This is a genomic window from Sandaracinomonas limnophila (genome assembly GCF_004005965.1).
Taxonomy (GTDB): domain Bacteria; phylum Bacteroidota; class Bacteroidia; order Cytophagales; family Spirosomataceae; genus Sandaracinomonas; species Sandaracinomonas limnophila.
In genome coordinates, this window is record NZ_SACY01000001.1 from 346030 (window position 1) to 403700 (window position 57671).

Consider the following 57671-nt stretch of genomic DNA (forward strand, 5'->3'; position numbering starts at 1 on the left):
ATTAATCACATTTCAAAAGATTTAATGGAATCTGTTATTACAAAACTTACCGGTGAAATAATTCAAGTACCTCCAATATATTCAGCGATAAAACAAGATGGTAAAAGATTATTTGTTCATGCTAGAAAAGGAGTTCAGGAGTCGGAATTGGAAATAAAAACAAGAAATGTTATTGTTTATTCTTTTGACATTGACTCATCAAATTTTCCAGAAATACAATTTACAATCAAGTGTTCCAAGGGAACATATATCAGAAGTTTAGTTCGCGATTTTGGTAAATTATGTGGAAGTGGTGCATATATGAAATCTTTACGTCGTACGCATATTGGGGAATATTCGGTGCTTAGTGCGCAAAATATTCAGGATTTTGACAGTGAGAAATATGAAACTTTACCGTAATCTTAATTCATTTGATTCTAAAGGAATTCAAACTGCAGTTACTGTTGGTATGTTTGATTCTGTTCATTTTGGTCACCAGAAAGTCTTAAAAGAACTAACAAATATTTCAAAACTAAATAAACTTGAAAGTGTTGTTATTTCGTTTTCAAATTCTACCCTAAGCTATTTTAAACAAAATGTTTTTGATGATTTTCTATTTTCTATAGAGGATAAAATTCAACAAATTGAAAAATTAGGTATTGATCACTTGATCATAATACCTTTTGATGATTATGTTGCAACCATAGATGCGAAGCATTTTGTTGAGGACATTTTAATTACTATTTTAAATGCGAAACAATTAGTTTTGGGGTATGATAACCGTTTTGGTAAAGGTCGAGAAGGTTCAGTTGATTTTGTAAATAAAAATTTTTCTACTAAAATTAAGGCACATAGTGTTGAGGCAGAATATTTAAATTATTCAAATCATTCAAATGAAATTATCAGTTCGTCTTTAGCTAAACATTATTTAACGTTAGGCTGGGTTGATAAAATTGACCAATTATTAGGTAGACCTTTTTATTTAAAAGGGATAGTACAATCTGGCAAAAAATTAGGTCGGCAAATAGGTTTTCCTACAGCAAATATATTTTTATCTCCCCAACAATTTGTTCCTTCAATTGGAGTGTATGCCACTAAAGTATTCTTAAATGGTCAAATTTTTAAAGGAGTAACAAATTTAGGATTTCGACCTACTGTAGATAATTCAAAGACCTTAACAATAGAAACGTATTTATTTGATTTTTCTGAAGAAATTTACGGAGAGGAAATTGAAATAGAATTTGTAAAAAAGTTACGAATGGAAATGAAATTCAATTCCATTGAGGAGTTAAAAATTCAAATTAATAAAGATTGTGAACAAGCTAAAAAAGTTTTAGCATAGGTTCATATAACTACCTAAAAACAAAATCTCATCTTTTTTGTGTTCAATTACATTTTTAATATTTTCATCTAAAATATTTCCCTCCAAATCCATATAAAACCAAAATTTAAAATCATAAATTTGTTTGATCGGTCTTGATTCTATTTTTAATAGGTTAATATTATTATCCTGAAATTCTTTTAAAAGATCAACCAATGCGCCAGGTTTATCATCATTTTTTAATTTAACCGCTATACTGGTTTTATCTCTATCAGTTTTTTTCAGGTTAGCTTGTTTAGAAATAATAAAGAACCTTGTGTGATTAGAGGTAGAATCTTGAATATTTTCAAATAAAATTGGTAGATTATGTATTTTAGCGGCTATATGAGAACATAATGCTGCAGATCCCTCCTCTTTTTCTGCTAATTGAGCTGCTTTAGATGTTGAGTCTACTTGAACAAAGAATGATTCTTCTTTATTGCCAAAATAATCGCCTAAAAACTTCTTACACTGATTGAACGCAATATCTTTGGAATATATTTTTTTGATTTCACCAATATGATTTTCCTTGGTTGCCAATGAAAAATTAACTGGAATTATAATTTCGGAAATAATAAATAATTTCTTTTCAAATAATAAATCTAGTGTTTCCTTCACCATTCCCTCTTGATTATTTTCAATTGGGATGATACCATATTTGGCTCTGCCGGTTTCAATAGATTCAAAAACTGATTGAATAGATGGTAAAGAAACATAATCAGCGATGGCACCAAATCTGGTTTCAGCAGCTTGATGTGTGAAACTACCTTCAGGACCTAAATAAGAAATGATTTCAGGTAATTCAAGATTTCTTGAAACTCCAAAAATTTCTAAATAAATTGCTTCAATGGCTTTTTTAGATAATTTTCCAGTGGGTTGTAAAGCTAACCTTTCAATGATTTCCTTTTCCCGATCTGGATGATAAATTGCAGAATTGCTTCCACGTTTTAATTTACCTATTTCTTCAACGAATTCCATTCGCTGAACCAATAATTTCAGGATTTGGTCATCAACTGAATCAATATTTTTTCTTAGATCTAAAATATCCATTTTACTTAATATATTTACTGATTATCAATCAGTTTATCACTGTTTGGTTTTAATCGATCAGCTATTTGTAGTCTTTTTACTTTATCAATTTTATTGAATTTAATACGCTCAATTTTATTGATTTCAATTTTTTTACTGAGATTGTTACCCCAAAAACAATAAATTATAAAGTTTAGAAATAAATATAATAACATGACATTATTATTATTTACGTAATAATTGATAGAGTAATAACCCGTAAAAATTATAATGTTGTAGATTATTAAAATTAAAGTAGCAACCAAGTGTGAATATCCAGTATCAATTAAAAGATGATGCATGTGATTCCTATCACCCACAAAAGGAGATTTCCCATTTATTATTCTAATTGAAAACATTCTTAATGTATCAAATAAAGGCAATAATAATATTGTAATTGCAATAAGTGGAGCATTGTTTCCCATGTTGGGATTATATTCGAAATGCTCATTAATCATAATAAATTTTATGGAAAAAAAAGATAGTAAAAATCCAATAATTAATGATCCCGTATCTCCCATAAATATTTTGTTTTTCTTTGACCAATTATATCGAAGAAATCCAACCAAAGAACCAGCAAGGGCAAGGGATAAAGTTGCGTGGGCAAAATAGCCTAAGTTGTAGAATAAATAAGAGAATACGACACTTGTCCAAACTCCAACTGTTCCAGCTAATCCATCTATTCCATCAAGAAGGTTTAATGAATTAATAATTGAAATGAATATGAATACCGTAAATAGAATGCTAAAAATATAGGGTATTTGATAAATTCCAAAAAGTCCATATAGGTTTGAAATTCTTATATTACCAAGTGTTATAAGCATTAAAGAGGCAGCTATTTGGATAATAAGTTTCTTTTTAGGAGATAAAATTAAGATATCATCCTTTATACCTAAAAAAAATAAAATTATAATTGCTGCAATTGTTAAATGCGTATCATGACCTTCTGAAGGGTTATCCCATATAAAATATGAGATCAAAGTAGAGGCAAAGATTGCAACCCCACCTAAAGTTGGAGTTACTTCATCATGTGAGCTTCTTAATTGAACCTCTGCCATCAAATCTTTTAATTTAGAGATATTGATGATTACAGGAATTGTTGTAATAGATATTATTAAAGAAATTATAAATGATAAAAAAATTTGAATTTCCTTTACTTGAAGTAATTCATTAAAATACATATAATTTATAATTTATTTTTAATTTTTATGGCTGGATTTCCTCGATAAACGCCATTTTCTTCAGTAGAAGAAATTACAGTTGAGGATAATAAAATTAATGAATTTTTTCCGATTGTCACACCATTTGCAATTAAACAATTTGCAGTAATCCATACATTATCTTCAATAATTATAGGAAGGGTTATTAAATCAAAGGTTTCTTTCCTATAATTATGATTTCCTGTTAAAATAAAGGTGTTTTGGGAGATACAAACATTGTTTCCTATGGAAACTTTAGAAATATTATCAATCCAAACATTCTCACCTAACCAAACATCGTCACCAATTTCAAGTTCCCATGGGAATTTTATTTTAACCCAAGGCTTAATTATTGATTTTTTACCAATTTTAGCACCGAAGGCCTTTAGAAATAAAATTTTTATTTTGTTTGGATATGGAATATTAGTTAGGAAAAATAGATTAGAAATTAATAACCAAATGGCATATTTAATTTTAATGCTCATTGAAGGTAAATTAGTTTCCCGATAAGAGGATAGCTTCATGAAGTTTTAATTTTATTGGATCTTATTCTCCTTTAAAAATTCATTAATTTTTTGAGGGTTTTTATCCATTGCTTTTTCTAATTCGTAAATATTTACGTCAACTAAAAATCGATACCAAAATCCTTGTAAAAAATGCCATATTAGTCCTTGGGTACCATCTAAAAATCCCAATTTTATGAAATATCGGTAGATAAAATATAGAAAAGCCCTCAAAAACAAAGGGGCTTTATCATATATATTATTTTTCAATAAGCGTTTAGTTTTGGCAGATGTATTGCTTACTTGATCACTATTTTTGAACTGATTAGTATATTTTGATAATAAATAATCTAGAGCTTCTCTCCTTGCATAATTTATATGCTTTTGTGTCCACCAACTTATAGAATTTAAATTTTCATCAAAAAATAAATTTTGGAAGCTGTATAAACTTGGATTTTCAAGCTGAATATGTTCATCCATCCATCGTTCTTCGCTTCTACCCTGTCCAGTTTTCCATATTCTTAAAAGATTTTGAATTTTAAAATCTCCATGCTTTATTTGGCGCCCTTTTACAATTAATCCTCTTTTTAAAATATACCCATTATACTTGAAAATATTATTTGTTTTAAAAAAGTCGATTATTTCTCCAATTAATTCTGTAGTTAAATATTCATCAGAGTCCATTTTCATGGTAAAAAGCGTATCGATTTTACAATTATCTATGGCCCAATTTAATTGCTCTGCATGGTTATGATTCCATTTTCTTTGATAAAAATCAACATGATATTCTTCGCAAATATCTTTAGTTTTATCTGTCGAATAGGAGTCTACGACAATGATTTTTTTTGCAATATTTTGTAGTGATTCTAAACACCTTCTAATATGTATTTCTTCATTAAAAGTTAAAATAATAACTGTAATATCAGGAAGATTACTTTTCATTTAATAAATACAATTTTTCTAAAAAGTTATTTATTGCAAATTTTTCATCAAAGATAAGGTTATTTCTTTGAATAAAATTAATTGAATTTAATGGCTTATTTAAATAATTTTCAAGTTGAATAATTGTATTTTGATTTTCTAAATCCCCTAAAATTAGACCATTTTGATTAGAAATAACTAAATCATCGGCACATCCACAATTTTCAGAGCATATCACTGGAATATTAAAAAATAGGGCTTCATTTGCTACCATGCCCCATGTTTCAGAATTTGATAATAAAATTAAATAATCGTATTTAGGATATATGTTAGAAACTTCGTTCCATTTAATTGGACCCATTAATTTCACAAATTGCAAATTGTTTTTTTGAATTAATAGTTTAATTTTTTCTTGCAAAGGCCCATCACCATAAATATCAAACTCTAAATTGTTTTTTTTTATTTTTGAAAGAAATTTTATCGTATTAATTAAGTTTTTTTCTTCTGATAATCTACCGATAAATAAAAGTTTAATGGTTTGATTTTTTACTTTTAAATCTGATATATTATTAAATTTATTTTTATCAAATGTATTTGAAAAATTTATAATTTTTGTTTTAGGTACACACATTGAAAATAAATAATTATTGGTTTTTAGTCCATAAGAATTAATATAATCAACATTCTTTAAAATTATTTTTTTAATTATAGCCTTTATTGAATCAAGGTTTTTAGATGTGGTTATACTTTCTAATGTGATGATTGTTTTTATTTTTAAAAATTTACAAATAAGTAATGTTGGTAAGGTGAAAATGGAAGTATATCCCGTTAAATTTAATATATCTGGTTTAAATGTAATTATATATTTAAGCCAAAAATAAAACTCAAATAATTGATTTACCTTCTCCAAAGGTTTTTTACTTATTAAGAAATAAGGATATTTTATTGAATTTTCTAAACTTAATTTATCAAAATGATTAAATCTATAGGCTTCAGAATAACTAGTTTGTACAACGAAAAGATCTCCCCCTGAATTTTTTAAATTTTGAAATATTTTTTCAAAATAGATTGATTTGTATTGAGCAGATAAGGTATTATGAAATATTAATACTTTCATTGAAGCGAATCTTTTGAACCATTAATTCCTAAAAATCTAATGTATAGACTTGATTGAATAAAAAACCAATAATCCATAGGCCTACCTTGTGTAAAATAGGTTAATATAGTGGTAATTATATAAAATGCTAAAAATAATTGAAATATGTTATTTGAAGTTAATATGTTTTTAAAGCTAAAGAATAAAATCATAATAAAAAATAACACAAATGGTATAAAACCTATTATTCCAAAATCTATAAAAACCTCAAGAATTGGGATATCAATATAAAAGTATTTATAACCATTGCCAAAGAGAAATTCTAAAGGTTGATTTTTTAACAAAAAAATCAATTTTTTGAAATTATAAACTCTTTCATTGGTACTGACATCTAATGTACCCGTATCTCCATTACCTATTCCTAAAGAATTAAATGATTTTTGTAACATTTTAAGCCCTATTGACCCATATTGATTAAATAGCGCTGTAATTTTATTTATTGAAAATAGGATTGTTGGTATAATTAAAAGGAAAAATGCCTGCCATATTGTTTTTAAGCGATTCTTATTTTCTTTTATTTTTTCCCTATTTAAATAGGTAAGTATTAGTAAAAATAAAACCAATGGTAAAGATAAAAATGTAGTTTTTACCAATGTGGCGAAAATACATACTAAACCTAATAATAGGCAAATCCACAAAAAGCAATATTGTAAAATATTGAATTTTTTATCATTTTTGAAAATTAACAATAAGCTTACAATAACAGCAATTAAACCATTTTTTGAATAAATATGGGGGTTTCCAGAGAATTTACCACTTGTATTAGATGCAAAGTTTACAGTTGCTCTCATTCCTATTATATAGTATGGATTTGATAAAATACTATAAAGAAGTGAAATGTTAATTAGTAAACTTAAAAGTAATATAGCATAAGGTAAAATATCTTGTATTTTATTATCTACTTTCATTAATTGGATTAAATAGGCGCCTGATAATCCAAATAAAATAAGCTCATTAATCCATATTCCACCATCAGCCGTATTATATAAAAAAAAATATAAAATATTGATGATGAAATAGCTATAAGTAGTAATAAACAAAATTAAATTCCCTTTAAATAATTTAGAATAACTGGGATTTGTATTGATTAATACGATTGAAACGCATTGAAAAATAAGGTTACTAATGGCATCATTACCTAAATTAGGTAGTAAGGATCTGATAAAATAAACAAACCCTGACCCCATAAATGGAATTAGTATTCCAATTGTCTGAAGCCAGGGTGTAATCTTATTTTTCAAATTAAATAAGAATTTAAATGTTGTGATTCCGTTTGGATTCGAACCAAAGACCTACTGCTTAGAAGGCAGTTGCTCTATCCAGCTGAGCTACGGAACCAAAATAAAAAGCCAATTTATTTTGAGTTTCCTCATGCAATAAATTGACTTCTATTTAGTCGGGGTGGCAGGATTCGAACCTACGACCTCTTGGTCCCAAACCAAGCGCGATACCGGGCTACGCTACACCCCGAAAAATACTGCGGAGAGAGAGGGATTCGAACCCTCGGTACCGTTACCAGTACGACAGTTTAGCAAACTGTTCCTTTCGGCCTCTCAGGCATCTCTCCTAGCATTTAAGAGAGCACAAAAATAAACAAATTATTTTAAAATACCACTGAAAGGCCTAATTTTTTTTAATTTAAATCAAAAGTTGAAACAATTTTTCCTTCTAATTTTGTTTCTCCCATCAAATATTTGTCAATATTTCGTGCAGCTTCTCTACCTTCTGAAATAGCCCATACTACTAACGACTGACCTCGTCTTGCATCCCCTGCAGAGAATATATTCTGATTATCAGTTTGATAGCTTGTTGATGCCTTGATGTTTCCTCTTTCGTCCGTTTGCACATTCGAACTTTTCAACTCATCCATTAATTGATTTTGATCAGTATGTAAAAATCCTGCAGCAATTAATGCTAATTCACATGGAATTTCTCTAATATTTGTAATTTTTTGTTCAACCTGCCCATTTACTGTTTCTAAGGTTATATCACCAATCTTAACTCCTACTAATTCACCTTTATCGTTTTTTATAAATTCTTGTAAAGAAATTGACCACATACGATTTGCACCTTCTTCATGAGAGGTTGATGTTCTCAACATATTTGGCCAATTAGGCCAAGGTGTATTTTCAGCTCTTCCAATTGGTGGCTTTGGCATTACTTCAATCTGGGTAATACTTTTTGCTTGATGTCTATTACTTGTTCCTACACAATCTGAACCTGTATCTCCCCCGCCAATTACTATTACATTTTTACCTGTTGCTAAAATATTATTGTTAGTATAGGAATCTCCTTTATGATTAACTAATAATTCAATTTTGGCATTTCTTTTATTTTGTTGCGATAAAAATTCCATTGCTGGATAAATACCTACTGCGTCAGATCCTGTAATATTGATTAAGCGGGGGGTTGTTGAACCTGCCGCTACTAATACTACATCATTATCTGCCTCTAATTGTCTCAATTTTATATCTTTTCCAATAGCAGTATTTGTATGGAAAATAATTCCCTCTGCTTTCATTACAGCAACTCTCCTGTCTATAGTTGATTTATCTAATTTAAAATCAGGGATGCCATAGCGTAATAAGCCACCTATTTGATCAGCTCTTTCATAAACTGTTACTGTATGTCCAGCTTTATTTAATTGAGCAGCAGCAGCCATTCCTGCAGGTCCTGAACCAATAATAGCAATTTTTTTTCCAGTTCTTTTAGTTGGAATTTGAGGTGTTACCCAACCTTCTGAATAAGCTTTTTCAATAATTGACTTTTCAATTAATTCAATAGTTACCGGTGGTTTGTTAATACCTAATACACAAGATGATTCACAAGGGGCTGGACAAATTCTTCCTGTAAACTCAGGGAAATTATTTGTTGATACTAATATTTCATAGGCATATTTCCAATTACCTTCATAAACGGCATCATTGAATTCTGGAATAATATTTCCTAGAGGGCAACCATTGTGACAAAATGGTGTACCACAATCCATACATCTTGAAGCTTGCGCCTCAGACTCTTGCAGCGTAGGTAATATTTCAATTTCCTTATAATCTTTGATTCTTTCAGAAACTGGTCTTTTTACTGCTGGAATTCTATCTTTTTCTAAAAATCCTGTAGGCTTACCCATTTTGTAATTATTTTAAATCGATTTTAATATCTTGATAAACTTTGTTTTTATCCTCTAATACTTCAGAAATATTTAAATTTCTTTTAGCAAGAGCATTTTTGTAATCAACTGGTAATACTTTTTTGAATAAAGTCTGTAAAGATTTGAAATTATCTAAAATGTATTTCCCTTTTACAGATTTGGTATTTTCTACATGGTTTTGAAGATATAAGTTCAAAATATTTATATCCTCCTGATTTAAATCAGAGATTTCAACCATTTCACGATTAACCTTTGCTTCAAAATTATTTTTCTCGTCGAAAATATAGGCAACACCACCAGACATACCAGCGCCAAAGTTTCTTCCAGTTTCACCCAAAATAATGGCTAATCCACCTGTCATATACTCACAACCATGGTCGCCTATTCCTTCTACTACAACTTTAGCACCTGAATTTCTTACGCAGAATCGTTCACCAGCCATTCCAGCAAGGTAAGCTTCTCCAGAAGTTGCTCCATAAAATGAAACATTTCCTACGATCGAATTTTCTTCTGCTTTGAAAGGAGCATTAGGTGCTGGATAAACAACTAATTTGGCACCACAAAGTCCTTTTCCAATATAATCGTTGGCATCACCTTCAATTTCAAATTTAATACCTCGCACAGAAAACGCACCGAATGATTGTCCAGCAGTACCCTTAAATTTGATGTTTATGGTTTCAGGGGCTAATCCTTTTTCGCCGTATTTTTTCGTTACTTCATTTGAAAGAATTGTTCCAACAGTTCTATTAACATTAATGATATTTAATTCTCCATATGTTTTTTCCTGTTTTTCAATCGAATTTTTAGCAATTTTTAGGATTTCCCAATCTAATTGATCTTCTAATCCATGATCTTGCTCTTCACTTTTGAATAAAGCAACATCTTTTTCAGCATTCGCTGAACTTAAAATTGCATTTAAGTCGATATGCTTGAATTTCCAATGAGATGAAAGATCTGCAGTTTCTAACATATCTACACGGCCAATCATATCTTCAATTTTTTTGAAGCCTAAATCTGCCATAATTTCTCTTAATTCCTGAGCTAGGAAATGGAATAAATTAACTACATGATCTGGATTTCCTGTATATAATGCACGTAAATCTGGATTTTGAGTAGCAACTCCAACTGGACAAGTATTTAAATGGCATTTACGCATCATAATACATCCTGCAGTAACAAGAGCAGCAGTGGCAACACCAAATTCCTCTGCACCAAGTAAAGCTGCAACTGCTAAATCCTTACCTGTTTTAATTTGACCATCTGTTTGAATCGTTACTCTGCCTCTTAATTTATTTTTAACTAAGGTTTGATGAGTCTCTGCTAAACCAAGTTCCCAAGGTAAACCTGCATGACGAATAGATGATAATGGTGAAGCACCTGTTCCTCCATCATATCCTGCAATTAGAATATGGTCTGCATGAGCTTTTGCCACACCAGCAGCTACAGTACCAACACCAGCCTCAGATACTAATTTTACAGAAATTCTTGCAGCACGGTTGGCATTTTTTAAATCAAAGATTAATTGTGCTAAATCTTCAATAGAATAAATATCATGATGTGGAGGTGGCGAAATCAAACCTACACCTGGAGTAGAATGTCTAGTTTTGCCAATCCAATCATCAACTTTGTGACCAGGAAGCTGTCCACCTTCTCCAGGTTTAGCACCCTGAGCCATTTTGATTTGTAATTCCTTTGCGTTGGTTAAATAATTAGCTGTTACACCGAAACGTCCAGAGGCAACCTGCTTTATAGCAGAGTTCATCGAATCTCCGTTGGCCATTGGTTCAAAACGGATAGGGTCTTCCCCCCCTTCACCTGTATTTGATTTTCCTCCAATTCGGTTCATTGCAATCGCTAATGTTGTATGTGCCTCATAAGAAATGGATCCAAATGACATAGCACCCGTTGCAAATCGCTTTAAAATATTTTCAATTGGTTCAACCTCATCAATTGATATAGATTTAGCTGATTTGAATTTCATTAATCCTCTTAAGGTAATTGCTTTATTACTCTGGTCGTCAATTAACTTAGAATAATTTTTGAAAGTAGTATAACTATTATTTTTGGTAGCTTGTTGCAATAAATGAATTGTTTGAGGATTGAATAAATGTTCTTCTCCTCTTTGTTTCCATTGATAAATACCACCAACTTCTAATTTTGGATTTTCTACTTTTAGTAAAGAATAACCTGATTTATGTTTGATTAGGGCTTCTTTAGCAATAGTGTCCAAATCTATACCATTAATTCTTGAAATTGATCCTGTGAAATAATTATCAACCACATCCTTACTAATACCTAGAATTTCAAAAATTTGTGCACCTTGGTAAGACTGAAGTGTGGAAATTCCCATTTTTGAGAAAATCTTTAACAATTCCCCATTAACAGCTTTAATATAGTTGTATTCTAATTTTTCGTAACTTAATGAAGAGTCAATTAAATTTTGCTCTTTCATGTTACGAATTGTTTCAAATGCCATATATGGATTGACTGCAGATGCTCCATAGCCGATTAAAGTTGCAAAATGATGACTTTCCCAAACATCTCCAGCTTCTAATATAATACCAACTTTTGCTCTTTTTTTGGTTCGAATCAAATGATTATGTACTGCTCCTAGGGCAAGTAAAGATGGAATAGGTGCGTGTGAGGAATCAATTCCTCTATCTGTTAATAAAATTATTGAATACCCATCATCTACTGCATCTTCTGCATATTGACAAATTCTATCCAAGGCTTTTTTCAAAATTCCAGATTCACCAGAAGAATTGAAAGTCATGTGAATAGTTTTTGTTTGAAAATTTGCATGGTCAATCCATCTGATTTTTTCAACTTCCTTGTTTCTTAAAACAGGTTGTTGCATTTCAATTTGGCGACAATGGCTTGGACTTTCTTCTAATAAATTTGATAATCCACCTATATCTGTTAACAAAGACATTACCATTCTTTCACGAATTGGGTCGATTGGTGGATTTGTTACTTGTGCAAATAATTGTTTAAAATAACTTGACAAATGTTGAGCCTTGTCAGATAAAACTGCCAAAGGTGTATCAATTCCCATTGATCCTAAGGCTTCCTTACCTGTTTCAACCATTTGAGCTAATACAATACGGATATCTTCCGTTGTAAACCCAAATATTTGTTGTCTAGAGATTAATTCTATTGGTTTTGGTTGTTTGAATTCAGAACCAGCATCTGGTAAATCTTCAACTCTAATTTTATTCTCTTTTAACCATTCACCATAAGGTTGTTGTTGACAAATTTGTTCCTTCAATTCTTCATCAGGAATAATTCTACCCTGCTCCATGTCAACTACGAACATTTTACCAGGTTGTAATCTACCTTTTTTAACAATAGTTGCAGGATCTAAGTCTAAAACACCTGCTTCAGATGCCATGATTACGTGATCATCATTAGTTACCCAAAAACGAGAAGGTCTTAAACCATTTCTATCTAGGGTTGCTCCAATCATTTTTCCATCTGTGAAAGAAATTGAGGCAGGACCATCCCAAGGCTCCATTAAGGATGCGTGGTACTCGTAAAAATCTTTTTTGTATTGTTCCATTGACTCATTTCCATCCCAAGCTTCAGGAATCAACATCATCATAACGTGCGGAAGGCTACGACCTGATAAATATAGAATTTCAATGGCATTATCTAAAATTGCGGAATCTGATTGTCCCAAAGAACAAACAGGCAAAATCATATCTAATTCTTCTTTTGTAAAATATTTGCTTGAAAACAAGGCAGATTGTGCTTGCATCCATGAAGAGTTACCCTTTACGGTGTTGATTTCTCCATTGTGTGCAATAAATCTAAAAGGCTGAGCTAATTTCCACTCAGGAAATGTATTTGTTGAGAATCTTGAGTGAACAATTGCTAAGGCAGAAGTAAAATTTTCTTGATGCAAATCCTGAAAATAACCAGGTACCTGCATAGTTGTCAGCATACCTTTATATATTATGGTACGACAAGACAAAGAAGCAAAATAAAAATTCTTGTTTAAACCAGGAATTGTATCGTTTAATAATTTAGAAACATATTGTCTGAAAATATATAATTTTCTTTCAAATTCTATTTCAGTTTTACATGAATCTGGTCTTTCAATAAATAATTGCTGAATGGAAGGTTCTGTGTTTCCGGAATCAGCTCCTTGAATTTCAGTATTATTAACTGGTACTACTCTATAACCTAAGACTGGAAGTCCTAACTTTTTAGCTTTTCTTTCTATTACTTCTTTACATTCTTTGATTAGAGTTTCGTCTGAAGGGAAAAAAGCCATTCCTACTCCATAATAGCCAAGTGAAGGTAAAGTGAAGGATAATTTAGATGCCTCTTCAATAAAAAATTCATGAGGTAATTGAAGTAAAACTCCAGCACCATCACCTGAATTTGGGTCACTACCCGTAGCACCCCTATGGTCCATACGAATAAGCATTTTAATAGAATCTTGAACGATTTTATTAGATTTTATGCCTTTCATACTAGCAACAAATCCGATGCCACATGCATCATGTTCAAATTCTTTGCGGTATAAACCCTGTTGTGAATTATTATTCATCATCTAAATTATAAATATTCTAATAATAAACTTAATTAATCGGGATGTAGAAGTTTAATGTTTTTTATTATATTTTAACATAATATCTACTAATTTCAAATTTAATCAAAAAATAATTTGGCAAATTACATTTTAATCAAAATATTCTATTGAATTGTAAAATATCACTAAACAAGTAAAAATGTTCTCAAAATAATACAATTTCTAATAATCGTCAGAATAATCAGAAAATTCTTCCCCTGAAAATTCATCATCATTCTCCTCAGAACCGAAGTCATTTTCAAGGTCATTGAGGTAAATTGCATCTATGCCTTCCTGAACAGTATTCATTAAGGTAAGTCCGTCAATATTAGCAGCATCTAAACGAGTTACAATTTCATCTTTTTTATTTACCACAACCAACAATCCATTTTCATTGGTACAAATTTTGGTACCCTTTCGAATGGCTGACACGCCATATCCATCAATTTCATTTACTTGGGCAGCATTCAGAATGATGTTTGTGTACTCCTTTTTAAATAAATTTCTGATGACCGCTTCTAATTCTTCGTAATTTTCTTGTACTAATTGATTTGAATTCCATTCAATCAAAGCGTAACTTTCATTTTGTTCTAATTGAAATAATTTTGTTTCAGACATTTTTCAAAAAACTTATTAAGTTATTATAAATTCTTTCGTTCAAATTTTCTTGAGGTAACCTTTCAAATTTTTTACCGGTAATTTCTTCAAAAAGCAAAATATACCTTTCAGAAATTTCATTAACAAAACTTTCGGGCATTTCAGGCATTACTTGCCCTTCTTTTCCTTGAAAATTATTTGCGATAAGCCATTCCCTTACAAATTCTTTTGATAATTGCTTTTGCGGTTGATTGGTATCTAATAATTCTTGATAGGAATTTGCATAAAAATAACGAGATGAATCAGGTGTATGAATTTCATCCATCAACATGATTTTTCCATTGTAAATACCAAATTCATATTTAGTATCTACTAAGATTAATCCTCTGTCATTCGCCATTTTCTGACCTCTTTGAAATAATTTTTGTGTGATATCACATAATTCATCCATTAATTCTTTTGAAATTATTCCTTGTTCTATGATTTCATTTACAGAAATATCTTCATCGTGTCCCTCAGATGCCTTTGTAGTTGGAGTAATAATTGGATTGGGAAGCTTCTGATTTTCCTTTAAACCTTCTGGTAATGTAACTCCGCAAATACTTCGTTTACCTGCTTTATATTCTCTGGCCAAATGTCCTGCAACATAACCTCTGATTACCATTTCAATCGGAATAGCTTGGCATTTTAAACCAAATGCAGCATTTGGATCTGGATTTGATATTAACCAATTGGGTACAATATCTTTTGTAGATTCTAAAAAGTAGGTTGCAATTTGATTTAATACCTGACCTTTATAAGGTATAGGCTTAGGTAGAATTACGTCAAAAGCTGAAATACGGTTACTAGTAACCATTAATAAATGCTCATCTCCTATTCCATATACATCACGAACCTTACCTCTGTAAAAACTTGTTTGCTTAGGAAGTTCAAATGAATTAATTGTATAACTACTCATATTTAATATATTTTTCTTTATTCTTCATTAAGTTAAGTAAATCTAAAGCATCCCTTTCGTTAAAAGATTTCTTAGGTTGTTCTTGCTTATAGCCTATTCTGGCTATTTGGTTATTTTTTTTGCTATTACTAGCTAAAATTTCATACCATTTAATCGTTGTATCTAAATGATTAAGCGCTATGTCATTTTTTAAAATCTTAAGTGCGAAATTGAAATTCTTTTGAGAAACAAATTCTAATGAATTTAAAATGGCATTATTTAAATTTGGTTTAACCTTTTTTAAGGAAGATTTATTGGATTTTAATTCCAACAAAAGTGTAATTTGTTCTAATTCAAAATTTATAAAAAAACTCTGGCGATCTAATTCCTTTAAAAAGGTATAAGCCTTGGAATAATCTTTTTGTTTCAAGGAATTTTCAAATTGTTTTATTTTTAAATTATAAACTTCAGAATTATCCGAAATAAATAACTGTAAAATCAACAAAACGCTATGTAAAAATGTTATAAACAAAATTAAATCTTTATAGCTTTATTAATTAGCAATAGGTCCAATATTATTGAAAATAAGGACAAAATTACTAAATATTTATGCAGATTGGAAATGCTTTGCTTTTTAATAGTTAGAAAGAAAGTCAACCACTCAGAAGATTTCTGATCTTGTAAATTTTCACTTAAATTGGATTCCTCTATCGATTCATTTTTAATAACCGTTTTGTCTATAAAAGTTTTTGGTATTTCCTTTAAATTAAACTGTTCTATAAATTTAAGAAATGCAATTTTTGACATTTGAGGTACTATAATTGCATGTGAATCTCTTTCCTTTTGAATTAATCCAATTTGGTCAATTTCTGTTAAATTTAAAATATCTTCTTTGACTTTTAATTTTAAATCATTTTCTGTTTTAAATCTTTTCCAATTATCAATGATCAAATATTTTTTTCGAACTTGATTTGTAGGTTTTTCAGGAAAGTAAAAAATTGAAAAAATTAAGGTAATTAATATGCCAATTCTAAAAACAAATTTAAAATAAATCCATTTTGAAATGGAAAAAGCACTTTTGCTAATGAAATAATATCTGATAAAAATACCTAGGTAAATTACCAGAAATACCGTTAATAGAATGAAAATTGATTGATTTTCGAGCATTTTTAAATCAAAATTCAATTTGAATGTTTAAATTTACGATTCTTTAACTAGAATTTGAATGGAAATTTTAAAAAGTAAGCGTTTAGAGCATTTAAAGTACGAGATTCGTGGGCCTGTTTATGAAAAGGCGCTTGCTTTGCAAAATCAAGGATATAAAATTACCTCCCTAAACATCGGTAATCCGGCTGCCTTTGGATTTGAAACACCAGATGAAATTGTGCATGATATTATTGTTAATATCAGAAACGCACAGGGATATGTGGATTCAAGAGGGCTTTTTGCTGCTAGAAAGGCAGTAATGCAATATTACCAAAATTTAGGTGTTAAAAATAGCCTAATTGAGGATGTTTACATTGGAAATGGTGTCAGTGAATTAATTTCACTTGTAATGACGGCCCTATTAAATACCGAAGACGAGGTATTAATCCCTTCCCCAGATTATCCTCTTTGGACTACTGTTGTTGAATTAACAGGTGGAAAAGCTGTTCATTATATTTGTGATGAAACTAACGAATGGCAGCCAAATTTAGATGATATAGAATCAAAAATAACTAGCAAAACAAAGGCTTTGGTAATTATTAATCCTAATAATCCTACAGGTGCTGTTTATCCAAAAGAAACCATTGATAAATTGGTTCAAATTGCTGTTAAACATAATTTGATTTTATTTTCTGATGAAATCTATGACAAGATTTTATTTGACCAAACACAACATTATTCCGCAGCAGGTTTAAGTGAAGATTGCTTAATTGTAACTATGGGTGGATTGTCAAAAAATTATCGTGCAGCAGGTTTCCGCGGTGGTTGGATGATTTTAACTGGTGCCAAACACAAGGCAAAATCCTATATTGAGGGATTAAACTTTTTATTTAGTACTCGTCTATGTGCGAATGTGATCACTCAATTTGGTATACAAACAGCTTTAGGAGGGTATCAGTCTATTAATGATTTGGTGGCCCCTGGTGGTAGATTATATAAGCAAATGAATTCTGCTTGGGAAAAATTAAATAATATTCCAGGAGTTAATTGTGTTAAACCAAAAGGAGCTTTGTATTTGTTTCCAAGCTATGATCCTACTCAATTTAATTTTAGAGACGACTCTCATTTTGTTATGTCTTTATTAGAAGAGCAAAAAGTATTGGTAGTAGCGGGTTCAGGATTTAATTTTGCGGGAAAAAATAATTTTAGAATTGTCTTTCTTCCACATGTTGAGCAGTTAAATCAGGCATTGGATAAAATTGCACTGCACTTCGAAAATTACAGAAAATGATTTTTCAACAATTCTCTAAAAAACAGAAGTTATTTATCTTTTTGTTTGGTATTTTTTTAACGAATGCCATTATCGCTGAAATAATTGGTGTTAAAATTGTAAGTGTTGAAAAGTCATTAGGGTTTTCACCATTAGGCCTTCAAATGCCCTGGGGAGGAATTTGGGATTTTAATCAAACTGCGGGGGCTTTAAATTGGCCCATCGTTTTTATTACTTCTGATATTATTAATGATTATTTTGGTAAAAAAGGTGTGAAATTCATTTCATACACTGCTGCGCTTTTCATCGCTTATTCCTTTATTATTATTTACTTGGCTACCCAATTAGTTCCGGCAGATTTTTGGATTAACGTGAATGCAAAAAATGGTGGTTTTGATATAAATTTTGCTTTCAAACAAATTTTTAGACAAGGTTTGGGAATCATTTTGGGTTCAATTTCTGCATTTTTAGTAAGTCAGATTTTAGATGCCTTAATATTTGAGAAAATTAAAGCAAAAACTGGTTCAAAGAAAATATGGTTACGCGCAACTGGCTCCACCCTAATAAGTCAATTGGTAGATAGTTTATTAGTTATTGGGGTTGCCTTTTATTTATTTGGCAATTGGACAATTAGTCAGTGGATGAATGTTTCTTTTAATAATTATTTATATAAGTTTTTAGTTGCTATATTATTTACTCCTGTTTTATATATTGCTCATTTTTTGATTGAAAAATACCTTAAAGAAGATAATTAACACTGTTTTCTATTACCTATTACCTATTAACTTTTTCCTCTAATTATATTATCAATCACAATAGCCGTTGATATTCCTACATTGAGGGATTCGGCACCACCAATTCTAGGAATAGTTATTTTTTGTCGAATCAAGTTTTCTGTTTCTTGTCTAATACCATTCGATTCATTTCCTAAAACAATTAACATGTCTTGGGGGAATTTAATCTGATATATTGATTCACCTTCTAAAAATGTTCCTAAAACTTGAATTTCTGGATTATTTTCAATGATAGTATGTAAAGCAGTACTGATTACATTAACTCTTGTAAAAGAGCCCATGGTAGAAATAATAGTTTTAGGATTATAAAAGTCTGTTGTATCTTCGGAAACATAAATTGTATTAATTCCGTACCAATCGCAAATTCTTACAATTGTACCCAAATTGCCAGGGTCGCGAATTCCATCTAAGTAAATGTTTATTCCCTTAAGATGTAAATTTGATTCTGGATTTTCATTTATATGTACAACTGCAAATCCAAAAGAATTAGATTGCAAGGCAGAATATTTTTTTATTTGGTCCTCAGAAAGAAAAAATACGTTAGATAGGTTTTCAAAGGAAGATCTTAAATTTTCATTTAAAACTAGGATTTCATAAGCCCAATTTGATTTTAATAATTCTTCTATACATTTTTCCCCTTCAACTAAAAATAGAAGATTCTCCTTTCTACCCTTCTTAGAGTGTAAAGAATTGATTAATTTTATTTGTCTATTGCTTAAGGACATTTGAAAAACGTATTAATTTATTTATTCTTTCTAGTTTTCATCACATCATGTGTTGGAGTGAAGGATTATGTTCCTTCTGAACCTAAAATTGATTATATTTCAATTAAAGGTACAAAGGTAATCCCTGAGACTGAAATTAGAACTAATGTTTATCAAGTAAAATATTCTTACAAACGTTTATTTTCATCTGCTTTATATTTATTTCTAGAAAATAAGCGTTTAAAAAATGACTCATTAGGTAGAAAAAATCCAGCCATCCACTTTTTTACCAATTATAATCCGAGATTTTCAAATGAGCTAATTTCCGATATTAAAAAAAATATATCTAATTATTATCAACAAAAAGGATTTTTAAAATCAGTTATTGAATTGAAAATCGATTCCTTAAAAAAGTCTAAAAACCTTTTTGGTATTCAAATAAATATTAAAGAAGGCCAAGCAAGCGTATTTTCCAAAAAAGATTCGGTTTTAGTTAATAATCCTGCATTACATAGTTTAGTAGATAAGTATTTAAAAACTGAAAGTTTAATATATGCGAATCGAAATTTAGACTTAAGTGTTTTGAGACAAGAGAAGGACGCTTTGGCCTTATATTACAAAAATCAGGGATATTACTATTTTTCTTCTAATGATATTGGTATTTATTTAAATGATATTAGTGATTCTTCTTTAAATCAGGTAGGTTTAGTTTATAAAATCCCAAATGCTAAAGGGATATTTATTAATAAATTATATGATCGAATTTTTAGATTTACGAGTCCCGAATTTTTGATAAAAAAAGCTGAAAATTCATATAATTTTGAACCAACTGATTTTTCTACGACTAATGCTTTAAATAAATTAATTAAATTAAAAGAAGGGGATTTATATTCTAACACAAAAATTAATCAGGGCCTTCAAAATATTTATTTAACTGATCAATTCAAATCAGTTTCTATTAGATTTGATACTACTAAAACAGTTTTAAGTCCTCATATTGAGTTAGTTGAAAGTGATAAGTTAAATTTTACTTCAGAATTTGGAGGTAGTGTTTTTAGAGGTATTCCAGGTCCATTTTTAACCAATTCTTTAAAAATTCGAAGAGTATTTTCACATTTGGATAATATAGATTTTTCTGCTCGAGTTGGTTATGAGGCTCAAGCTGGATTTATAAATACAAGTCAAACGCGAAACAATTTTGAAGTTAATTTAAGTACGAGTTATAATTACCCGAACCTATTTTTACCGCAAAAAAGTTTAAAATTTTTAGGTGATTTTTTTGCTCCTCAAACCCAATTTGGTCTTGGATATGATTATATAAATAGACCAGAATATTTGCGAACCAATTTTAAGTTATTTCAAAATTTGTATTGGCGGAAGTCAACAAATAAGTATTTCCAGCTTTCATTTATCAATTTAAATTTGATAAATACATCCTACCCTTCAACAACAATTGCTTCAGATTTTCAAAACTATTTAGTAGAATTAAAGGCAAATGGAAATAATTTATATAGAAGTTTTAATCCAAGTTTTGTTTCGTCTATCTATTTTAACTACAATTATCGAAATTTTAATACCACAAATTCATTGATAAGAGGATATACAATGAATTTGGGTTTGGAATCAGGTGGTACTACATTGAATTTTTTACCCAATAATAAAATTGAATTTATATCGAATTTATTCAAATACCAGCAGGATATTCAATTTTATCGTTTTCTTCGTTTAAGTTTCGACTATAGAAAATATATTTTATTAGGTTATCATGGTAATTCACAAATAGCCTTTAAGTTTTTATCTGGACTGGCTTATGCCTATGGTGGAGAAAATAATTACCAATTACCTTATGAAAAGAACTTTTTTATAGGTGGTCCAAGTAGTTTGCGAGCTTGGAAACCTCGTAGATTAGGTCCAGGATCAAATATTTCAAGTGGTTTAATGGAACAACCAGGAAGTATTTTATTGGAATCCTCTATTGAATATCGTTTTCCTTTAGTGAAATTTTTTGGAAATATAAATGGGGCATTATTTGTTGATGCTGGAAATGTTTGGAATTTTGCACAGTCATTTTATCCTTCAGAAAGTGTTTTCCAATTGAATAACTTTTATAATCAAATTGCTGTAGGTACGGGATTAGGCTTGCGATGGGATTTTACCTATTTTTTATTACGCTTAGATTTAGCTACGAAAGTAATAAATCCTGCTAATGCCCCTAATGAAAAATGGGTTCTCCCTAAAACCACATTTCGTGATGGGGAGAACCCAATTGAATTTAATATTGGAATTGGTTATCCATTCTAATTATTTTCTTGAAATTGCTTTTAATGCTTTTTCAACAATATTATTAGCATCTAAACCATATTTTGTCATCAATTCTGCTGGTTTTCCTGATTCACCAAAGGAGTCATTAACCCCCACAAATTCCATTGGATAAGCACTTGTTTGAATTAATAACTGCGCAATAGAATCGCCTAATCCGCCATTTATCTGATGCTCTTCTGCAGAAACTAAACATTTAGTTTTAGCTACTGATTTTAAAATTGCTTCAGAATCTAATGGTTTAATTGTATGGATATTAATAACTTCTGCCTTAATACCTTTCTCTAACAATATTTCTGCTGCTTGTATAGACTCCCAAACTAAATGGCCAGTTGCAAAAATACTAACGTCTGAACCTTCAATTAAATTAATTGCTTTACCAATTTCAAATTTTTGATCCTCTGGAGTAAATACAGGGACTACAGGACGACCAAATCGTAAATAAACGGGTCCTTCATGTTCTGCAATAGCAATGGTTGCAGCTTTTGTCTGATTATAATCACATGGATTAATGACAACCATTCCTGGTAACATTTTCATCAAACCAATATCTTCTAAGATTTGATGGGTAGCACCATCTTCTCCTAAAGTAAGACCAGCGTGAGAACAACAAATTTTAACGTTTGTGCCTGAATAGGCAACAGACTGTCTGATTTGGTCATAAACACGACCAGTACCGAAGTTTGCAAAAGTTGTGGCATAAGGTATTTTACCAGCAACAGCTAATCCCGCGGAAATTCCAATCATATTAGCCTCAGCAATACCTGTTTGAAAAAATCTTTCAGGAGAATTTTTAATAAATCCTTCTAATTTCAAGGATCCAATTAAATCTGCACAAAGAGCTACTACGTTTGGATTATGTTGACTTAAATATTCCATTCCGGCTCCAAAACCGGATCTTGTATCTTTTTTTGTTTCGTATGTGAAAAATGCCATTGTAATCCTATTTTAATAATCTCCTAATGTTTCATTTAATTGTGCCAATGCATCAGCAAGTTGTTGGTCATTTGGTGCAACACCATGCCATTTGTGAGATCCCATCATGAAATCTACACCTGCTCCCATTTCTGTTTGCATTAATATCATTATTGGAGTCCCTTTTCCAGCTAATGATTTGGCCTTATCCAAAGTAGATACAACTTCTGACATATTATTGCCATTCATTGATAGGATTTCCCATCCAAAAGCTTTGTATTTTGCTGCTAAGTCACGATTGCTCATAACTTTTTCTGTTGGACCGTCAATCTGCTGACCATTTACGTCGATAATTGCAATTAAATTATCTACTTTATGGTGCGGTGCATACATTGCAGCTTCCCATACTTGACCTTCATTTTGCTCACCATCTCCCATTAAACAATAAACTAAACTAGCATCCTTGTTTAATTTCTTTGCTTGAGCTGTTCCAATAGCAACACTTAATCCTTGTCCAAGACTACCAGAAGCAATACGAATTCCTTCTAAATGCTCATGTGGTGTTGGATGTCCTTGTAAACGCGTATTTAATTTACGGAACGTTCCTAATTCATTAATCGGAAAATAACCTCTTCTACTCAAAACTGAATATAATAATGGACTAATATGGCCATTTGAAAGATAAAAAACATCTTCTCCATTTCCTGTTTTGTCGAAAACTACTTTTCCATTTGCATCAGATTTTAAATTCATAGCTTTGAAAAATAATCCAACTAATAAATCTGTACAACCTAATGAACCACCTGGATGACCTGACTGGCAGGCATGTACCATTCGTAAAATATCTCTTCTTACTTGAGATGCTACTTGTTCTAATTCTTGTGTTTGCATAATAAATTTTAGTGGATTTGATTAGAATGATTTTTTGTATCCACTTTTTCAATAATATCTGTAATAATTCCTTCTTCGTTAATTAAGAAGGTTGTTCTGGCAGTACCCATGTAAGTTCTACCATACATAGATTTCTCTACCCACACACCATAAGCATTAACTAAATCTAAATTTGAATCCGATAAAAGAGAAAAATTTAAATTGTATTTCTTCTTAAACTTTGTGTGTTTCTCATTTGAATCAATACTTACTCCAATTACCTTGTAACCTTTATTTTGTAGTAATTCTAAATTATCATTTAAATTACAAGCCTGCGCGGTACATCCTGGAGTATCGTCTTTGGGGTAAAAATAAAGAACTATTTTAGATCCCAAAAGCTTTGTTGAATTGACTTCATTTCCATCTGAATCCAATTGATTTAATAAGGGGGCCTTATCTCCTATTTTAAGTTTCATTACAAGATGTTTAAATCAAATAATTTTTCTTCACCTAAATAACCTTCCAATTTATCATTTGCTTTAACAGCACTAACTCCAGCGGGAGTACCTGTAAAAATCAGATCACCTGTTTTTAATGTAAAGTATTTTGAAATTTCTTCAATTAAGGCGGGTAATTTCCAAATCATTAGACCTGAATGTCCATTTTGAACAGTTTCTCCATTTTTAATTAATGAAAAATGAATATCAGATGCCAAAAGATCTTCAGAAAATGCTTTTAAATCAGAAACTAGAGCAGAACCATCAAATGCTTTTGCTTTTTCCCAAGGTAAACCCTTCTCCTTTAATTTGGATTGTACATCACGTGCTGTAAAATCGATTCCAATACCATAAGAATCAATGTATTTATGAGCAAATTTGGCTTCAATATTTTTGCCAACTTTACCAATTCTAAATACTAATTCAATTTCATGATGTATATCGTTTGAAAATTTAGGTAGGTAGAAACTTTTTCCTTTTTCAAGGATGGCAGAGTCTGGTTTTAAAAATAAAACAGGTTCTGTTGGTTTTTCATTTGCTAATTCATGAATATGATCAACATAATTTCTACCTACACAAATAATTTTCATATAAAACTATTTTAATACCTCAGAAACTAATTTTGCTGCATCTTTTAACAATACTGCAGAGAATACTTTCAAACCAGAGTTATTAATGATTGCAGCACCTTCCTCGGCGTTTGTTCCTTGCAAACGAACAATGATTGGTACATTAATTTCACCGATATTTTTGTAAGCTTCTACTACTCCATTGGCAACACGGTCACAACGAACGATACCGCCAAAGATGTTAATTAAGATAGCCTTTACGTTTGGATCTTTTAAAATAATTCTGAAACCAGCTTCTACGGTTTTAGCATTTGCTCCACCCCCAACATCAAGGAAGTTAGCCGGATCTCCTCCAGACAATTTAATAATATCCATGGTAGCCATTGCTAAACCAGCGCCATTAACCATACAACCTACGTTACCATCAAGTTTAACATAGTTTAGGTCGTTAGCTGCAGCCTCAACTTCTAATGGATCCTCTTCTGTAATATCTCTTAACTCAGCTAAATCCTTGTGACGATACAAAGCGTTGTCATCTAAGTTTACTTTAGCATCAACTGCTAAGATTTTATTATCAGATGTTTTTAAAACTGGGTTGATTTCAAACATTGATGAATCTGTTTCAACATAAGCACGGTAAAGTGATTTGATGAAACTAACCATTTCTTTAAATGCTTGTCCAGATAAACCTAATAAAAATGCTACTTTACGTGCTTGAAAATCTTGCAATCCAACACGAGGATCAATCCATTCTTTGATGATTTTTTCTGGAGAATGTTCTGCAACCTCCTCAATATCCATACCACCTTCGGTAGATGCCATGATTACGTTACAAGCTTTACCTCTATCCAATAAAATGGATAAATAATATTCTTTAACTTCAGATTCACCTGGATAATAAACATCCTCAGAAATTAAAATTTTATTCACTTTTTTTCCTTCAGGACCAGTTTGGTGTGTGATCAATTGCATTCCCAAAATCTGACTAGCGCGTTCCTTAACTTCATCTAAATTCTTAGCAAGTTTAACTCCTCCTCCTTTTCCTCGTCCACCTGCGTGAATTTGAGCTTTAACTACGAACCAACCTGTTCCGGTTTGTTCTTTCAATTTTTCTGCTGCTGGAACTGCATCTCCCACTTGGTCGACAACGATACCTTCCTGAATTCTAACTCCGTAGCTTTTTAAAATCTCTTTTGCTTGGTATTCGTGAATATTCATTTTAAATTATTTTTTTTAATTCGTGAAATTACTACTTATTTGCCAAATAATTAAAAGTTTATCATAAGTTGTTGAAAATCTAAAAATTGTTCAAAAAAATGTTAGAATTAACTAATGTTTGTAAAAGCATACAAAATCAAAAAATATTAAAGGATATTAGTTTTAAAATGGAGCCCCAACAATTGGTTTCTATTTTGGGACCATCAGGGTCAGGAAAAAGTACGCTATTACATATTATTGGAACCCTTTTACCTTTCGATTCAGGTGATATTAAGTTTGAAAATATTGCATACGAACAAATGAGAGAAAAGGAAATGATTCATTTTAGGAATTCTCATTTGGGTTTTGTTTATCAATTTCATAATCTCCTGGGTGAATTTACCTGTCAAGAAAATATTTTAATGCCACTTTTTATTAGAGAAAAAAAGATTTCAGAAGAGCAATTGGATTATTTAAGTTTTATTACCCAAAAGCTTAAAATAGATACTCATTTGAGTAAATTTCCTTCTCAACTTTCTGGAGGTGAACAGCAACGGGTAGCAGTAGCTCGCGCTATAATTCATCAACCCAAATTATTATTAGCAGATGAGCCTACAGGTAATTTAGACAATGATAATGCGCATAAATTGTATGATTTGTTTCTAGATCTTAAAGAAAATATCAAACAATCTATTTTGATGGTTACCCACAATGAAAGTTTAACTTCTCAATCTGACCAGATTATTTATTTAAATTCAGGACAAATAGTCGAATAATTCTGTCAAAATGTCATACCTTTGTATTTTATTTTAGTGTAAAAATGCAAGATTTAAAAGTATTATCAAAGGAAGAAGTAGCTGGCTTAGATTCACCAAAGATTTCAGAAAATTTATTTTTCTCTGATCAACAAAAGAAAGTATATATCGAAAGTTACGGTTGTCAGATGAATTTTGCAGATTCTGAAATTGTTACCTCAATTTTATTAGAAAATGGATTTGGAACCACCTCTACATTAGAAGAGGCAGATGCTATTTTATTAAATACATGTGCAATTCGTGACAATGCTGAACAAAAAATTTGGAATCGTTTAAAGCGTTTTAAAAGTTTAAAAACCCAAAATCCAGATTTAACTGTTGGGGTTTTGGGATGTATGGCAGAACGCTTAAAGGTAAAGTTAATCGAAGAAGAAAAAATAGTTGATTTAGTAGCAGGACCTGACTCCTATCGCGATTTACCTCGATTAATGGGAGAAATTGAATCAGGTAATAAGGCTATAAATGTTTTTCTTTCAAAAGAGGAAACCTATGGAAATATTGAACCCGTTCGTTTACATTCAAATGGCGTAACTGCATTTGTTAGTATTATGCGAGGTTGTAACAATATGTGTTCATTCTGTGTTGTGCCTTTTACACGAGGAAGGGAACGTTCAAGAGATGTACATTCGATTATAGAGGAGTGCAAGACCTTATTAAAGCAAGGTTACAAAGAAGTTACCCTTTTGGGACAAAATGTAGATTCTTACCATTGGAAGAATCCCAATACTAACGAGGATGTGAATTTTGCAAAATTATTAGAATTGGTTGCAAAAATAGATTCGAATTTAAGAGTTCGTTTTTCAACATCTCATCCAAAAGATATTACAGACGAGGTATTACATACAATGGCAGCTTATGAGAATATTTGCAATAATATTCATTTACCTGCGCAAAGTGGTAATAATCGGATTTTGGAATTAATGAATCGTACGTACACGCGTGAATGGTATTTGGATAGAATAGCAGCAATTAAACGAATTATTGGGGAGGATTGTGGTATATCTCATGATTTAATAGCTGGATTTTGTACAGAAACAGAAGAAGAACATCAGGATACATTAAGTTTAATGGAAGCCGTTCAATATGATTTCGGATATATGTTTGCCTATTCAGAACGTCCAGGTACTCCTGCTGAAAAGAAATTAAGAGATGATATTCCAGAAGAGGTGAAGAAAAGAAGATTGGCAGAAATTATTGATTTGCAAAGAAAACATTCAGAAATTAGGAATAAAAGAATGTTGGGACAAGTGCAAAAGATTTTAGTTGAGGGGAATTCAAAACGTTCCCAATTGCAACATTTTGGGAAAAATGATTCTAATAAGACAGTTGTTTTCGATAAAAAGGGAGAGCAAGTTGGTGATTATGTTTGGGTGAAGATTACAGATTGTACAACTGGTACTTTAATTGGTGAAATTGTTCAAAATGATTAATAATAGTCAAATAGCGAGTATTAAAGCCAGATTTGGAATTATTGGTAATTCCCCTGCCCTTTTGCAAGCCATCTCAGTTGCAGAACAAGTTGCGGCCACAGATATGACTGTAATGATAACCGGAGAAAGTGGCTCGGGTAAAGAATCTTTTTCAAAAATTATTCATCAATTATCTAAAAGAAAACACGGACAATTTATTGCTGTTAACTGTGGTGCAATTCCGGAAGGTACAATTGATTCAGAGTTATTTGGACATGAAAAAGGTTCATTTACAGGTGCATTAGAAAGTAGAAAAGGTTATTTTGAAGTTACAGATGGTGGAACAATCTTTTTAGATGAAATTGGAGAAATGCCATTAGGGACTCAAGCACGTTTGCTTCGTGTTTTAGAAAACGGAGAGTTTTTACGTGTGGGTTCATCAAAAGTTCAAAAGACAAATGTTCGAGTTGTAGCTGCAACTAATGTGAATTTGTTGGATGCTATTGAAAAGGGTAAATTTCGAGAAGATTTATTTTATCGTTTAGCGTCAGTACCTATTTATGTTCCCCCTCTTCGTGAACGTGGTGATGATATTGAATTGTTATTTAGAAAGTTTACTACCGATTTTTCGGAGTCACATCATGTTAAACCTATTACATTAACGAATGAGGCAAAAGATTTATTAAAAAAGCAGCGATTCCCTGGTAACATAAGACAATTAAAAAATTTAGCAGAGCAAATATCTGTTTTAGAAATGGGTGATAGAATTGTTGATGATTCTACTTTAACTTATTATATAGAATTGAATGAGCCCAAATTGTCAACAAGAATTGTTAAATCTGACAATTATTCAAATGCCGAAAGTTTAAATGAAAGAGAAATTTTATATAAAATTCTTTTTGATTTAAAAAAAGATGTAACAGAATTGAAAAAGATTTTGTTGAAATTAATTGAGTCGGGAAATGACAAAGCCTATGACATTTTGAATGAAAATATGGCTATTTTTCAAGATATAGCTCCTTCTAATTTATCTGAAAATGCACATAAATCGAATTTAGCCCTGCCATCTTCCGAAAATATTATTTCTATTGATGATGCAGATGATGAAATAAATTCTGGTAGTTTTCCAATAATACTTCCCGAGGCCTTTGATGAAAATCAAACCAAGGCAGAAGATGTAACCTTGTCTTTGGAAAAACAAGAAAAAGAAATCATTATAAAAGCATTGCGAAAAAATAAAAATAAACGTAAATATGCAGCCCAAGATTTGGGTATTTCTGAAAGAACTCTGTACCGAAAAATAAAGCAATATGACTTGGAGGATATGTAAATTATTTATTTTCGGGATTTTCGTAATTTTTTCATTCGGATCTTGTTATAGTTTTAAAGGAGCAAGTTTAGCACCTGAATTAAAAACGATTCATATTTCCAATATTCGGATGGAGGCAGCTGGTGGACCTACCAATCTAAGTCTTGAGGCTAATGAAAAACTCAAAGAATATTTTCAACGAAATACTTCCTTGAAATTAAGTACTTTGAATCCCGATTTGACCTTAGAAGGAACCATTGTCGGTTATGATTTAAGTCCGCAAGCCCCTACCTCTGATGACAAGGCTGGTTTAAATCGATTAACACTTCGAATTCAATTTCGATTAAATAATAAGTTTGATGAAAGTAAAAATTTTGAGCAAGAGTTTTCTTTTTATCAAGATTTCCCGCAAAGTCAGACCTTGTCACAGGTTGAAAAGAATTTAATTCCTAAATTATTGGATCAAATTATATTAGATTTATTTAATAAAATGGCTGGAGATTGGTAATATGGAAAAGGCTAAACAATTATGGTTTTTATTAAATAAAATTGACCGAAATAAACCGGAGGTTTTTCAGGAATTTACGATTGATAAAGAAGAATATCCTTTTTTTTATTTATTGAATTGGAATGAACAGCCTACTGATGAAATAAAAAGAAAAGTCGCTTTACAATCTTTAAATAGATTTCAATTAAGAAAATCTTTACAAGATTCATATAAAATTGAATTTAGTAAAGAGGAAGCAAATGAAATAGCAATACCTAAGGTAAATCAAAGTGAATTAATTGATTTATTTTTAGAGAATTTACCCGTTATTTCTAAACTGAAAAAAAATGAAATAGTAATTGAAGAACCAGAGATAGATTTAGCAAAGCAAAACTTTGATTTTCCCGTTTCAGAAACTTTTGCAAAAATTTTACTCAAACAAGGTAAATTTGAATTGGCTTTAGAAGTTTTTAAACAACTAAGTTTGAAATTCCCTGAAAAAAAGGTTTACTTTGCAGACTTAATTGAACAAGTAGAACAAAAAATTAACAAATAACATTATGTTTACCCTTATTATTTCACTAATTATTCTTTTTTCCCTTTTACTAATTGTACTTATTTTGGTTCAAAATCCAAAAGGTGGTGGAATTAATGGTGAATTTTCCTCTGGAGGAGCAACCCAAATGTTTGGAGTTCAAAAAACAGGTGATTTAGTTGAGCAATTAACTTGGGGATTTTCTATTGCAATTTTGGTTTTAGTTTTGTTGAGTAACTTCACTATTGATAAAGTTTCTGGTACAAGCGCTGAATCAGTAAATGTTGAAAAAGCGGCAACAAAAACAGTACCGACTGCTCCTGCCCCAACAACTGCTCCAGTTCAAGCTCCACAACCCGCAAAATAAAATCTGTCAAAATTTCATTCTTTGAAAATTTGGCATACAGATTGTAATGTATTGAAACCGTGCTTTAGGGCACGGTTTATTTTTATTATTAAACTTATTAATTATTATAAAAATGTCAAAATTAAGTATTAAACCGTTGGCAGACCGTGTAGTGGTTGAACCTGCCGCAGCAGAAGAAAAAACAGCTTTTGGAATTATTATTCCAGATACTGCGAAAGAAAAACCGCAAAAAGGTATCATTGTAGCAGTTGGAAATGGTAAAAAAGATGAGCCTCTTACTGTTCAAGTTGGTGATACAGTTTTGTATGGCAAATATTCAGGAACAGAAATCGCAATTGAAGGAAAAGATTATTTAATCATGCGCGAATCTGACATTTTTGCAGTATTATAATTAGTAGAAGAACTTAAATCATAAGAAAATGGCAAAGGAATTATATTTTGATAGCGAAGCAAGAGAGAAAATGAAAAAGGGTGTTGATACCCTTGCAAATGCAGTTAAAGTAACTTTGGGTCCAAAAGGACGTAATGTAATTATTGATAAAAAATTTGGTTCACCTTCTATTACCAAAGACGGTGTATCTGTTGCAAAAGAAATTGAATTAGAAGATGCAGTTGAGAACATGGGTGCTCAATTAGTAAAAGAAGTAGCTTCAAAAACAGCTGATCAAGCAGGTGATGGTACAACTACAGCTACTGTTTTAGCACAAGCAATCTATGCAATTGGTTCTAAAAACGTTGCTGCTGGAGCTAATCCAATGGATTTGAAAAAAGGTATTGACAAGGCTGTTGATTCAATTGTAAATAATTTGAAGTCTCAGTCTCGTCCAGTTACTGCTTCTACTGAAATTGCGCAAGTGGCAACTATTTCAGCTAATAATGATGCGGAAATTGGTAACATGATTTCATCAGCAATGGATAAAGTTGGTCGCGAAGGTGTAATTACTGTTGAAGAAGCTCGTGGTACTGAAACTGAGGTTAAGACAGTGGAAGGTATGCAATTTGATAGAGGTTATTTATCAGCATATTTCGTAACTAATACAGATAAAATGGAGGTTGAGTTAGAAAGACCTTTCATTTTGATTTCTGAGAAGAAAGTTTCTTCTATGAAAGAATTATTACCAGTTTTAGAGGGTGTTGCTCAAACTGGTCGCCCTTTGTTAATTATTTCTGAAGATGTTGATGGAGATGCTCTTCCAACCTTAGTAGTTAACAAAATTAAAGGTGCCTTAAAAGTTGCTGCTGTTAAGGCTCCAGGATTTGGAGACAGAAGAAAGGCAATGTTAGAAGACATCGCCATCTTAACTGGTGGTACTGTAATTGCTGAAGAGCGTGGATTTAAATTGGAGAATGCGACAATTGACTATTTAGGTCAAGCTGAGAAGGTTATTATCGACAAAGACAATACAACAATCGTTAATGGAGTTGGTTCAAAGGATGATATTCAGAATCGTGTGAACCAAATCAAAGCACAGATTGAGAATACTACTTCCGATTACGATCGTGAGAAATTACAAGAGCGTTTAGCAAAATTATCTGGTGGTGTGGCAATTCTTTATATTGGTGCTGCAACTGAGGTTGAAATGAAGGAAAAGAAAGACCGTGTAGATGATGCTTTACATGCTACTCGTGCAGCTGTAGAAGAAGGAATCATTGCTGGTGGTGGTGTTGCTTTGATTCGTGCTGTAAATTCATTAGAAGGATTGAAAGGTGAAAATGATGACCAAACTACGGGTGTAAATATCATTCGTCAGGCAGTTGAAGCTCCTTTACGCACCATTGTTGCTAATGCAGGTGGAGAAGGATCAGTTGTTATCAATGCTGTGAAAGCTGGTAAAGATGACTTCGGTTACAATGCACGCGAAGACCGTTACGAAAACATGATTGCTGCCGGTATAATTGATCCAACTAAAGTTACTCGTTTAGCATTAGAAAATGCAGCTTCAATCGCAGGTTTATTATTAACAACGGAATGTGTTATTGCTGATAAACCAGCTGCAGAATTACCTCATTCACATGGCGGTGGTCCAGGTGGAATGGGTGGAATGATGTAATTAAAATTTAATTATTTGACAAAAACTCCCCATCTTTGGGGAGTTTTTTTTATGCCTTATGACAAGAATTGCAATTGATATGGACGATGTAATGGCTGATACAAGCCTTAAAATTGTTCAAGAATTAAATAAAAAATTAAATACCAATTATCAAATACCTGATTTACTGAATGATATAAAATTAAGAGAAGAATTTTATGCCAATTATTCACAAAATAATTCCTTTCTATGGGAGAAAGGTTTCTTTGAAGATATTGAAGTTAAACCCAATGCAGTTGAGGTAATCCGACAATTACAAAACCATTATGAAATTTTTATTGTTTCTGCGGCAACTGAATTTCCTGAATCAATGAAAGAAAAATTAAATTGGTTAGAAAAACATTTTCCTTTTATTGGTTGGACTCATACTGTTTTTTGTGGACACAAGTATTTAATTCAAGCTGATTTTTTAATTGATGATCATGAAAAGAATTTAAAAACTTTTTCTGGTACCCCTATCCTATTTTCAGCCCCGCATAATTTACATTTAACAGGTTATGAACGGGTAAATACTTGGGACGATGTAGCTGCTAAATTTTTATAAAATGGGGAAAAATCGTTTTTCAATTAGTTTACTCTTTTTTATTTGTGGGATTAATTTTGCCTCTTGGGCAACACGAATTCCTGATTTTAAGGCTGCACTTCAATTAAGTGATGCTGATTTAGGAAAAGTATTATTGGGATCTCCCATAGGTTCTTTAATTTCCTTGCCCCTAGCAGGTTGGTTATTAACAAAGTATAAATCGAAATATATTAGTTTATTTTCGGTTGGTTTATATGCGTTTGTTGTTCCTGCAATTGGATTGGCTAATAATCAATTGACTTTATTTTTAGCCCTATTTGGGTTTGGAATGGCTGGTGATATTTTAAATATTGCAATGAATACACAGGTCGTAGGGCTTGAAGCTAAATTGAATAAAGTAGCCATGTCAAGTTTCCATGCAGTTTTCTCCATTGGATTAATGACAGGTGCCTTTTTAGGCGGAATTATAAGTAAATATCAATTTACACCCTTACAGCATTTTGGAGGAATTGCACTCATAGATATTATCTGCATTCCATTTTTTTATCCTTTCTTATTGGAAGATGATCCTAAGGTTGAGCAAAAACAAGAAAAGAAGTCTATTCTTAGATTACCACCTTATTTAATAATCCTTTCAATTATTGCTCTATGTGGCATGTTATGTGAAGGTGCAATGGCCGATTGGATAACTTTATATTTTAAAGAAAATGTACAGGGAAACCCCTTTCCAAACACCATTGGATTCTCAGCATTTGCATTAGCAATGGTGATTGGGAGATTTATGGGTGATACACTTACGCTGAAATTTGGAACTAAAAATATGTTGGTTACCTCAGGAATTTTATTAGCTCTTGGAATGCTTATAACTTTAATTTTTGAGTATTATTATATCAAAATAGCAGGTTGTTTTATTACTGGGATCGGGATTTCAACTATTGTCCCACTTATTTATTCTGCTGCAGGTAATTCAAAAGAAATAGCTCCCTCTGTGGCAATTGCTGGAGTTTCAACTATAGCCTATGCCGGTTTTTTGGTTGGGCCTGTACTTATTGGTTATTTATCGGATTTTATAGGATTACCTCAAGCTTTAGTTTTATTAATTGTTTTAGGTCTTTTGGCTTCAATAATTAGTAAATTTTCCTTGAAAATTAATAGAAATTAAGTAATATTGATTGAATAGATATTTATCATGAATAAAAATGTAATTTTTTGGTCCATTACCGTTGGTTTAGGTGGACTTTTGTTTGGTTTAGATGTAGCTGTTATTTCTGGTGCAGAACAAGCTATCCAAAAATTATGGAATTTAGATAATTGGACACATGGTATAGCAGTTGCAATTGCCTTATATGGTACCGTGATTGGTGCTGCCTTGGGTGGAATCCCAGCTGATAAGTATGGTCGGAAAAATACATTATTGTGGATTGGAATTAGTTTTTTTATTTCTTCTTTAGGTGCAGCCATTGCTCAGGATGTAAATACATTTATGATATTTCGTTTTTTAGGAGGTTTGGGAATTGGGGCATCTTCTGTTGTAGCTCCAATATATATATCTGAAATTGCCCCAGCTAAACATCGTGGAAAATTGGTGATATCTTTTCAATTAAATGTGGTATTTGGTATTCTTTTGGCTTATATATCCAATTATTTTTTACAAGGAGGAGCTGATGATTGGCGTTGGATGTTGGGTGTTGTTGCCTTTCCAAGTTTGTTATTTTCTTTTTTAATATTATTTACCCCCGAAACCCCGCAATTTTTGTTTTTAAAACGCAATAATGAACCAGAAGCCTTGCGTGTATTACAATTGGCAGATGCAGATTCTGCTTTTGAAACAATGAAGCGTATCAAAGAAAATGCATTTAGCAATGTAAATTTAAATGAGTCACTTTTTCAAAAGAAATTTAGATGGCCTTTAATTCTTGCCTTTTTATTTGCCTTTTTTAATCAAGCATCCGGTATTAATGCTGTTATTTATTACGCACCTCGAATTTTTGAATTAACTGGTTTAGGCAAAGAAAGCGCTTTACTTTCAACTTCAGGAATTGGAGTAATTAATTTTATTTCCACATTAACTGGATGGTATCTAATTGATAGACTTGGTAGAAGAGTTTTGATGTACATTGGTTCTTTGGGTTATATCATATCCTTAGGATTAATTGCTTTTTCATTCTATTCTGAATCCTATGCAAATGTACCCTATTATATATTTGCCTTTATTGCAGCCCATGCTATAGGTCAAGGGTCTGTAATTTGGGTGTTTATTTCTGAAATATTTCCAAATTCTGTTAGAGCCAAAGGAATGGCTTGGGGTAGTTTAACCCATTGGGTTTTTGCTGCATTAGTTGCGAACTTCTTCCCTATTATTACGGATAATTTTGGACCAACTTTGATATTTTCTAGTTTCTTAGTTTTAATGGTTGGACAATTACTCTATGTTCATTTTTGGATGCCAGAAACAAAAGGAGCAAATTTAGAGGATATTGAAAAACAGGTAATCTTGCATTAATATATGATCAAATTTGACCCCAACAGCAGCAAACCCAAGTATGTTCAATTAATTGATGGGATTGTTGATGCAATTGATTCAGGTGACTATGCACGTGGACAACAATTGCCTTCTATAAATGTCGTTGCCAATGAATTTGGAATGGCCAGAATGACTGTGACAAAGGCTTATGATGAATTAAAAGAAAGGGGTTTAATTTCATCCCACCATGGAAAAGGATTTTATGTAACAAGTACTGATACCCGCAGTAATTTGCATTTATTTATTTTAATGGATGCATTAACACCTTATAAGGAAATTTTACTAGAAAATATTTTAGAAGGTTTTAATGGAAATGTTTCCTACAATTTATTTTTCCATTACCATGATATAAAATTATTTGAAACATTAATTTCAGATAATATTGGAAAGTATAATCATTACATTATTCTACCCCATTTCAATATCAGTGTGTCAAAAATTTTAAGTAAAATTCCTAAAGATAAATTATTGATTTTAGATATTGATGTAAAGGAATTCGGTGATGAATACGCAATTCTTTATCAAAATTTTGAAACCAATATTTATGAGGGTTTGGAAGCTTGTTTAGAAAAAATCAAAAAGTATAATACAATTAATTTGGTGTTGAGTCAAAAGTCGTTTCAATACACTCCACAAGGTATTATTCAGGGTTTTACTAAATTTTGCCAGGATTATTCAATTAATCACGACATCATTCCTGACCTGGAAGAGGAATACGATATACAACAAGGTCAGGCTTATATTGTTTTTAGGGAATTTGATTTAATCAAAATGATCAATTGGTGCAAAAAGAAATCGTGGGATTTTGGAAGAGATATTGGGGTTATATCTTATGATGATACACCTTTAAAGGAAATTATTTCAGAAGGAATTTCAGTTATTTCTAATGATTTTTCTTTAATGGGAAAAAGAGCTGCAGAAATAATTATCAATAAGGAAAAAGGCAGAATTGCGAATGCCTTTTATTTTCACGATAGAAACTCTTTATAGGTTTAAATGAACATTTAGCCAACCGCCATCAATTTTAGCATTGTATTTTTTGTAAAAGTTAATGGCGTTTTCATTCCAATCTAAAACTTGCCACATCATACCTGTACATTGGGTTCTTTTTGCTTCTTCAATAGCTTCTTCTAGGAGTATTTTTCCTATTCCCATTCCGCGAAATTCTTCTTCAATATAAAGGTCTTCCACATAGAGTCTTTTTCCCTTCCAGGTTGAAAAACGAAAATACCAAAGGCAAAATCCAGCAAGCTTACCTTCTACATAGGCCAAATTACATTCGAATAATGGATTTTCTGAAAAACCATTGGTTGAATAATCCTTTTCAGTAACAGTTACTTCCTCTGGCGCCAATTCAAAATCGGCTAATTTTTTTACTAAATATAAAATTTTGGGTATATCAGTTGCCTGGGCTTTAACGATAGTTATTTTAGAATTCATTGCTTAATAGATCTTAACTTGTTTAATAATTCCTGCATATCAATAGGAAAATCTTTTTCAAAATATAGCCTTTTATGGGTTTTGGGGTGTTCAATTTCCAAGGAAAAAGCATGTAAAGCTTGTCGATTACAGGTTTTGAAAAGGTTTTCTACAAAAGTTTTAAACGAAGGAATTGCATTACTAACATTTCTTATTTTATCTCCACCATATGCAGAATCAGCAAATAATGGGTGGTTAATCGATTGCGCATGTGCTCTAATTTGATGAGTTCTACCAGTTTCTAAGTTAAATTTTACTAAACTACAAAAACCAAAATTTTCAATTACCTCATAATGTGTGATAGCTATTTTACCCTCTTCATATGATTCTGGGTACATCATCATGACTTTTCTATCTTTTGGACTTCGGCCAATTTTCCCAATTAATGTCCCTTTGTTTTCCTTCGGTACACCCCAACAAACAGCATAGTAGGTTCTTTTAATGGAATGTTCATAAAATTGTTTTGCTAAATGTGTCATCGAATAATCCGATTTTGCAATAATTAGTATGCCTGATGTGTCTTTGTCTATTCGATGAACTAAGCCAGGACGAATGCCTTCACCTCCGGGTAATTGATTGCAATGGTACAATAGCGCATTTACCAAAGTACCATCCCAATTACCATGGGCAGGGTGAACCACCATTCCGGCAGGTTTATTGACAATTATTAATTCATTGTCCTCAAATAATATGTCTAATGGAATGTTTTCAGGATGAATTTCCTTATCACGCGGTGGATGTGCAAATGAAACAGAAATTTCATCAAAAGGCTTGACCTTGTAATTTGATTTAATGATTTTATCATTAACCTTTACAGATCCTGCATCGATACCCGTTTGAATTCTGGATCTACTTTGATTTGCAATTTTTAGTTGTAAATATTTGTCAATTCTTAACAATTGCTGACCTTTGTCAACAGTAAAGTTAAAATGCTCAAATAAATCATCTTCGGATTCTAAAGGGTCCAATTCTGCCTCTATGGATGTCATTTCTTTTGAAAAAGAATTTATTAATTTGCCTAGTCCTGTTCAGTCGCTTGAACATCCCCTATTTGAAAAATATGGCGTTGAAGTACTGATTAAACGAGATGATTTACTGCATCCTATTGTTTCAGGAAATAAATGGCGCAAGTTAAAAGAATATCTCCTAATTGCCCAAAAACAAGGCAATAAAGGTATTATTAGTTTTGGTGGTGCCTATTCGAATCATTTATATGCTCTTTCATACGTTTGTAATTCTTTAAACCTTTCATTTGACGCAATTATTAGAGGAAATGAATTAAATTCTACATCTAATGTATATTTAGAGCAAATGAATTCTTGGGGGACAAATTTACACTTTGTAAACCGAGAGGATTATAGAGAAAAAATAGCTCCAATAGGTGTAATTACAACTAATAAACTCATAATTCCAGAAGGTGGTTTTTCTGAAATTGGCGTTGATTCAATGATAGGATTGGCAAATGAATTGGAAAACATAACATTTAATCATTTATTCACAGCAGTTGGAACGGGAACTACTATAATAGGATTGGGAAGGTTTTTAAACCAAAAAACAATTCATGGTATTTTAAGTCTTAAAAATAAAAGTGAAATTCAAGATCATTTAAACCAAACATTACGAAATTCTTCTAATGTTATTATTTGGGATCAGTTTATTCAAAAAAAATATGGCAAAAAAAATACAGAATTAGAACAATTCTGTATTGATTTTAAAAGTCATTTTGGTTTTGAAATTGAACCTATTTATACTGGATTAATGATTCAATCTGTATTTCAATTGATTGAGGATAAATATTTTGAAACAGGTACAAAAATATTGCTTTTGCATTCTGGCGGAATCAAATAATTTATCCTACAGAACCTTCTAATGAAATAGCTAATAATTTTTGCGCTTCAACTGCAAATTCCATTGGCAATTGATTTAAAACCTCTTTTGCATATCCATTTACTATTAAAGCAATTGCTGCTTCAGTAGAGATTCCACGTTGATTACAATAAAAAATTTGATCTTCACCAATTTTTGATGTTGTTGCCTCGTGTTCAACAGATGCTGTATTATTTTTTACTTCTAAATATGGGAATGTATGTGCTCCACATTTATCTCCTAATAATAAACTATCGCATTGCGAGAAATTTTTAGAAGAATCTGCTTTTCTAGCTACTTGTACTAAGCCTCTGTACGAATTTTGAGAAAATCCAGCAGAAATACCCTTAGAAACGATTCGAGATTTAGTATGTTTTCCTAAATGAATCATTTTGGTACCAGTATCTGCCTGTTGGTAATTATTTGTTACTGCTACTGAATAAAATTCTCCAATAGAGTAATCTCCCTTTAAAATAACTGAAGGGTATTTCCAGGTTACAGCAGAACCGGTTTCAACCTGTGTCCAAGAAAGTTTTGAGTGAGCTCCATCACATATTCCTCTTTTTGTTACAAAATTGTATATACCACCTTTCCCTTCTTTATCTCCAGGATACCAGTTTTGAACCGTTGAGTACTTTACATCAGCTCCTTTGTGAACAAATATTTCTACAACGGCAGCATGCAATTGATTTTCATCTCTTTGGGGAGCGGTACAACCTTCTAAATAACTTACATAAGAGTCTTCGTCGGCTACTATTAACGTTCTCTCAAATTGTCCAGTACCGGCTGCATTAATTCTAAAATAGGTTGAAAGTTCCATTGGACATCTAACACCTTTTGGAATATAACAAAAAGAACCATCTGAAAATACAGCAGAGTTTAGGGCAGCAAAAAAATTATCTTTAACTGGAACAACGGAACCTAAATATTTTTTAACTAATTCAGGATGTTCTTTAACTGCTTCTGAAATAGAACAAAATATAATTCCTTTTTCAGCTAATGTATCCTTAAAAGTAGTTGCCACTGAAACGGAATCGATTACAGCATCTACAGCTACACCTGAAAGTCGTTTTTGTTCATCTAATGAAATACCTAAACGTTCAAACGTTCTTCTTAATTCTGGATCTAATTCATCCAAAGAGTTTAATTGTTTTTTAGGTTTAGGAGCCGAATAATATTTTAAAGCTTGATAATCAGCTGGTGTATATGTAAGATTGGACCATTTAGGTTCCGACATTTGTAACCATTGACGGAAAGCAGCCAATCTCCATTCTAATAACCATTCCGGTTCTTGTTTTTTTGCAGAAATAAAACGAATTATTGATTCGTCCAATCCAATAGGAGCTTCTTCTACCTCAAAATCGGATGTAAATCCGTATTTATATTCAGAGGTGGTTACTTCTTGTAAAATATCATCTACCTTTTCAGCCATAATGCAAAATTTTCACAAATTTACTAGAAAATTTTTACTAAAAAGGCTTTTGTTTAGAATCTATCTAAATAGTTTAAAATAATGGTGTATTTCTGATCAAACTTTCATCTAAAGAAATAAACGTTTCAGTACGTTGAATACCTATAACCTTTTGAATTTTATCATGTAACACTTCGCGAAGATGTTGCGTATCTCTACAAATAATTTTAGCAAAAATGCTATAAATTCCTGTGGTATAATGAATATTAACGACTTCAGGAATAGCTTCTAATTGTTTGGCAACATCATTATAAAGAGAACTCTTATCCAAATAAATACCTAAAAAAGCAGTAATATCCCATCCAATTTTAGAATAATCAATTAAAAGTTGAGCACCTTTTACAATTCCCAAACTTTCCATTTTTTTCATTCGAACATGAACAGTTCCACCTGAAACGTCTAAACGTTGTCCGACTTCAGTATAAGGCAAATTCGAATCCTTTACCAATATTTCTAGAATTTTGTAATCTAAAGGATCTAAATCAGTACGCTTTTCCATTATGTTTTTTGTAAATTATTTAGCAATATTTTAAAATTTTATCAATTAATTGATATTTTTTTTAAAATATTTTGAAAAATAAAAGATTTATTTCTAATTTTGTATTGTCTTTACAATGGTAAAGAAATTATATATACTGTAGGGTGATGAAATTGGCAGACGTGCCCTCCTGTCTCGGGGGTAGTGATAAGGGATAAACACGGCATAATGGGTTGACCACTAAAGTTAGTTCTGTGTCGCGGCTAACCGCACTTTGGAGGTTCGAATCCTTCTCCTACAGCTTTTTGATTAATTGATTTTTAGTTTGTTGATGAAGTGTAATGTTAAAAGCAGCTTAATTTTTAGGCTGCTTTTTTTTGTTTATTTGTATTTATCAATAATACTCTATAATTTTAGTAGAATTTAAATTTTAAACCATATACATCATGTCATTACGTTTAGGAGATATTGCCCCGAATTTTACAGCTGATACAACACAAGGACCTATCGATTTCCATCAGTGGATCGGTGATTCTTGGGCCTTGTTATTTAGTCACCCTGCTGATTTTACCCCTGTTTGCACTACAGAATTGGGTAAAACTGCCTTATTAAACGGAGAATTTGCTAAAAGAAATGTAAAGCCTATTGCAGTTTCTGTAGATGACTTAGCATCTCACAATAAGTGGATACCGGATATTGAAGAGGTTAATAACGTAAAAATGAATTTTCCGATAATTGCAGATGAAGAAAAAAAAGTTGCTACATTATACGATATGATTCATCCAAATGCTTCTGAAAAAGCTACGGTTCGTTCTGTATTTATTATTGGACCAGATAAAAAAATAAAGTTAACGCTTACCTACCCTGCTTCTACTGGTAGAAATTTTACTGAGATTTTACGTGTGATTGACTCTTTGCAATTAACAGCAAATTATCAGGTAGCTACACCAGCAGATTGGAAACATGGAGAGGATGTTATCATTGTTCCTGCTGTAAGTACTGAAGATGCCAAAACTAAGTTCCCCAAAGGTTTTGAAATAATTAAGCCTTATTTGAGAAAAACTCCACAGCCGAATTTATAATTTTTGTAATTTTGTTAGATGAATTTTAAATCTAACCCAATTTTTAAGGCCAATAAATTAGTTTTATTACTTTTATTGGCCTTATTTAATTTTTCTTGCCGAAATAAAAAGTCAAATAATCAATTTGCTTATTCAGAATCGGCAAAAATAGATTTACCGCAAAATCACCAAATTCATGGTATTGATTTATCACATTTTAATGGAAAGATAAATTTTGATAAAATCAAGGATATAGATTTATTTGATACGACATCTATCAAATTTATTTATATCAAAGCCACTGAAGGAAAAACTTTAAAAGACAAATACTTTGAAGGCAATTGGAAGGAAGCACATGAAAAAGGTTTTAAATGTGGGGCATATCACTTTTTTATTCCTAATAGAGACCCTGAAGAACAAGCCGAGTTGTTTTGTAATATTGTAAAATTATCTTCAGGAGACTTACCTCCTGTTTGCGATTTTGAATCGCCTATTTCAATTTCTAAAGAAAAATTAAAAGCAAAAATTCAAATCTTTTTGGATAAATTGCAAGATAATTATGGTGTTAAGCCAATCATTTACACAAATAAAAAATTATATCATAAGATATTCAAAGAAGAATTCAGCGATTATAATTTTTGGATTGCTCACTATGATACTGAAGATGTTGATCAAACAATTGAAAATTTAGTTTTTTGGCAACATAATAAAGATGGAAAACTTCCTGGACATGCAGGGAAATTTGATTACAATGTTTTCTTAGGAGATGAAGAAGATTTTAATTCGTTATTAATTAAATAAGTATGTTACAATCTGTAAATTTTACAAAAACAACCGCCTACAAAAATCTCACGGAAGATTTTAAAAGATTAGAAAATAAGCATTTAAAAGAATTATTTAGTGCAGAAACAAATCGACAAAAGCAATTTAGTATTCTTTGGAATGATATTTTTATTGATTATTCTAAAAATAGAATTGATGCAAAAACTTTTTCAAATTTAATCTCTTTGGCTAAAGAGGTTGGACTAGAATCTGCAATAAAATCACAATTTTCAGGGGAAAAAATAAATCAAACTGAAAATAGAGCTGTCTTACACACAGCTTTAAGAAAACAATTTGGCCAATCGCTTGTTGTAGAGGGTAAGGATATTTTGACAGACATTTTTGCTGTTAAAAAACAAATGAAGGAATTTTCAGAAAAAGTAATTTCTGGAAATTGGAAAGGTTATACGGGAAAAGCCATAACTGATATTGTAAATATTGGTATTGGGGGGTCTGATTTAGGTCCTGTAATGGTTACTGAAGCTTTAAAAGCTTATAAAAACCATTTGAATTTGCATTTTGTAAGTAATGTAGATGGAACACATATTGCTGAAACATTAAAAAAATGTAATCCTGAAACGACATTATTTCTGATTGCTTCAAAGACCTTTACGACCCAGGAAACAATGGCGAATGCTTTTTCTGCAAGAAATTGGTTTTTAGCTACAGCAAAAGATGATGCCGCAGTATCTAAGCATTTTGTAGCTCTTTCTACAAATTCAGAGCAAGTACAGAAATTCGGTATTGATCCTACCAATATGTTTGTATTTTGGGATTGGGTTGGTGGTCGTTATTCCTTATGGTCGGCAATTGGACTTTCTATATGTTTAGGAATTGGTTATGATAATTTTGAATTGCTTTTAAAAGGAGCTTATGAAATGGATGAACATTTCAGAACAGCAAATTTTGAGGAAAACATTCCAGTTATTTTAGCATTATTAGGTGTATGGTATGTTAATTTCTTTGGAGCAGCTTCACATGCAATTTTACCTTATGATCAATATTTACATCGATTCGCTGCTTATTTCCAACAAGGTGATATGGAATCAAATGGTAAAACAGTTGATCGTTCAGGTAAAAGAGTGGATTACCAGACAGGACCAATTATTTGGGGAGAACCAGGAACTAATGGTCAGCATGCCTTTTATCAATTGATTCACCAAGGAACTCAAATGATTCCAGCTGATTTTATTGCTCCGGCTCAAAGTCACAACGCAATTGGAAATCATCATCAATTATTAATGTCTAACTTTTTTGCTCAAACTGAAGCATTGATGAACGGTAAAACCTTGGATGTTGCAGAAGCAGAATTAGTAAAAGCTGGATTATCAGCTGAAGAGGTTAATAAATTGGCAGCATTCAAAGTTTTTGAAGGAAATAAACCTACTAATTCAATTTTAGCCAAAAAGATTACCCCAGAAGTTTTAGGTTCTTTAATTGCGATGTATGAACATAAAATTTTTGTACAAGGTGTAATTTGGAACATTTTTAGTTATGATCAATGGGGAGTTGAATTAGGAAAGCAATTGGCTAATTCGATTTTACCAGAATTGGAAAATGAAAAAGCCATTGATTCTCACGATAGTTCAACCAATGGCCTAATTAATTTGTATAAAAATTGGAAATAATTAGTCCAATTGATCAATAAATTCATCGAAGGAGAGCAAATTTTGTTCTCCTTTTTTCATGTCTTTGATCATGATTTTTTGGGAGGCGATTTCAGTATCTCCTATTACCCCAACAAATGGAATTTGTTTTTTATCGGCAAATTCAAATGATTTCTTTATTTTTCCAAGTTCTGAATATACCTCAGCTGAAATTCCTGCTTTTCTAAATTGGTTAACATATTTTAAACTTTCAATTTGACCCGCCTCATCAAAATAGGTTAATAAGATTTTCGAGGCACTGCTTGAAATCTCAGGGAATTTATTTAAATCGTCCAGCACATCTATAATTCTTTCTATTCCGAAAGAAATTCCAACCCCCGACATATTTGGCATTCCAAAGGCTGCTGTCAAATTATCATACCTTCCCCCTCCTGCTATTGACGAAGTAAAGGAGCCTTCATCTGCTTTACCCTCATATATAAGTCCGGTATAATAGGATAATCCACGAGCTAAAGTAAAATCAAATAAAATATTTTGGTTTTTAAAACCGTTGGTTTCAACGAATTTTAAGGTTGTTTCAATTTCATTAAGTCCTTCTAATCCTATTTCATTGGAACCATAGAATGATTTTAATTTATTTAGTTTAGCTAAATTATCACCCTTAAATTCAATTAAATCCTTTATTGAATTACAATCAGTTTGAGAAAATCCAGCTTCCAATAATTCATTTGATACCTTTTCCCAGCCTATTTTATCTAATTTGTCGAGAATTACAGCAAATGGGGTAAATAATTCAAGTTTATTTAATTTATCAACAATTCCTGTTAAAATCTTTCTTGAATTAATTAATAAGTTAACCTTTAAATTCAGTGATTTAAAAATGGATTGAAATAAACTAATTAATTCTGCTTCATTGATTAAAGATGTAGAACCAACAATATCTGCATCGCATTGGTAAAACTCACGATATCTCCCTTTTTGAGGTTTATCCGCTCTCCACACGGGTTGCATTTGATAACGTTTGAATGGAAAAACCAAATCATTTCGATTCATGGAAACAAATCGTGCAAATGGTACAGTTAGGTCGTAGCGAAGTCCTTTTTCAGAAATATCAAAAGTGATTTTTTTGAATCCTTTTTCTAAATCTGATGCTTGAATATCCTTTAAGAAATCTCCTGAATTAAGAATTTTAAATAATAATTGATCACCTTCTTCACCATATTTCCCTGTTAAAACAGAAAGGTTTTCTATGGCAGGTGTTTCAATACATTGGAAACCAAATTCTTCAAAATGTTTTTGAATAATGTTAAAAACATATTTACGTTTGGACATTTGAAGGGGCCCAAAATCACGTGTTCCTCTGGCGTTACTTGGTTTCGACATAAAAAAATTAAAAAACAAAATTAATATTATTGTATCATATATTTGAAAAATAGAAGAATATTTGTAATTTTGCGAACCAAATAATAAAAGATATGGCTGTAACAAGATTAAAACGTAAAGACAGAAGAAATAAAGCAGTAGCTAACAATAAAGTAGCGACTATCAAAAGATTAAAGCAAACTCCAGAGATCAAGTTAATTGATATCGAAGCGATTAAAGCTTCTTTTGTTAAGTAGTTTCTGCTTAAAGAGATTAAAAACCGGTTAATACCGGTTTTTTTATTGCCTAAAATTTCTGAAATTAGAAAAAAAATAATTTTTAACATGAAACAAAAACTTATCTTATTCGGCTTATTACTTACTGCAAGTGCAGCTTATTCGCAAGATCATCGCCATGTTCAAATCAATCCGACAAAACCGGATGTAACAGAATATTGGGATCCAGAAGTAAAACTAGTTACTCCAGGAGCTATTCCTTCAGATGCAATTGTTTTGTTTGATGGAAAAAATTTAGATAAGTGGGAATCTATTAAAGATGGTGGTGAGGCAAAATGGAAAGTGGAAGATGGAAAAATGACTGTAGTAAAGGGTACCGGGCATATTTCTACAAAGCAAAAATTTACAGACTATCAATTGCATATTGAATGGCAATCTCCTATTGAACCAGAAACTTTAAAAAGTCAAGGAAAAGGTAACTCAGGTATTTTCATGCAAGGTATGTATGAGGTTCAAGTTTTAAATTCTTACCAAAATAGAAGTTACAGAAATGGACAAGCAGGTGCTATTTATAAGCAATCTGCCCCATTAGTAAATCCAATTCGTCCGATGGGCGAATGGAATGTGTATGATATTATATATACGGCTCCACGCTTTACAGTAAATGGTGGCATTGAAACTCCAGCTTATGTTACGGTAATTTTTAATGGTGTGGTAGTACAAAATCATACTAAAATTCAAGGAACAACAGAGTATATTGGACAGCCTTTGAATCCAGTTCATGGCCCTGGTCCAATTTCTTTACAAGATCATGGAAATGCAGTAAGTTTTAGAAACATCTGGATTCGTGAAATGTAGGAATAATATTGTAAATTTGCAGGAAGGTTTCACAAGAAGCCTTCCTTTTTTATTTTATGAAGAAAATTATTTCATGGGTTTTGAGGAATATTCCTCGTAAGTATATTCAATTATTTGCACATCAAGCTTTAAAGGTTTATGCATTTATTTTAAAGGGAAACAAAGTTAAATGTCCAGTTTGCAATGGTCATTTTTCTCATTTTCTACCCTATGGAAGGTTAAATCCAAGAGAGAATGCACTTTGTCCTTCTTGTTTGAGTTTGGAAAGACATCGATTAATGTATCTTTTTTTGCAAAAAGAAACTGATTTTTTTACTTCCAATCCAAAGGTTTTACATGTTGCTCCAGAATATTGTTTCATTGATCGCTTTGAGAATTTATTAGGTGAAAATTATATTACGGCTGATATTGAATCACCTTTAGCAAAGGTTAAAATGGATTTGCATCAAATACCTTTTGAAGATAATACCTTTGATGTGGTATTTTGTAACCATGTATTAGAACATGTTAAGGACGATTTTCAATGTATGAGGGAAATAAGAAGGGTTTTAAAGCCCACTGGATTTGCTTTATGCCAATCTCCGCAGCGGTATGATTTAGAAACGACCTATGAGGATGCAACAATTACCGATCCTAAACAAAGAGAAATTCACTTTTTGCAAGATGACCATTTACGAATTTATGGAAGGGATTATGGAAATCAATTAGAGAAATCTGGTTTTACAGTAGTTAATTATCAAATGGTTGATAAGATAGGTTTAGAAGCTAGTAAAAAAATGTGTTTACCTTTAGAAGAAACAATTTATTTGTGTAAAAAATAATGAGATATACTCCACTTTCATCAGCACTTTATATTAAAAATAGAGAGAAGTTATATGCAAAACTTCCTTCTAAATCCATCGTATTAATCGCATCAAATGATATCATGCCTACCAATGCAGATGGAACGATGGGATTTGTACAAAATTCAGAATTGTTTTATTTAAGTGGTTTGGATCAGGAGGAAACATATTTGTTGTTATTTCCTGATGCTCCCGAAGAACAGTATAAAGAAATTGCTTTTGTACGTGAAACATCTGAATTAATTGCCATTTGGGAAGGTAAAAAATATACAAAAGAAGAAGCCAAAGATTTATCGGGAATTAAGAATATTCAATGGACTGATAATTTACCTCAATTTTTAAAAACATTAATGTACACAGCTGAGCATGTTTTTGTTCTAGAAAATGAGCACATTCGAAATAGTTCAGCTGTTGAAACTCAGAACGATCGATTTATTAATTCTTTAAAAAATCAATTTAAAACAATTGATTTTAAACGCTTAGCCCCTATCACCAATGAATTACGAATGGTGAAAGAGCAAGAAGAAATAAATCAAATTCAAAAAGCAATTGATATTACCGAGAATAGTTTTCGTAGAATTTTAAATTTCGTTAAGCCTGGCGTTTGGGAATATGAAATTGAAGCGGAATTTATTCATGAGTATACCAAATCTCGATCAGGAGGATTTGCCTATACTCCAATAATAGCTTCTGGGGCCAATGCAAATGTTTTGCACTACATTTCAAATGAAAATCAATGTAAAGATGGAGATCTACTTTTATTAGATGTTGGTGCAAAATATGGTAATTATAATGCCGATATGACAAGAACTATTCCCGTAAACGGAACGTTTAGTCCACGTCAAAAAGAAGTATACCAAGCTGTATTGGATGTACTTAACTTCGCAACAGATTATTTGAAACCTGGAATCTTTTGGGTTGATTATCAGAAGGCGGTTGAAACATTTATGGAAGGTAAATTGATTGGTTTGGGATTGTTCACTAAAGAAGATGTAGCAAACCAAGATCCAACTGCTCCCCTATTTAAGAAATATTTTATGCATGGTGTAGCGCATCATTTAGGAATAGATGTGCATGATGTTTGGAATAAATATTTACCTATCCAGGCGGGAATGGTTTTGACTTGTGAGCCTGGAATTTATATCAGGGAGGAAGGAATTGGAATCAGATTGGAAAACAATTTATTAGTAACTGAAACTGGTAATATAAATCTGATGAAAAATATACCTATTGAAATTGAGGAGATAGAAAGTTTAATGAATATAAGAATATAAGAATATAAGAATATAAGAATATAAGAATATAAGAATTTAGGAACATAGAAAATTAGTAAAGTAGATTAGTAGAAAAGATTTATAAATGAAGAATATTAGGAATTTTTGTATCATCGCTCATATTGATCATGGAAAAAGTACACTTGCCGATCGATTGATTGAGTTTACCAATACGGTTCAACAAAGAGAAATGAAAAATCAATTGTTGGATGATATGGATTTGGAGCGAGAGAGAGGTATAACCATTAAATCTCATGCTATTCAAATGAATTATGAAAAAGATGGAGAGGTTTATACTTTAAATTTAATTGACACTCCCGGACACGTTGACTTCTCTTATGAAGTTTCACGTTCAATTGCAGCTTGTGAAGGGGCTTTGTTAATTGTTGATGCATCTCAAGGTATTGAAGCTCAAACTATTTCAAATTTATATTTAGCTATAAATCATGATTTAGAAATCATTCCTGTACTTAATAAGATTGATTTACCTGGGGCAATGCCTGATGAGGTTTCAGATCAAATTATCGATTTAATTGGTTGTAAAAAAGAAGAAATTATCCATGCATCTGGTAAAGAAGGAATTGGTATTAAAGATATTTTAGATGCGGTAATTGACCGTATTGAAGCTCCCAAAGGTAATCCAGAGGAACCATTACAGGCATTAATTTTTGATTCTACATTCAACTCTTATCGTGGCATAGAGGTTATTTTCCGTGTTTATAATGGAGAAATTAAAAAAGGAGATCGTGTAAAATTCATGAATACCGGCAAAGAATATTTTGCTGATGAAATTGGAACATTAGGTTTGGAACAAATTCCTAAGAATATCATCAAAACTGGTGATGTGGGTTATTTGATTTCAGGGATTAAAGATGCAAAGGAGGTAAAAGTTGGTGATACAATTACTCAAGTTGCCAATCCATGTACGGCGGCAATTCAAGGCTTTGAAGAAGTAAAACCAATGGTTTTTGCAGGTATTTATCCGGTCGATACTACCGAATTTGAAGACCTTCGTGATGCAATGGAAAAGCTTCAATTGAATGATGCCTCTTTAGTTTGGGAGCCGGAAACGTCAATGGCTTTAGGCTTTGGTTTTCGTTGCGGATTCTTAGGCATGCTTCACATGGAAATTGTTCAGGAGCGCTTAGAAAGGGAATTTGATATGACAGTTATTACCACCGTTCCTTCTGTAAAATTCAAAGTGCATACTACCTCAAAAGAAGAAAAGTGGGTTTCAGCACCAAGTGAATTACCTGAAGCAAATTTGATTGATTATATTGAAGAACCATATATAAAAGCACAAATAATTACAAAATCTGAATATACGGGTACCATAATGAGTTTGTGTATGGATAAAAGAGGTTTGTTAAAGAACCAAATTTATTTAACTACAGACCGTGTTGAATTACAATTTGATATGCCACTTTCAGAGGTTGTTTTTGACTTTTTTGATAAATTAAAAACCATTTCAAGAGGCTATGCTTCACTTGACTATGAGTTTAAAGGTTATGAAGAAGGCGAAATGGTGAAATTGGATATCATGTTGAATGGGGAAAAAGTAGATGCACTGTCTGCCATTGTACATAGAGACAAGGCTTATGAATGGGGAAAAAGATTGTGTGAAAAGTTAAGAGAGTTATTACCACGCCAACAATTTGAAATTGCCATTCAAGCAGCAATTGGTCAAAAAATTATAGCAAGAGAAACCGTAAAAGCATTGCGAAAAGATGTATTGGCAAAATGTTATGGTGGGGATATATCAAGAAAGCGTAAATTATTGGAAAAACAGAAAAAAGGTAAAAAGAGAATGCGTCAGGTTGGAAATGTAGAAATTCCGCAAGAAGCATTTATGGCTGTTTTAAAGTTAGATTAATCGAAAAAAAATACGAAAAAGTTTTAAAAACAGGCTTTTAAGCCGTAATTTTAAGTTTTATAAAAATAATACAATGGCTGTAGTAATTAGAATGCCTAAAATGAGTGATACAATGCTTGAGGGCGTTATCGCAAATTGGCTAAAAAAAGAAGGAGATGTAATCAAATCTGGTGACATTATTGCTGAAGTTGAAACAGATAAAGCAACAATGGAATTAGAAAATTATGAGGATGGAACCTTGTTACATATTGGTGTAAAAGCCGGTGAAGCGGTTCCTGTAGATGGAATTATTGCAGTAGTTGGTGAACCTGGTGAAGATTATTCAAGTTTATTAAACCCTTCAGCCCCAGCAGCAAGTGCATCAGTAGAAACTAAAGTTGAAGTTGTAAGCGATGCAGCTCCAGTTCCAGTTGCAGTAGCAGCAGAACCTTCTGTAGATTTAAGCAAAATTAATGCCAAAGCTGTTCGTATGCCTAAAATGAGCGATACAATGGTTGAAGGTGTTATAGCTAAATGGCTTAAAAAAGAGGGTGATGTAGTTAAATCAGGTGATATTATTGCTGAAGTTGAAACAGACAAAGCAACAATGGAATTGGAAAACTATGAAGATGGTACCATTTTATTTATAGGTGCAAAGGAAGGAGAAGGTGTTCCTGTTGATGGTGTAATCATGGTAGTTGGTGAACCAGGAGCTGATTATGCTCCATTATTAAAATCTCCTGCTACGCCACAAGTTGCCCCTGTAGCAACTGCAGTTCCAGCTCCTGTGGCTCAGGCTGAACCTAAAAAAACTGAGAAAGTTGAAGAAGTTAAAGCTCCATCTATTGTAGGAGAATTAAAGGCCTCTCCTCTTGCTCGTGCAATGGCAAATGAGAAAGGATTAAATTTAAAATGGATTCAAGGTACTGGAGAAGGCGGAAGAATTGTAAAATCAGATATTGAAAATTATAATCCGAATGCTGGTGGTGGTGCAATGGGAAATTTTGTTTCAGGTGAAGAATCGTATGAAGATATTCCAAACTCTCAAATGCGTAAAACAATTGCGAGAAGATTATCTCAATCTAAATTTTCAGCGCCAGAGTTTTATTTAACCATGGAAATTAACATGGATAAGGCAATTGAAGTTAGAAAGACTTTAGTTGATACCTTACCTGTTAAGATTTCATTTAATGATATGGTTATTAAAGCAACAGCTTTGTCATTAACCAAACATCCAAAAGTAAATTCTTATTGGATGGAAGATAAAATTCGTGTAAACAAGCATGTTCACATTGGAATGGCTGTTGCTGTGGAAGATGGTTTATTGGTTCCTGTAATTCGTTTTGCAAATGAAAAATCGATAGCACAAATTTCTTCAGAAGCTAAAGATTTAGGTGGCAAAGCAAAAAACAAGCAATTACAACCAAAAGATTGGGAGGGCAATACCTTTACAGTAAGTAATTTAGGTATGTTTGGAATAGACCAATTTACTTCAATTATTAACTCACCAGAATCATGTATTTTGGCTGTAGGTGGTATAAAAGAAACAGTTGGTGTAAAGAATGGACAATTCTTTGCAACTAATATTATGAAGTTAACTTTAACTTGTGACCATCGAGTAGTAGATGGTGCAGCCGGTGCTGCATTTCTACAAACTTTGAAACAATATCTCGAGGATCCAATTAGAATGTTTATTTAATTTCTTCAAGCCTCGAAAATTCGGGGCTTGATTTTTTCAATACAAAAATGTCAGAAAGTATAATACGTGTTGCTGTTCAAAAATCAGGTCGATTAAGTGAAGATTCTTTAAAATTATTCAAAGAATGTGGAATTAAATTTGAATCTGGTAGTTCAAAATTAAGATCTGTTTCCTCTAATTTCCCTTTGGAATTTTTGTTCTTAAGGGACGATGATATTCCGGGTTATGTTGAAGATGGTGTAGCAGATATTGGTGTTATTGGGTTAAATGTTTTGGAAGAAAATAAAAAGAAGGTTGATATTGTAAAGGAACTAGGTTTTTCTAAATGTCGACTTTCTTTAGCAATTCCTCGAAATGAAAATTATACGGGTTTAAATTATTTTGAAGGTAAAAATATTGCCACCTCCTACCCAAATTTAACCAATCAATTTTTGTCAGCAAATGGTGTTAAATCTCAAACCCATGAGATTTCTGGATCAGTTGAAATTGCACCAAGTATTGGCTTAGCTGATGCAATTTGTGATATTGTTTCTACCGGAGGAACTCTGTTAAGTAATGGTTTAAAAGAGGTAGCAGAAGTGTTTAAAAGTCAAGCTGTTATGATCTCAAATTCTTCTTTAAATTCAGAAAAGAAGGCAATTTTAGACAAATTACTTTTCCGAATAGATTCTGTTCAAAAAGCACAAAATGTTAAATATGTGGTATTGAATGTTGAGGAAAAAAATATTGATTTAGTAAAGAGTTTATTGCCAGGTATGAAGGCACCATCTGTGGTACCCTTGGCACAGGAAGGTTGGTATAGTATGCATTCTGTTATTTCTGAAAATGATTTCTGGGATATCATTGAATCTCTTCGTGGAGCTGGTGCTCAAGGAATTTTAGTACTTCCTATTGAAAAAATGATTTTATAAATGCTACAAATTAGTTTATTTCCTAATAAATCAGAATTTGAAGGTCTTTGCCAAAGACCTTCCTTAGATTCTAATTCATTAGAATTAACCATAAAGAATATATTTGACTCAGTTGCATTTAATAAGGATAAAGCATTAATTGAGTTTACAAAGCAATTTGAAAATCGTGAAATTTCAGAGGTTCTTTATACAGCAGAAGATATAAATGAAGGAGCTCGTTTAATTACTAATGAATTAAAAATTGCAATTAAAAAAGCTTACGATAATATTTTCAAATTTCACAAAGGACAACAATTAGAAATAAAAAAAATAGAAACGAGTCCTGGTGTCATTTGCTGGCAAAAAAGTGTAGCAATCGAAAAGGTGGGTATTTATATTCCTGGAGGTACTGCTCCCCTATTTTCCACTATTTTAATGTTGGCAATACCTGCACAAATTGCAGGTTGTAAAGAAATAATATTATCAACTCCAGCCAATCATCCAGCTATTTTTTATGCTGCACAATTATGTGGTGTAACAAAAATGACTAAAATTGGCGGTGCACAGGCAATTGCGGCTATGTCATTAGGTACCGAAAGTATCCCTAAGGTTCATAAATTATTTGGTCCAGGAAATCAATATGTAACTGCCGCTAAGATGTATGCCAATAAAATGGGTATTGCTATTGATATGCCTGCTGGACCTTCTGAAGTTGCTGTATTTGCAGATGAAACATGTAATCCTGCTTTTGTTGCCTCAGATTTGTTATCTCAAGCTGAACATGGTGCAGATTCTCAAGTAATTTTGTTAACTACAAACGAAGAAATAGTAACAAAAGTAATATCTGAATTAGAAAAACAAGTGGAACTTTTGGATCGAAAAGAGTTTGCTAAAAAATCTTTACAGCATTCTAAAGCCATTATTTTAAAGGATAAAATTGAAGTTATCACCTTTTTAAATGAATATGCAGCAGAACATTTAATCTTGGCATGTGCTGAGCCTGAGAAATTTTCTGAACATATTATTAATGCAGGTTCCATATTTTTAGGAAATTATACACCAGAATCTGCGGGAGATTATGCCTCGGGTACAAATCATACCCTACCTACTAATGGATTTGCAAAGGCGTATTCAGGGGTAAATTTAGATAGTTTTGTAAAGAAAATTACCTTACAAGCAATTTCCAAAGAGGGGTTACAAAACTTAGGTGAAACAATTATTACCATGGCAAATGCAGAATCTTTACAAGCACATGCCAATGCTGTTTCAATACGATTAAAATAATATGGATTATCAAAAATATATTTTACCGCATATTTGGAATTTAAAACCTTATTCTTCAGCAAGAGATGAATTTAAAGGTAATGAGGGAATATTTTTAGATGCAAATGAAAATCCATTAGGTTCTCCTACAACACATAATTGGAATAGATACCCTGATCCATATCAATTAGAAATCAAAGAAAAGCTTTCAAAAATCAAGAATTGTCCAAAGGAAAATATATTTCTAGGAAATGGTTCAGATGAAGCAATCGATTTATTAATTCGAATGACATGTACTCCTGGACAACAAGAAATAATTATTTGTCCTCCTACTTATGGAATGTATGAGGTAAGTGCAAATATTAATAATATAGATTTGGTAAAAGTTGATTTAACAGACAACTACCAATTAGATATACCAACTATTGTCAAGGCAATAAATCATAAAACTCGATTGATATTTATTTGTTCACCTAATAATCCAACAGGTAATAAAATTAATCGAATAGATATTTACCAAATTTTAAATCATTTTACTGAAGGTTTTGTAGTTATTGATGAGGCTTACATCGATTTCTCAGATGAACCAAGTTTTTTATTGGAGTTAAAACAATTTCCCAATTTAATCGTTTTACAAACATTGTCTAAAGCCTATGGACTTGCCTCTTTACGCTTAGGAATGGCATTTGCAGATGAGGTACTTATTAATTTGTTTAACAAAATAAAACCACCTTATAATATTAGTGGTGCTACCCAAGAACAAGTTATAGTAGCTTTAGATAATAAGGATTTTGTAAACAATTCAATAAAAGAAATTAGAAGCCAGATAAAATATTTAATTTCAGAATTAGAATTAATATCTAATGTAATTAAAATATATCCTTCCGATGCTAATTTTTTATTAGTTAAATTTAATGAGGCAAATAGGTTATTTGATTATTTAATTACACAAAAGGTAATTACACGTAACCGTTCAAGTGTACCTTTATGTTCAGATACAATTCGAATAACTATTGGTACTCAATTAGAGAATAGTAGTTTAATTCAAAATATAAAAGAATTTTACAATCATTAATATGTTAAAAAAGGGTATAATTTCTTGTTTGATATTTCTAATTCCTTTTTTGGCTCAAAGTCAGTTAAAAAATTGGGGATCAGGATTACGAGTTGGTGAACCTGGTGGTTTTATGATTCGCAAATATCTACCAAATGGTTTAAACGCCATTGAAGTAAGTATGGGTACTTATGGTGGACTTTGGGGTACTCATAGAAATTACAAAGCTGGAACTTTTCAAAACATTGGCCTTACTATTAGTGCATTATATTTATGGCATCATCCAACGATATTAAATCCTAATTTACATACCTATTATGGATTTGGTCCGCAATATACTGTCAGAGATTATTATTCACCAAATGTGCAAATAGCAGATGAAGTTAGAAAGGGTTTAGGTGGTGCAGTTATAGGTGGTATAGAATATTTTCCAATAGATGCACCTAATTTATCTTTTTTTGCCGAAATTGGATTTTATTCTGAAATATCTCCTAATCCTTTTTTTACACATCCGCAAGGTGGCATAGGAACCAGAGTGAATTTTTAGGGGATGTAGCTCAGTTGGCTAGAGCGCTTGCCTGGCAGGCAAGAGGTCGTGGGTTCGAGCCCCATCTTCTCCACAAAAAATGACCGTTAAGGTCCTTTTTTATAATCTATCCTTAAAGGATTCAAATCCAAAGGACTTATAATTGATATATTTTCCGACCGTATTTATTTTCCCAATACTTGGTAAATTAACTCCATTGAAAGTGGTAGTTTTTACCATAGTGTAATGTATCATATCTTCAAATATAATTTCATCACCAATATTTAGTGGTTCTTTAAAGGAATAATCGCCATAATAATCGCCAGCCAAACAAGTCATCCCACCAAAACGATAGACATATTCACCTTTTTGAGGTTCTATTGAAGCATTTCTAATCCTTGGTTTATAAGGCATTTCAAGCGTATCTGGCATATGGGCTGCAAAAGAAATATCTAATATAGCCACATCAATACCTGCCGAATGAACAATATCTAAAACTGTCGATTTTAAAAAACCTGTTTGCCAACCTACCGCAGATCCAGGTTCAAGAATAATTGTTAAATTAGAATACTTAGATTTAAATTCATTTAAAATTGATATTAAATGATCCACATCATAGTCTTCACTAGTTATTAAATGCCCACCCCCTAAGTTCAACCATTTTAATTGAGGTAAGAAATCTCCAAATTTCTCATCAATCACTTGTAAGGTTCTTTCCAGCACGTAAGAATCATTTTCACACATCGTATGCGAATGTAAACCTTCAATATGGGAAGGTAAACCATCTTTAAAATCAGATTTCCTAACCCCCAACCTACTTCCTGCAACACATGGATTATACATATCTGTTTCAATTTCTGAGTATTCCGGATTAATTCTAATCCCACACGAAATATTTGAAGAAATTGCTTGAGAAATGTATTTATTATACTGATTTAAGGAGTTAAAAGTAATATGTGATGCATATTGGCACATTTCAGTAAATTCTGAAGGAAGAAAGGCTGGACAATAAACATGTGCCTTTTCGTTCATTTCCTCCACAATTAATCTAGCCTCATGCAAAGAACTGGCAGTTGCTCCTGCTAAATACTTTCTGAGCAATGGAAATTCATGGTAAAAGGAAAATCCTTTTAAGGCACAAATTATCTCTATCCCGGCCTCGGTTTGTACCCTTTTTAATAACTCAAGATTTTTAATCAATAAATTTTCCTCCAACACAAAAGCTGGGGAAGGAATTGTTGGGTACT

55 protein-coding genes and 4 tRNA genes (2 of these 59 only partly in view) are annotated in these 57671 nt (G+C 31.7%); 32 read left to right on the forward strand and 27 right to left on the reverse strand.

Going from position 1 to position 57671, the window contains the following annotated elements; translation table 11 throughout:
* Both truB and ribF read left to right on the forward strand, forming a co-directional pair.
* Nucleotides 1-399: the 3' portion of a tRNA pseudouridine(55) synthase TruB gene (gene truB, locus EOJ36_RS01530; protein WP_127802256.1), read on the forward strand. The gene continues 285 nt to the left of window position 1, outside the view; only the last 399 of its 684 coding nucleotides appear in the window; its start codon lies off the left edge, out of view; it ends in the stop codon at nucleotides 397-399.
* Nucleotides 383-1321 carry a riboflavin biosynthesis protein RibF gene (gene ribF, locus EOJ36_RS01535; RefSeq protein ID WP_127802257.1) on the forward strand — a complete coding sequence of 313 codons (939 nt, stop codon included), beginning with the start codon at nucleotides 383-385 and terminating at the stop codon, nucleotides 1319-1321. The genes truB and ribF overlap by 17 nt, the downstream gene beginning before the upstream one ends.
* Here ribF and pheA read toward each other — a convergent pair.
* The 15 genes from pheA to EOJ36_RS01610 form a co-directional block, all read right to left on the reverse strand.
* Nucleotides 1313-2389 (reverse strand): prephenate dehydratase, encoded by a 1077-nt coding sequence (gene pheA / locus EOJ36_RS01540; RefSeq protein WP_127802258.1) that lies wholly within the window; start codon nucleotides 2387-2389, stop codon nucleotides 1313-1315. The genes ribF and pheA overlap by 9 nt on opposite strands.
* Before the next feature lie 14 nt (nucleotides 2390-2403).
* Nucleotides 2404-3588: an MraY family glycosyltransferase gene (locus tag EOJ36_RS01545; RefSeq protein ID WP_127802259.1), complete on the reverse strand. Its 1185-nt coding sequence runs from the start codon at nucleotides 3586-3588 to the stop codon at nucleotides 2404-2406.
* Between the two features lie 5 nt (nucleotides 3589-3593).
* On the reverse strand, nucleotides 3594-4130 hold the full coding sequence (locus tag EOJ36_RS01550) for a WcaF family extracellular polysaccharide biosynthesis acetyltransferase (protein ID WP_127802260.1): 537 nt from the start codon (nucleotides 4128-4130) through the stop codon (nucleotides 3594-3596).
* 12 nt (nucleotides 4131-4142) lie between these two features.
* A complete protein-coding gene (locus EOJ36_RS01555) occupies nucleotides 4143-5051 on the reverse strand; it encodes a glycosyltransferase family 2 protein (protein WP_127802261.1) in 909 nt (302 codons plus the stop codon).
* Complete coding sequence (locus EOJ36_RS01560) at nucleotides 5041-6147, reverse strand: glycosyltransferase (protein ID WP_127802262.1); 1107 nt, start codon at nucleotides 6145-6147, stop codon at nucleotides 5041-5043. The genes EOJ36_RS01555 and EOJ36_RS01560 overlap by 11 nt, the downstream gene beginning before the upstream one ends.
* Nucleotides 6144-7427 carry a hypothetical protein gene (locus tag EOJ36_RS01565; RefSeq protein ID WP_127802263.1) on the reverse strand — a complete coding sequence of 428 codons (1284 nt, stop codon included), beginning with the start codon at nucleotides 7425-7427 and terminating at the stop codon, nucleotides 6144-6146. Before EOJ36_RS01565 ends, EOJ36_RS01560 begins: the two co-directional genes overlap by 4 nt.
* A gap of 23 nt (nucleotides 7428-7450) precedes the next feature.
* Nucleotides 7451-7524: transfer RNA gene (locus tag EOJ36_RS01570), tRNA-Arg, on the reverse strand.
* A gap of 58 nt (nucleotides 7525-7582) precedes the next feature.
* Nucleotides 7583-7656: transfer RNA gene (locus tag EOJ36_RS01575), tRNA-Pro, on the reverse strand.
* A gap of 10 nt (nucleotides 7657-7666) precedes the next feature.
* Nucleotides 7667-7753 (reverse strand) — tRNA-Ser (locus EOJ36_RS01580).
* Nucleotides 7754-7819: 66 nt separating this feature from the next.
* Nucleotides 7820-9313 (reverse strand): glutamate synthase subunit beta, encoded by a 1494-nt coding sequence (locus tag EOJ36_RS01585; protein WP_127802264.1) that lies wholly within the window; start codon nucleotides 9311-9313, stop codon nucleotides 7820-7822.
* Between the two features lie 7 nt (nucleotides 9314-9320).
* Nucleotides 9321-13889: a glutamate synthase large subunit gene (gene gltB / locus EOJ36_RS01590; RefSeq protein ID WP_127802265.1), complete on the reverse strand. Its 4569-nt coding sequence runs from the start codon at nucleotides 13887-13889 to the stop codon at nucleotides 9321-9323.
* 204 nt (nucleotides 13890-14093) lie between these two features.
* On the reverse strand, nucleotides 14094-14528 hold the full coding sequence (locus EOJ36_RS01595; RefSeq protein ID WP_127802266.1) for an STAS domain-containing protein: 435 nt from the start codon (nucleotides 14526-14528) through the stop codon (nucleotides 14094-14096).
* On the reverse strand, nucleotides 14521-15465 hold the full coding sequence (locus EOJ36_RS01600; protein WP_127802267.1) for a phosphoribosylaminoimidazolesuccinocarboxamide synthase: 945 nt from the start codon (nucleotides 15463-15465) through the stop codon (nucleotides 14521-14523). Before EOJ36_RS01600 ends, EOJ36_RS01595 begins: the two co-directional genes overlap by 8 nt.
* Nucleotides 15458-15874, reverse strand: coding sequence for a hypothetical protein (locus EOJ36_RS01605; RefSeq protein ID WP_127802268.1), 417 nt, complete (start codon nucleotides 15872-15874; stop codon nucleotides 15458-15460). Before EOJ36_RS01605 ends, EOJ36_RS01600 begins: the two co-directional genes overlap by 8 nt.
* A gap of 104 nt (nucleotides 15875-15978) precedes the next feature.
* Entirely contained in the window at nucleotides 15979-16395 is a 417-nt protein-coding gene (locus EOJ36_RS01610) for a hypothetical protein (RefSeq protein WP_127802269.1), read from the reverse strand.
* A 274-nt stretch (nucleotides 16396-16669) separates the two neighbouring features.
* Between EOJ36_RS01610 and EOJ36_RS01615 the strand changes: the two genes are divergently transcribed.
* Together EOJ36_RS01615 and EOJ36_RS01620 are read left to right on the forward strand one after the other, a co-directional pair.
* Nucleotides 16670-17881, forward strand: a complete 1212-nt coding sequence (locus tag EOJ36_RS01615) for a pyridoxal phosphate-dependent aminotransferase (RefSeq protein WP_127802270.1) — start codon at nucleotides 16670-16672, stop codon at nucleotides 17879-17881.
* The gene (locus EOJ36_RS01620) at nucleotides 17878-18615 is read left to right on the forward strand and encodes a queuosine precursor transporter (protein ID WP_127802271.1); all 738 of its coding nucleotides are present in this window, start codon (nucleotides 17878-17880) and stop codon (nucleotides 18613-18615) included. Before EOJ36_RS01615 ends, EOJ36_RS01620 begins: the two co-directional genes overlap by 4 nt.
* 26 nt (nucleotides 18616-18641) lie before the next feature.
* On the opposite strand, the gene EOJ36_RS01625 is transcribed toward EOJ36_RS01620, so the two are convergent.
* Complete coding sequence (locus EOJ36_RS01625) at nucleotides 18642-19379, reverse strand: TrmH family RNA methyltransferase (RefSeq protein WP_127802272.1); 738 nt, start codon at nucleotides 19377-19379, stop codon at nucleotides 18642-18644.
* Between EOJ36_RS01625 and EOJ36_RS01630 the strand changes: the two genes are divergently transcribed.
* The gene (locus EOJ36_RS01630) at nucleotides 19380-21659 is read left to right on the forward strand and encodes a BamA/TamA family outer membrane protein (RefSeq protein ID WP_127802273.1); all 2280 of its coding nucleotides are present in this window, start codon (nucleotides 19380-19382) and stop codon (nucleotides 21657-21659) included.
* Here EOJ36_RS01630 and EOJ36_RS01635 read toward each other — a convergent pair whose 3' ends face one another.
* From EOJ36_RS01635 to sucC, 5 genes are read right to left on the reverse strand one after another with little or no spacing between them, the layout of a single operon-like run.
* Nucleotides 21660-22613 carry a transketolase family protein gene (locus tag EOJ36_RS01635; RefSeq protein WP_127802274.1) on the reverse strand — a complete coding sequence of 318 codons (954 nt, stop codon included), beginning with the start codon at nucleotides 22611-22613 and terminating at the stop codon, nucleotides 21660-21662.
* A gap of 12 nt (nucleotides 22614-22625) precedes the next feature.
* Entirely contained in the window at nucleotides 22626-23483 is an 858-nt protein-coding gene (locus EOJ36_RS01640; RefSeq protein WP_127802275.1) for a transketolase, read from the reverse strand.
* An 8-nt stretch (nucleotides 23484-23491) separates the two neighbouring features.
* Nucleotides 23492-23938, reverse strand: a complete 447-nt coding sequence (gene bcp, locus EOJ36_RS01645; RefSeq protein WP_127802276.1) for a thioredoxin-dependent thiol peroxidase — start codon at nucleotides 23936-23938, stop codon at nucleotides 23492-23494.
* A complete protein-coding gene (locus EOJ36_RS01650; protein ID WP_127802277.1) occupies nucleotides 23938-24549 on the reverse strand; it encodes a fumarylacetoacetate hydrolase family protein in 612 nt (203 codons plus the stop codon). The genes bcp and EOJ36_RS01650 overlap by 1 nt, the downstream gene beginning before the upstream one ends.
* A gap of 6 nt (nucleotides 24550-24555) precedes the next feature.
* The gene (sucC, locus tag EOJ36_RS01655) at nucleotides 24556-25746 is read right to left on the reverse strand and encodes an ADP-forming succinate--CoA ligase subunit beta (RefSeq protein ID WP_127802278.1); all 1191 of its coding nucleotides are present in this window, start codon (nucleotides 25744-25746) and stop codon (nucleotides 24556-24558) included.
* A gap of 98 nt (nucleotides 25747-25844) precedes the next feature.
* Between sucC and EOJ36_RS01660 the strand changes: the two genes are divergently transcribed.
* The 12 genes from EOJ36_RS01660 to EOJ36_RS01715 all read left to right on the forward strand — a co-directional run bounded on the left by EOJ36_RS01660 (nucleotide 25845) and on the right by EOJ36_RS01715 (nucleotide 36774).
* Nucleotides 25845-26501 (forward strand): ABC transporter ATP-binding protein, encoded by a 657-nt coding sequence (locus EOJ36_RS01660; RefSeq protein ID WP_127802279.1) that lies wholly within the window; start codon nucleotides 25845-25847, stop codon nucleotides 26499-26501.
* A gap of 44 nt (nucleotides 26502-26545) precedes the next feature.
* Nucleotides 26546-27970, forward strand: a complete 1425-nt coding sequence (miaB, locus tag EOJ36_RS01665; RefSeq protein WP_127802280.1) for a tRNA (N6-isopentenyl adenosine(37)-C2)-methylthiotransferase MiaB — start codon at nucleotides 26546-26548, stop codon at nucleotides 27968-27970.
* Entirely contained in the window at nucleotides 27963-29279 is a 1317-nt protein-coding gene (locus tag EOJ36_RS01670; RefSeq protein WP_127802281.1) for a sigma-54 interaction domain-containing protein, read from the forward strand. The genes miaB and EOJ36_RS01670 overlap by 8 nt, the downstream gene beginning before the upstream one ends.
* The gene (locus EOJ36_RS01675) at nucleotides 29260-29766 is read left to right on the forward strand and encodes an LptE family protein (protein WP_127802282.1); all 507 of its coding nucleotides are present in this window, start codon (nucleotides 29260-29262) and stop codon (nucleotides 29764-29766) included. The genes EOJ36_RS01670 and EOJ36_RS01675 overlap by 20 nt, the downstream gene beginning before the upstream one ends.
* A 1-nt stretch (nucleotide 29767) precedes the next feature.
* A complete protein-coding gene (locus EOJ36_RS01680; protein ID WP_127802283.1) occupies nucleotides 29768-30301 on the forward strand; it encodes a hypothetical protein in 534 nt (177 codons plus the stop codon).
* 4 nt (nucleotides 30302-30305) lie between these two features.
* Nucleotides 30306-30647, forward strand: a complete 342-nt coding sequence (secG, locus tag EOJ36_RS01685) for a preprotein translocase subunit SecG (protein ID WP_127802284.1) — start codon at nucleotides 30306-30308, stop codon at nucleotides 30645-30647.
* Nucleotides 30648-30759: 112 nt separating this feature from the next.
* Complete coding sequence (locus tag EOJ36_RS01690; protein WP_127802285.1) at nucleotides 30760-31038, forward strand: co-chaperone GroES; 279 nt, start codon at nucleotides 30760-30762, stop codon at nucleotides 31036-31038.
* Between the two features lie 28 nt (nucleotides 31039-31066).
* Nucleotides 31067-32698 (forward strand): chaperonin GroEL, encoded by a 1632-nt coding sequence (groL, locus tag EOJ36_RS01695; protein WP_127802286.1) that lies wholly within the window; start codon nucleotides 31067-31069, stop codon nucleotides 32696-32698.
* A 58-nt stretch (nucleotides 32699-32756) separates the two neighbouring features.
* On the forward strand, nucleotides 32757-33281 hold the full coding sequence (locus EOJ36_RS01700; RefSeq protein ID WP_127802287.1) for a 5' nucleotidase, NT5C type: 525 nt from the start codon (nucleotides 32757-32759) through the stop codon (nucleotides 33279-33281).
* Between the two features lies 1 nt (nucleotide 33282).
* Nucleotides 33283-34422, forward strand: coding sequence for an MFS transporter (locus tag EOJ36_RS01705; protein ID WP_127802288.1), 1140 nt, complete (start codon nucleotides 33283-33285; stop codon nucleotides 34420-34422).
* Nucleotides 34423-34449: 27 nt separating this feature from the next.
* Nucleotides 34450-35763 carry a sugar porter family MFS transporter gene (locus EOJ36_RS01710; protein WP_317125890.1) on the forward strand — a complete coding sequence of 438 codons (1314 nt, stop codon included), beginning with the start codon at nucleotides 34450-34452 and terminating at the stop codon, nucleotides 35761-35763.
* 3 nt (nucleotides 35764-35766) lie between these two features.
* On the forward strand, nucleotides 35767-36774 hold the full coding sequence (locus EOJ36_RS01715) for a GntR family transcriptional regulator (protein ID WP_127802290.1): 1008 nt from the start codon (nucleotides 35767-35769) through the stop codon (nucleotides 36772-36774).
* On the opposite strand, the gene EOJ36_RS01720 is transcribed toward EOJ36_RS01715, so the two are convergent.
* The gene (locus EOJ36_RS01720) at nucleotides 36769-37224 is read right to left on the reverse strand and encodes a GNAT family N-acetyltransferase (RefSeq protein ID WP_127802291.1); all 456 of its coding nucleotides are present in this window, start codon (nucleotides 37222-37224) and stop codon (nucleotides 36769-36771) included. The genes EOJ36_RS01715 and EOJ36_RS01720 overlap by 6 nt on opposite strands.
* Nucleotides 37221-38252: an RluA family pseudouridine synthase gene (locus tag EOJ36_RS01725; RefSeq protein ID WP_127802292.1), complete on the reverse strand. Its 1032-nt coding sequence runs from the start codon at nucleotides 38250-38252 to the stop codon at nucleotides 37221-37223. Before EOJ36_RS01725 ends, EOJ36_RS01720 begins: the two co-directional genes overlap by 4 nt.
* Here EOJ36_RS01725 and EOJ36_RS01730 point away from each other — a divergent pair.
* Nucleotides 38242-39111 carry a 1-aminocyclopropane-1-carboxylate deaminase/D-cysteine desulfhydrase gene (locus EOJ36_RS01730; protein ID WP_127802293.1) on the forward strand — a complete coding sequence of 290 codons (870 nt, stop codon included), beginning with the start codon at nucleotides 38242-38244 and terminating at the stop codon, nucleotides 39109-39111. The two genes, EOJ36_RS01725 and EOJ36_RS01730, sit on opposite strands and share 11 nt — an antisense overlap.
* Before the next feature lies 1 nt (nucleotide 39112).
* On the opposite strand, the gene sufB is transcribed toward EOJ36_RS01730, so the two are convergent.
* Entirely contained in the window at nucleotides 39113-40561 is a 1449-nt protein-coding gene (gene sufB, locus EOJ36_RS01735) for a Fe-S cluster assembly protein SufB (RefSeq protein WP_127802294.1), read from the reverse strand.
* Nucleotides 40562-40634: 73 nt separating this feature from the next.
* Nucleotides 40635-41099 carry an Lrp/AsnC ligand binding domain-containing protein gene (locus EOJ36_RS01740; RefSeq protein WP_127802295.1) on the reverse strand — a complete coding sequence of 155 codons (465 nt, stop codon included), beginning with the start codon at nucleotides 41097-41099 and terminating at the stop codon, nucleotides 40635-40637.
* Between the two features lie 425 nt (nucleotides 41100-41524).
* Between EOJ36_RS01740 and EOJ36_RS01745 the strand changes: the two genes are divergently transcribed.
* From EOJ36_RS01745 to pgi, 3 genes are all read left to right on the forward strand, one after another.
* The gene (locus tag EOJ36_RS01745; protein ID WP_127802296.1) at nucleotides 41525-42160 is read left to right on the forward strand and encodes a peroxiredoxin; all 636 of its coding nucleotides are present in this window, start codon (nucleotides 41525-41527) and stop codon (nucleotides 42158-42160) included.
* A gap of 75 nt (nucleotides 42161-42235) precedes the next feature.
* The gene (locus EOJ36_RS01750) at nucleotides 42236-42940 is read left to right on the forward strand and encodes a glycoside hydrolase family 25 protein (RefSeq protein WP_164847806.1); all 705 of its coding nucleotides are present in this window, start codon (nucleotides 42236-42238) and stop codon (nucleotides 42938-42940) included.
* A 2-nt stretch (nucleotides 42941-42942) separates the two neighbouring features.
* Nucleotides 42943-44589, forward strand: coding sequence for a glucose-6-phosphate isomerase (pgi, locus tag EOJ36_RS01755; RefSeq protein ID WP_127802298.1), 1647 nt, complete (start codon nucleotides 42943-42945; stop codon nucleotides 44587-44589).
* Here the strand turns inward: pgi and hisS are convergent, their stop codons facing one another.
* The gene (gene hisS, locus EOJ36_RS01760) at nucleotides 44590-45951 is read right to left on the reverse strand and encodes a histidine--tRNA ligase (protein ID WP_127802299.1); all 1362 of its coding nucleotides are present in this window, start codon (nucleotides 45949-45951) and stop codon (nucleotides 44590-44592) included.
* A 92-nt stretch (nucleotides 45952-46043) separates the two neighbouring features.
* Between hisS and EOJ36_RS11915 the strand changes: the two genes are divergently transcribed.
* The 11 genes from EOJ36_RS11915 (at nucleotide 46044) to EOJ36_RS01810 (ending at nucleotide 56518) form a co-directional block, all read left to right on the forward strand.
* Nucleotides 46044-46187 (forward strand): hypothetical protein, encoded by a 144-nt coding sequence (locus EOJ36_RS11915; RefSeq protein WP_164847807.1) that lies wholly within the window; start codon nucleotides 46044-46046, stop codon nucleotides 46185-46187.
* Between the two features lie 87 nt (nucleotides 46188-46274).
* The gene (locus EOJ36_RS01765) at nucleotides 46275-47024 is read left to right on the forward strand and encodes a 3-keto-disaccharide hydrolase (RefSeq protein WP_127802300.1); all 750 of its coding nucleotides are present in this window, start codon (nucleotides 46275-46277) and stop codon (nucleotides 47022-47024) included.
* A gap of 56 nt (nucleotides 47025-47080) precedes the next feature.
* Nucleotides 47081-47845, forward strand: coding sequence for a class I SAM-dependent methyltransferase (locus EOJ36_RS01770; RefSeq protein ID WP_127802301.1), 765 nt, complete (start codon nucleotides 47081-47083; stop codon nucleotides 47843-47845).
* Nucleotides 47845-49140 (forward strand): aminopeptidase P family protein, encoded by a 1296-nt coding sequence (locus EOJ36_RS01775; protein WP_127802302.1) that lies wholly within the window; start codon nucleotides 47845-47847, stop codon nucleotides 49138-49140. The genes EOJ36_RS01770 and EOJ36_RS01775 overlap by 1 nt, the downstream gene beginning before the upstream one ends.
* Before the next feature lie 85 nt (nucleotides 49141-49225).
* Complete coding sequence (gene lepA / locus EOJ36_RS01780; protein WP_127802303.1) at nucleotides 49226-51013, forward strand: translation elongation factor 4; 1788 nt, start codon at nucleotides 49226-49228, stop codon at nucleotides 51011-51013.
* Nucleotides 51014-51086: 73 nt separating this feature from the next.
* Entirely contained in the window at nucleotides 51087-52691 is a 1605-nt protein-coding gene (locus tag EOJ36_RS01785) for a pyruvate dehydrogenase complex dihydrolipoamide acetyltransferase (RefSeq protein WP_127802304.1), read from the forward strand.
* 47 nt (nucleotides 52692-52738) lie between these two features.
* Entirely contained in the window at nucleotides 52739-53602 is an 864-nt protein-coding gene (gene hisG / locus EOJ36_RS01790; protein ID WP_127802305.1) for an ATP phosphoribosyltransferase, read from the forward strand.
* Nucleotides 53603-54865 carry a histidinol dehydrogenase gene (hisD, locus tag EOJ36_RS01795; RefSeq protein WP_127802306.1) on the forward strand — a complete coding sequence of 421 codons (1263 nt, stop codon included), beginning with the start codon at nucleotides 53603-53605 and terminating at the stop codon, nucleotides 54863-54865. It abuts the gene before it with no gap.
* Nucleotide 54866: 1 nt separating this feature from the next.
* Nucleotides 54867-55919, forward strand: a complete 1053-nt coding sequence (hisC, locus tag EOJ36_RS01800) for a histidinol-phosphate transaminase (RefSeq protein ID WP_127802307.1) — start codon at nucleotides 54867-54869, stop codon at nucleotides 55917-55919.
* Between the two features lies 1 nt (nucleotide 55920).
* Nucleotides 55921-56445: a hypothetical protein gene (locus EOJ36_RS01805; protein ID WP_127802308.1), complete on the forward strand. Its 525-nt coding sequence runs from the start codon at nucleotides 55921-55923 to the stop codon at nucleotides 56443-56445.
* Nucleotides 56445-56518, forward strand: a tRNA-Ala gene (locus tag EOJ36_RS01810). The genes EOJ36_RS01805 and EOJ36_RS01810 overlap by 1 nt, the downstream gene beginning before the upstream one ends.
* 26 nt (nucleotides 56519-56544) lie before the next feature.
* On the opposite strand, the gene nspC is transcribed toward EOJ36_RS01810, so the two are convergent.
* Nucleotides 56545-57671 carry the 3' portion of a carboxynorspermidine decarboxylase gene (gene nspC, locus EOJ36_RS01815; RefSeq protein ID WP_127802309.1) on the reverse strand. 10 nt of this gene lie beyond the right edge of the window, so only the last 1127 of its 1137 coding nucleotides appear in the window; its start codon lies off the right edge, out of view; the stop codon is at nucleotides 56545-56547.

Bases quoted from the DNA above. Each gene is read 5' to 3' on its own strand.
- ribF (WP_127802257.1), top strand. From the start codon at position 383: ATGAAACTTTACCGTAATCTTAATTCATTTGATTCTAAAGGAATTCAA.
- pheA (WP_127802258.1), bottom strand. From the start codon at position 2,389: ATGGATATTTTAGATCTAAGAAAAAATATTGATTCAGTTGATGACCAA.
- EOJ36_RS01545 (WP_127802259.1), bottom strand. From the start codon at position 3,588: ATGTATTTTAATGAATTACTTCAAGTAAAGGAAATTCAAATTTTTTTA.
- EOJ36_RS01550 (WP_127802260.1), bottom strand. From the start codon at position 4,130: ATGAAGCTATCCTCTTATCGGGAAACTAATTTACCTTCAATGAGCATT.
- EOJ36_RS01555 (WP_127802261.1), bottom strand. From the start codon at position 5,051: ATGAAAAGTAATCTTCCTGATATTACAGTTATTATTTTAACTTTTAAT.
- EOJ36_RS01560 (WP_127802262.1), bottom strand. From the start codon at position 6,147: ATGAAAGTATTAATATTTCATAATACCTTATCTGCTCAATACAAATCA.
- EOJ36_RS01585 (WP_127802264.1), bottom strand. From the start codon at position 9,313: ATGGGTAAGCCTACAGGATTTTTAGAAAAAGATAGAATTCCAGCAGTA.
- gltB (WP_127802265.1), bottom strand. From the start codon at position 13,889: ATGAATAATAATTCACAACAGGGTTTATACCGCAAAGAATTTGAACAT.
- EOJ36_RS01595 (WP_127802266.1), bottom strand. From the start codon at position 14,528: ATGTCTGAAACAAAATTATTTCAATTAGAACAAAATGAAAGTTACGCT.
- EOJ36_RS01600 (WP_127802267.1), bottom strand. From the start codon at position 15,465: ATGAGTAGTTATACAATTAATTCATTTGAACTTCCTAAGCAAACAAGT.
- EOJ36_RS01615 (WP_127802270.1), top strand. From the start codon at position 16,670: ATGGAAATTTTAAAAAGTAAGCGTTTAGAGCATTTAAAGTACGAGATT.
- EOJ36_RS01620 (WP_127802271.1), top strand. From the start codon at position 17,878: ATGATTTTTCAACAATTCTCTAAAAAACAGAAGTTATTTATCTTTTTG.
- EOJ36_RS01625 (WP_127802272.1), bottom strand. From the start codon at position 19,379: ATGTCCTTAAGCAATAGACAAATAAAATTAATCAATTCTTTACACTCT.
- EOJ36_RS01635 (WP_127802274.1), bottom strand. From the start codon at position 22,613: ATGGCATTTTTCACATACGAAACAAAAAAAGATACAAGATCCGGTTTT.
- EOJ36_RS01640 (WP_127802275.1), bottom strand. From the start codon at position 23,483: ATGCAAACACAAGAATTAGAACAAGTAGCATCTCAAGTAAGAAGAGAT.
- bcp (WP_127802276.1), bottom strand. From the start codon at position 23,938: ATGAAACTTAAAATAGGAGATAAGGCCCCCTTATTAAATCAATTGGAT.
- EOJ36_RS01650 (WP_127802277.1), bottom strand. From the start codon at position 24,549: ATGAAAATTATTTGTGTAGGTAGAAATTATGTTGATCATATTCATGAA.
- sucC (WP_127802278.1), bottom strand. From the start codon at position 25,746: ATGAATATTCACGAATACCAAGCAAAAGAGATTTTAAAAAGCTACGGA.
- EOJ36_RS01660 (WP_127802279.1), top strand. From the start codon at position 25,845: ATGTTAGAATTAACTAATGTTTGTAAAAGCATACAAAATCAAAAAATA.
- miaB (WP_127802280.1), top strand. From the start codon at position 26,546: ATGCAAGATTTAAAAGTATTATCAAAGGAAGAAGTAGCTGGCTTAGAT.
- EOJ36_RS01670 (WP_127802281.1), top strand. From the start codon at position 27,963: ATGATTAATAATAGTCAAATAGCGAGTATTAAAGCCAGATTTGGAATT.
- EOJ36_RS01675 (WP_127802282.1), top strand. From the start codon at position 29,260: ATGACTTGGAGGATATGTAAATTATTTATTTTCGGGATTTTCGTAATT.
- EOJ36_RS01680 (WP_127802283.1), top strand. From the start codon at position 29,768: ATGGAAAAGGCTAAACAATTATGGTTTTTATTAAATAAAATTGACCGA.
- secG (WP_127802284.1), top strand. From the start codon at position 30,306: ATGTTTACCCTTATTATTTCACTAATTATTCTTTTTTCCCTTTTACTA.
- EOJ36_RS01690 (WP_127802285.1), top strand. From the start codon at position 30,760: ATGTCAAAATTAAGTATTAAACCGTTGGCAGACCGTGTAGTGGTTGAA.
- groL (WP_127802286.1), top strand. From the start codon at position 31,067: ATGGCAAAGGAATTATATTTTGATAGCGAAGCAAGAGAGAAAATGAAA.
- EOJ36_RS01700 (WP_127802287.1), top strand. From the start codon at position 32,757: ATGACAAGAATTGCAATTGATATGGACGATGTAATGGCTGATACAAGC.
- EOJ36_RS01705 (WP_127802288.1), top strand. From the start codon at position 33,283: ATGGGGAAAAATCGTTTTTCAATTAGTTTACTCTTTTTTATTTGTGGG.
- EOJ36_RS01710 (WP_317125890.1), top strand. From the start codon at position 34,450: ATGAATAAAAATGTAATTTTTTGGTCCATTACCGTTGGTTTAGGTGGA.
- EOJ36_RS01715 (WP_127802290.1), top strand. From the start codon at position 35,767: ATGATCAAATTTGACCCCAACAGCAGCAAACCCAAGTATGTTCAATTA.
- EOJ36_RS01720 (WP_127802291.1), bottom strand. From the start codon at position 37,224: ATGAATTCTAAAATAACTATCGTTAAAGCCCAGGCAACTGATATACCC.
- EOJ36_RS01730 (WP_127802293.1), top strand. From the start codon at position 38,242: ATGGATGTCATTTCTTTTGAAAAAGAATTTATTAATTTGCCTAGTCCT.
- EOJ36_RS01725 (WP_127802292.1), bottom strand. From the start codon at position 38,252: ATGACATCCATAGAGGCAGAATTGGACCCTTTAGAATCCGAAGATGAT.
- sufB (WP_127802294.1), bottom strand. From the start codon at position 40,561: ATGGCTGAAAAGGTAGATGATATTTTACAAGAAGTAACCACCTCTGAA.
- EOJ36_RS01740 (WP_127802295.1), bottom strand. From the start codon at position 41,099: ATGGAAAAGCGTACTGATTTAGATCCTTTAGATTACAAAATTCTAGAA.
- EOJ36_RS01745 (WP_127802296.1), top strand. From the start codon at position 41,525: ATGTCATTACGTTTAGGAGATATTGCCCCGAATTTTACAGCTGATACA.
- pgi (WP_127802298.1), top strand. From the start codon at position 42,943: ATGTTACAATCTGTAAATTTTACAAAAACAACCGCCTACAAAAATCTC.
- hisS (WP_127802299.1), bottom strand. From the start codon at position 45,951: ATGTCGAAACCAAGTAACGCCAGAGGAACACGTGATTTTGGGCCCCTT.
- EOJ36_RS11915 (WP_164847807.1), top strand. From the start codon at position 46,044: ATGGCTGTAACAAGATTAAAACGTAAAGACAGAAGAAATAAAGCAGTA.
- EOJ36_RS01765 (WP_127802300.1), top strand. From the start codon at position 46,275: ATGAAACAAAAACTTATCTTATTCGGCTTATTACTTACTGCAAGTGCA.
- EOJ36_RS01770 (WP_127802301.1), top strand. From the start codon at position 47,081: ATGAAGAAAATTATTTCATGGGTTTTGAGGAATATTCCTCGTAAGTAT.
- EOJ36_RS01775 (WP_127802302.1), top strand. From the start codon at position 47,845: ATGAGATATACTCCACTTTCATCAGCACTTTATATTAAAAATAGAGAG.
- lepA (WP_127802303.1), top strand. From the start codon at position 49,226: ATGAAGAATATTAGGAATTTTTGTATCATCGCTCATATTGATCATGGA.
- EOJ36_RS01785 (WP_127802304.1), top strand. From the start codon at position 51,087: ATGGCTGTAGTAATTAGAATGCCTAAAATGAGTGATACAATGCTTGAG.
- hisG (WP_127802305.1), top strand. From the start codon at position 52,739: ATGTCAGAAAGTATAATACGTGTTGCTGTTCAAAAATCAGGTCGATTA.
- hisD (WP_127802306.1), top strand. From the start codon at position 53,603: ATGCTACAAATTAGTTTATTTCCTAATAAATCAGAATTTGAAGGTCTT.
- hisC (WP_127802307.1), top strand. From the start codon at position 54,867: ATGGATTATCAAAAATATATTTTACCGCATATTTGGAATTTAAAACCT.
- EOJ36_RS01805 (WP_127802308.1), top strand. From the start codon at position 55,921: ATGTTAAAAAAGGGTATAATTTCTTGTTTGATATTTCTAATTCCTTTT.